At 40.6% G+C, this 57,671-nt stretch carries 45 protein-coding genes, 5 tRNA genes and 1 pseudogene (1 of these 51 running past the window's edge); 19 read left to right on the top strand and 32 right to left on the bottom strand.

Annotated elements, in window-relative coordinates:
• Positions 1-1,096 carry the 5' portion of a sensor histidine kinase gene (locus PSF11_RS11565; protein ID WP_014656281.1) on the bottom strand. Its footprint begins 323 nt before the window's first position, so only the first 1,096 of its 1,419 coding nucleotides appear in the window; it begins with the start codon at positions 1,094-1,096; its stop codon lies off the left edge, out of view.
• Entirely contained in the window at positions 1,093-1,761 is a 669-nt protein-coding gene (tctD, locus tag PSF11_RS11560) for a transcriptional regulator TctD (RefSeq protein WP_004921202.1), read from the bottom strand. Before tctD ends, PSF11_RS11565 begins: the two co-directional genes overlap by 4 nt.
• Before the next feature lie 291 nt (positions 1,762-2,052).
• Between tctD and PSF11_RS11555 the strand changes: the two genes are divergently transcribed.
• The 4 genes from PSF11_RS11555 (at position 2,053) to PSF11_RS11540 (ending at position 5,620) form a co-directional block, all read left to right on the top strand.
• On the top strand, positions 2,053-3,027 hold the full coding sequence (locus tag PSF11_RS11555) for a Bug family tripartite tricarboxylate transporter substrate binding protein (RefSeq protein WP_004921205.1): 975 nt from the start codon (positions 2,053-2,055) through the stop codon (positions 3,025-3,027).
• Positions 3,028-3,039: 12 nt separating this feature from the next.
• Positions 3,040-3,471 (top strand): tripartite tricarboxylate transporter TctB family protein, encoded by a 432-nt coding sequence (locus tag PSF11_RS11550; protein ID WP_004921207.1) that lies wholly within the window; start codon positions 3,040-3,042, stop codon positions 3,469-3,471.
• A 10-nt stretch (positions 3,472-3,481) separates the two neighbouring features.
• Positions 3,482-4,999 (top strand): tripartite tricarboxylate transporter permease, encoded by a 1,518-nt coding sequence (locus PSF11_RS11545; protein WP_004921210.1) that lies wholly within the window; start codon positions 3,482-3,484, stop codon positions 4,997-4,999.
• 177 nt (positions 5,000-5,176) lie between these two features.
• Positions 5,177-5,620, top strand: a complete 444-nt coding sequence (locus PSF11_RS11540; RefSeq protein ID WP_072502398.1) for a hypothetical protein — start codon at positions 5,177-5,179, stop codon at positions 5,618-5,620.
• 59 nt (positions 5,621-5,679) lie between these two features.
• Here PSF11_RS11540 and fabB read toward each other — a convergent pair whose 3' ends face one another.
• Positions 5,680-6,894 carry a beta-ketoacyl-ACP synthase I gene (gene fabB / locus PSF11_RS11535; protein WP_004921214.1) on the bottom strand — a complete coding sequence of 405 codons (1,215 nt, stop codon included), beginning with the start codon at positions 6,892-6,894 and terminating at the stop codon, positions 5,680-5,682.
• A gap of 204 nt (positions 6,895-7,098) precedes the next feature.
• Here fabB and mnmC point away from each other — a divergent pair, with 204 nt between their 5' ends.
• Positions 7,099-9,153, top strand: a complete 2,055-nt coding sequence (gene mnmC, locus PSF11_RS11530; RefSeq protein ID WP_272682824.1) for a bifunctional tRNA (5-methylaminomethyl-2-thiouridine)(34)-methyltransferase MnmD/FAD-dependent 5-carboxymethylaminomethyl-2-thiouridine(34) oxidoreductase MnmC — start codon at positions 7,099-7,101, stop codon at positions 9,151-9,153.
• 135 nt (positions 9,154-9,288) lie between these two features.
• Here mnmC and PSF11_RS11525 read toward each other — a convergent pair whose 3' ends face one another.
• The 11 genes from PSF11_RS11525 to hutI form a co-directional block, all read right to left on the bottom strand.
• A complete protein-coding gene (locus PSF11_RS11525; protein ID WP_072502400.1) occupies positions 9,289-9,813 on the bottom strand; it encodes a GNAT family N-acetyltransferase in 525 nt (174 codons plus the stop codon).
• Positions 9,814-9,870: 57 nt separating this feature from the next.
• Positions 9,871-10,143, bottom strand: a complete 273-nt coding sequence (locus PSF11_RS11520) for a YfcL family protein (protein ID WP_004921219.1) — start codon at positions 10,141-10,143, stop codon at positions 9,871-9,873.
• Between the two features lie 29 nt (positions 10,144-10,172).
• Entirely contained in the window at positions 10,173-10,721 is a 549-nt protein-coding gene (locus PSF11_RS11515) for an elongation factor P hydroxylase (RefSeq protein ID WP_014656285.1), read from the bottom strand.
• Between the two features lie 16 nt (positions 10,722-10,737).
• Complete coding sequence (locus PSF11_RS11510) at positions 10,738-11,541, bottom strand: TSUP family transporter (RefSeq protein ID WP_014656286.1); 804 nt, start codon at positions 11,539-11,541, stop codon at positions 10,738-10,740.
• A gap of 170 nt (positions 11,542-11,711) precedes the next feature.
• On the bottom strand, positions 11,712-12,809 hold the full coding sequence (aroC, locus tag PSF11_RS11505) for a chorismate synthase (protein WP_004921225.1): 1,098 nt from the start codon (positions 12,807-12,809) through the stop codon (positions 11,712-11,714).
• A gap of 74 nt (positions 12,810-12,883) precedes the next feature.
• Positions 12,884-13,816, bottom strand: coding sequence for a 50S ribosomal protein L3 N(5)-glutamine methyltransferase (gene prmB, locus PSF11_RS11500; protein ID WP_004921227.1), 933 nt, complete (start codon positions 13,814-13,816; stop codon positions 12,884-12,886).
• A gap of 161 nt (positions 13,817-13,977) precedes the next feature.
• On the bottom strand, positions 13,978-15,375 hold the full coding sequence (locus PSF11_RS11495; RefSeq protein WP_014656287.1) for an amino acid permease: 1,398 nt from the start codon (positions 15,373-15,375) through the stop codon (positions 13,978-13,980).
• 206 nt (positions 15,376-15,581) lie between these two features.
• On the bottom strand, positions 15,582-17,114 hold the full coding sequence (gene hutH, locus PSF11_RS11490) for a histidine ammonia-lyase (protein WP_072502401.1): 1,533 nt from the start codon (positions 17,112-17,114) through the stop codon (positions 15,582-15,584).
• A 12-nt stretch (positions 17,115-17,126) separates the two neighbouring features.
• On the bottom strand, positions 17,127-18,812 hold the full coding sequence (gene hutU, locus PSF11_RS11485; protein WP_004921233.1) for a urocanate hydratase: 1,686 nt from the start codon (positions 18,810-18,812) through the stop codon (positions 17,127-17,129).
• Between the two features lie 380 nt (positions 18,813-19,192).
• Entirely contained in the window at positions 19,193-19,936 is a 744-nt protein-coding gene (gene hutC, locus PSF11_RS11480; protein ID WP_004921235.1) for a histidine utilization repressor, read from the bottom strand.
• Positions 19,937-20,301: 365 nt separating this feature from the next.
• Positions 20,302-21,540, bottom strand: coding sequence for an imidazolonepropionase (hutI, locus tag PSF11_RS11475; protein WP_014656290.1), 1,239 nt, complete (start codon positions 21,538-21,540; stop codon positions 20,302-20,304).
• A 243-nt stretch (positions 21,541-21,783) separates the two neighbouring features.
• Between hutI and smrB the strand changes: the two genes are divergently transcribed.
• Entirely contained in the window at positions 21,784-22,326 is a 543-nt protein-coding gene (gene smrB, locus PSF11_RS11470; RefSeq protein WP_004921238.1) for an endonuclease SmrB, read from the top strand.
• A gap of 97 nt (positions 22,327-22,423) precedes the next feature.
• Here the strand turns inward: smrB and sixA are convergent, their stop codons facing one another.
• The 4 genes from sixA to PSF11_RS11450 all read right to left on the bottom strand — a co-directional run bounded on the left by sixA (position 22,424) and on the right by PSF11_RS11450 (position 27,525).
• Positions 22,424-22,909, bottom strand: a complete 486-nt coding sequence (gene sixA / locus PSF11_RS11465; RefSeq protein ID WP_004921240.1) for a phosphohistidine phosphatase SixA — start codon at positions 22,907-22,909, stop codon at positions 22,424-22,426.
• Positions 22,910-23,333: 424 nt separating this feature from the next.
• The gene (gene fadJ, locus PSF11_RS11460) at positions 23,334-25,523 is read right to left on the bottom strand and encodes a fatty acid oxidation complex subunit alpha FadJ (protein WP_014656291.1); all 2,190 of its coding nucleotides are present in this window, start codon (positions 25,521-25,523) and stop codon (positions 23,334-23,336) included.
• Positions 25,523-26,842, bottom strand: coding sequence for an acetyl-CoA C-acyltransferase FadI (gene fadI / locus PSF11_RS11455; RefSeq protein WP_004921245.1), 1,320 nt, complete (start codon positions 26,840-26,842; stop codon positions 25,523-25,525). The genes fadJ and fadI overlap by 1 nt, the downstream gene beginning before the upstream one ends.
• A 386-nt stretch (positions 26,843-27,228) precedes the next feature.
• Positions 27,229-27,525, bottom strand: coding sequence for a YfcZ/YiiS family protein (locus PSF11_RS11450; protein WP_004921249.1), 297 nt, complete (start codon positions 27,523-27,525; stop codon positions 27,229-27,231).
• A gap of 352 nt (positions 27,526-27,877) precedes the next feature.
• Between PSF11_RS11450 and fadL the strand changes: the two genes are divergently transcribed.
• A complete protein-coding gene (fadL, locus tag PSF11_RS11445; RefSeq protein ID WP_014656293.1) occupies positions 27,878-29,209 on the top strand; it encodes a long-chain fatty acid transporter FadL in 1,332 nt (443 codons plus the stop codon).
• A 918-nt stretch (positions 29,210-30,127) separates the two neighbouring features.
• Here fadL and mlaA read toward each other — a convergent pair.
• The gene (gene mlaA, locus PSF11_RS11440) at positions 30,128-30,880 is read right to left on the bottom strand and encodes a phospholipid-binding lipoprotein MlaA (RefSeq protein ID WP_014656294.1); all 753 of its coding nucleotides are present in this window, start codon (positions 30,878-30,880) and stop codon (positions 30,128-30,130) included.
• A gap of 538 nt (positions 30,881-31,418) precedes the next feature.
• Here mlaA and PSF11_RS11435 point away from each other — a divergent pair.
• Both PSF11_RS11435 and PSF11_RS11430 read left to right on the top strand, forming a co-directional pair.
• Positions 31,419-31,493 (top strand) — tRNA-Arg (locus tag PSF11_RS11435).
• A 164-nt stretch (positions 31,494-31,657) separates the two neighbouring features.
• The gene (locus PSF11_RS11430; protein ID WP_072502402.1) at positions 31,658-32,839 is read left to right on the top strand and encodes a tyrosine-type recombinase/integrase; all 1,182 of its coding nucleotides are present in this window, start codon (positions 31,658-31,660) and stop codon (positions 32,837-32,839) included.
• Here PSF11_RS11430 and PSF11_RS11425 read toward each other — a convergent pair.
• From PSF11_RS11425 to PSF11_RS11410, 4 genes and pseudogenes are all read right to left on the bottom strand, one after another.
• Entirely contained in the window at positions 32,813-33,757 is a 945-nt protein-coding gene (locus tag PSF11_RS11425) for a sce7725 family protein (RefSeq protein WP_072502403.1), read from the bottom strand. The genes PSF11_RS11430 and PSF11_RS11425 overlap by 27 nt on opposite strands.
• Positions 33,758-33,776: 19 nt before the next feature.
• Positions 33,777-34,640, bottom strand: coding sequence for a sce7726 family protein (locus tag PSF11_RS11420; protein ID WP_072502404.1), 864 nt, complete (start codon positions 34,638-34,640; stop codon positions 33,777-33,779).
• A gap of 648 nt (positions 34,641-35,288) precedes the next feature.
• A complete protein-coding gene (locus PSF11_RS11415) occupies positions 35,289-35,501 on the bottom strand; it encodes an ogr/Delta-like zinc finger family protein (RefSeq protein ID WP_004906883.1) in 213 nt (70 codons plus the stop codon).
• A 276-nt stretch (positions 35,502-35,777) separates the two neighbouring features.
• A pseudogene (locus PSF11_RS11410) lies at positions 35,778-37,049 on the bottom strand (DUF927 domain-containing protein); the annotation flags it as partial.
• A gap of 215 nt (positions 37,050-37,264) precedes the next feature.
• On the opposite strand from PSF11_RS11410, the gene PSF11_RS11405 reads away from it, so the two are divergent.
• The 5 genes from PSF11_RS11405 to PSF11_RS11385 all read left to right on the top strand — a co-directional run bounded on the left by PSF11_RS11405 (position 37,265) and on the right by PSF11_RS11385 (position 44,417).
• Positions 37,265-37,477 carry a HEAT repeat domain-containing protein gene (locus tag PSF11_RS11405; RefSeq protein ID WP_104873590.1) on the top strand — a complete coding sequence of 71 codons (213 nt, stop codon included), beginning with the start codon at positions 37,265-37,267 and terminating at the stop codon, positions 37,475-37,477.
• A gap of 1,386 nt (positions 37,478-38,863) precedes the next feature.
• A complete protein-coding gene (locus PSF11_RS11400) occupies positions 38,864-40,096 on the top strand; it encodes a YjgN family protein (RefSeq protein WP_004921259.1) in 1,233 nt (410 codons plus the stop codon).
• Positions 40,093-41,133 carry a M48 family metallopeptidase gene (locus PSF11_RS11395; RefSeq protein WP_072502406.1) on the top strand — a complete coding sequence of 347 codons (1,041 nt, stop codon included), beginning with the start codon at positions 40,093-40,095 and terminating at the stop codon, positions 41,131-41,133. Before PSF11_RS11400 ends, PSF11_RS11395 begins: the two co-directional genes overlap by 4 nt.
• A gap of 346 nt (positions 41,134-41,479) precedes the next feature.
• Positions 41,480-42,793, top strand: a complete 1,314-nt coding sequence (locus PSF11_RS11390) for an NAD(P)/FAD-dependent oxidoreductase (protein WP_072502407.1) — start codon at positions 41,480-41,482, stop codon at positions 42,791-42,793.
• Positions 42,794-43,166: 373 nt separating this feature from the next.
• Positions 43,167-44,417 (top strand): SLC13 family permease, encoded by a 1,251-nt coding sequence (locus PSF11_RS11385; protein WP_072502408.1) that lies wholly within the window; start codon positions 43,167-43,169, stop codon positions 44,415-44,417.
• 41 nt (positions 44,418-44,458) lie between these two features.
• Here PSF11_RS11385 and PSF11_RS11380 read toward each other — a convergent pair whose 3' ends face one another.
• From PSF11_RS11380 to PSF11_RS11365, 4 genes are all read right to left on the bottom strand, one after another.
• Positions 44,459-45,253, bottom strand: coding sequence for a MoaF C-terminal domain-containing protein (locus PSF11_RS11380; protein ID WP_053110511.1), 795 nt, complete (start codon positions 45,251-45,253; stop codon positions 44,459-44,461).
• A gap of 9 nt (positions 45,254-45,262) precedes the next feature.
• Positions 45,263-46,042 carry an SDR family NAD(P)-dependent oxidoreductase gene (locus PSF11_RS11375; protein ID WP_004921272.1) on the bottom strand — a complete coding sequence of 260 codons (780 nt, stop codon included), beginning with the start codon at positions 46,040-46,042 and terminating at the stop codon, positions 45,263-45,265.
• A gap of 184 nt (positions 46,043-46,226) precedes the next feature.
• Positions 46,227-46,964, bottom strand: a complete 738-nt coding sequence (locus PSF11_RS11370) for a cyclase family protein (RefSeq protein ID WP_053110513.1) — start codon at positions 46,962-46,964, stop codon at positions 46,227-46,229.
• 208 nt (positions 46,965-47,172) lie between these two features.
• Positions 47,173-48,018 (bottom strand): MetQ/NlpA family ABC transporter substrate-binding protein, encoded by an 846-nt coding sequence (locus PSF11_RS11365; RefSeq protein WP_227698385.1) that lies wholly within the window; start codon positions 48,016-48,018, stop codon positions 47,173-47,175.
• A 214-nt stretch (positions 48,019-48,232) separates the two neighbouring features.
• Here PSF11_RS11365 and PSF11_RS11360 point away from each other — a divergent pair, with 214 nt between their 5' ends.
• The 5 genes from PSF11_RS11360 (at position 48,233) to PSF11_RS11340 (ending at position 54,718) form a co-directional block, all read left to right on the top strand.
• Positions 48,233-49,357, top strand: a complete 1,125-nt coding sequence (locus PSF11_RS11360) for a CMD domain-containing protein (protein ID WP_072502409.1) — start codon at positions 48,233-48,235, stop codon at positions 49,355-49,357.
• 4 nt (positions 49,358-49,361) lie between these two features.
• Positions 49,362-50,822 carry an NAD(P)-binding domain-containing protein gene (locus tag PSF11_RS11355; protein WP_004921281.1) on the top strand — a complete coding sequence of 487 codons (1,461 nt, stop codon included), beginning with the start codon at positions 49,362-49,364 and terminating at the stop codon, positions 50,820-50,822.
• A gap of 3 nt (positions 50,823-50,825) precedes the next feature.
• Positions 50,826-51,839: a methionine ABC transporter ATP-binding protein gene (locus tag PSF11_RS11350; RefSeq protein WP_004921283.1), complete on the top strand. Its 1,014-nt coding sequence runs from the start codon at positions 50,826-50,828 to the stop codon at positions 51,837-51,839.
• Complete coding sequence (locus PSF11_RS11345) at positions 51,836-52,504, top strand: methionine ABC transporter permease (protein WP_004921285.1); 669 nt, start codon at positions 51,836-51,838, stop codon at positions 52,502-52,504. Before PSF11_RS11350 ends, PSF11_RS11345 begins: the two co-directional genes overlap by 4 nt.
• A gap of 486 nt (positions 52,505-52,990) precedes the next feature.
• On the top strand, positions 52,991-54,718 hold the full coding sequence (locus PSF11_RS11340) for a potassium/proton antiporter (RefSeq protein ID WP_004921290.1): 1,728 nt from the start codon (positions 52,991-52,993) through the stop codon (positions 54,716-54,718).
• 367 nt (positions 54,719-55,085) lie between these two features.
• Here PSF11_RS11340 and PSF11_RS11335 read toward each other — a convergent pair whose 3' ends face one another.
• The 5 genes from PSF11_RS11335 to PSF11_RS11315 all read right to left on the bottom strand — a co-directional run bounded on the left by PSF11_RS11335 (position 55,086) and on the right by PSF11_RS11315 (position 57,671).
• Positions 55,086-55,379 (bottom strand): helix-turn-helix domain-containing protein, encoded by a 294-nt coding sequence (locus tag PSF11_RS11335; RefSeq protein WP_014656306.1) that lies wholly within the window; start codon positions 55,377-55,379, stop codon positions 55,086-55,088.
• Between the two features lie 1,873 nt (positions 55,380-57,252).
• Positions 57,253-57,328, bottom strand: a tRNA-Lys gene (locus PSF11_RS11330).
• A gap of 29 nt (positions 57,329-57,357) precedes the next feature.
• Positions 57,358-57,433: transfer RNA gene (locus PSF11_RS11325), tRNA-Lys, on the bottom strand.
• A gap of 52 nt (positions 57,434-57,485) precedes the next feature.
• Positions 57,486-57,561 (bottom strand) — tRNA-Val (locus PSF11_RS11320).
• Between the two features lie 34 nt (positions 57,562-57,595).
• Positions 57,596-57,671: transfer RNA gene (locus PSF11_RS11315), tRNA-Val, on the bottom strand.

Here is a 57,671-nt window from a genome sequence, read left to right as displayed (position 1 = left end):
CTGCCAATAAAATAGGCTCACCTTTAATCCATGATTGCTCTTGTCCTTCATAACCAAGGTCAATTCCTTTACTTTCGGCTTGCCCCAATCGTGTAAAACAAGCCTGTTGGACTAACTCCACTAAATTAATCGCGCGATAGTGACGAATAGCCTCTTTCTCATGCGCTTTTAAACGCGCGAGTTGCAATAACCTATCAGTTAAGACAATCGTACTGTCGAGGGTTTTATTAATCGCATGCAGACTTTGCTGCCGCTGAACTTCATTTGTACTATTCAGGGCAACCGACACTTGGGTTTTAAGTACCGTTAAAGGTGTTTTCAATTGATGAGAAGCGTCGGCACTAAAGCGCTCTTGGCGTTTAACCATCCGTTTTAGCCTTTCAATATAGCGATTCAGGGCGTCCACGAGTGGCGATAATTCAGACCATGGCAGAATATCAGGAATAGGTGTGAGATCATTAGCGGAGCGCCCCATCATTAACTGAGATAACTTTTTCAATGGCGTTAATAGCTTACTCAGTAATAAATAGGCCAGCACTAATGTCAGGAACACGACAGTACCTTGGCTCATTAATGAGGATATTAATAGTTGACGAGCAAACTCATGCCGCGAAGAGACTGTTTCAGCAACGCGAATTTGCACCATTCCCATCATGCCACCTTCATTTATCGGTTGATAAAACGTGGCCACACGGATAGGCAAACCTTTATATTCGGCATCATAAAAATAGACCAGCGCCGTATAGTACTGAGAGCGCATCCAATTTGGGGGGATTTCAGGTAGGTCATCATAGCCAGAAATCGTTTCACCGTTAGGCGCAATCACTTGGTAAAACAATCGGTCATTAATATTTCGTTCGAAACTGTCTAAAACGACATAAGGAACATCAACAATCAAATGACCGTTTTCAACCTTTAGCCGCTCGGCAACAGTACGAGCCGAAGCCAATAATGTCCGATCATAGGCCTGATTTGCCGCGTTTTTGGCACTGTAATAGTGAGTATAAACGGAGAATCCCCCCAACATAATGAGGGGGATACCGAAAAAGAGCAGTAACTGATGAAAGAGAGAGCGTGGATGAGAGACTAATTTCATACACTACACTGCTCTAATCGGTATCCTAATCCGCGAAGCGTATTGATATTGACATCGGTTCCTGTGAGTTTTTTCCTTACTCGATGCACATACAATTCAATACTCTGTAAGTTAGCTTCATCGGACAATGAAAAAACCTGTTCGAATAATTGTGTCTTTGAGACAGGCCGCCCACGACGATGAAATAATGTATTAAGTACTGCGAATTCTCTTGGTGTTAAGGCCAGCGGCTCTTTATCCACTAAGAAATAGCCTTCTTCATGGTAGCAAAGTGAACCAAAACGTTGTGGCTCATTCACCTGCCCTTGGCTCCGCCGTAATAATGCTCTGATCCGAGCTTCTAATTCCGCTAAATCAAACGGTTTAGTGAGATAATCATCTGCCCCTGCATTTAACCCTTTGACCCTATCTGAGACATCTGAGTTTGCCGTTAACAACAATACGGGGATCTCTTGACCCCGTTTTCTCATTTGGGCAAGTACTTCTAACCCGCTGAGCCTTGGCAACGACACATCTAATACCACTAATGAGTAGCTTTCTGTTTGTAATAATTGATCAGCAATCGCGCCATCACTCGCAATATCGACAGCAAAGCCGGTCGAACTAAGCGCTTTTTGTAACCATAACGACAACTCGTCATGATCCTCAACCAATAATATTCTCATTTGTATGCTCTCAATTCATTCAATACTGAGTATACGTTCGCATTAACCCCTGAGAAATAAAATACTTAAGCACAATATTTTCAAGGTGGCTCACAAGAATATTACATGAATACAAATTAACATTAAATTAACAAGTTAAAACTACTAATAATAAACAATCTGATATTCATCACAAAAAAACAACTTCATTTGTTAATGAAAGGTAAATGAAAGCTTTATAAGCCAATGATGATGATTAGAAAAACAACAATGACATCTCTTTTTGTCTGCTTTTTTGTGAGGAAATAAAGAATGAAAAAAACATCATTAGCGACACTCGCTGCTGCCCTTTTCTTTGCTGGTCTTAACCAAGCTGCGGCTCTACCTGAGCGTACTGAATGTATCGCACCAGCAAAACCCGGCGGTGGATTTGATTTAACCTGTAAGTTAGTGCAAGTTTCCCTACTCGAAACCAAAGAAATTGAAAAACCCATGCGTGTTACCTATATGCCTGGTGGTATTGGCGCGGTGGCTTATAATGCCATCGTTGCACAACGCCCAGCCGAAGCTGGCACAATCGTTGCTTTCTCAGGCGGCTCACTGCTTAACCTAGCGCAAGGGAAATTTGGTCGTTACAACGAAAATGATGTACGTTGGCTCGCCAGTGTGGGAAGTGATTACGGCATGATAGCTGTTCGTGAAGACTCTCCTTATAAAAATCTAAAAGATCTGATGGAAGCATTCAAAAAAGACCCTAACAGTATCGTCTTTGGTGCTGGTGGATCGGTAGGTAGCCAAGATTGGATGAAGACGGCATTACTCGCGAAACAGATTGATGTGGATCCGCGCAAAATGCGCTATGTGGCCTTTGAAGGCGGTGGCGAAACTTTAACTGCACTGTTAGGTAATCACATCCAAGTCATGTCGGGTGATATGAGTGAAATGGCTCCTTACCTTAATGATGGGAAAGTGCGTGTATTAGCCGTTTATTCCGATAAGCGCCTTGGTGATGGCCTTGAAAATATTCCAACAGCGAAAGAACAAGGTTACGACATTGAGTGGCCGATTATTCGTGGTTTCTATATGGGGCCAAAAGTCTCAGATGAAGATTATAATCAATGGGTTGAAGCCTTCAAAAAACTCCAACAAACCGATGAGTTCAAGAAACAACGTGAGCTACGCGGGTTATTTGAATATAACTTAACAGGTCAAGAGCTGGATAGTTATGTCAAAAAAGAGATCGAGCAATACCGCGAACAAGCTCGTTCATTTGGCTTAGCGAAATAACGGAGGCCAATAATGAGCCAACGCATATTCGCCATTGTCTGGCTAATATTGTGTGGTATCGGCCTCTATATTGGCTGGGGGATACAAAGTGAATACGCCTATGAACCACTTGGCCCCCGCCCTTTTCCGATAGCCATACTTTCGTTAATGGCTTTATGCGCATTCATCTTACTTGTTGGTAAACAAGAAGCGATTGAATGGCCTAAGGCATATGTGTTACGTCGCTTAGTATTACTCATCCTTTCATTGGTTATCTATGCTTGGGTATTTGAGTGGCTAGGCTTCCCGTTATCGACCTCTCTATTGACTATCAGTATTGCGTTGCTGTTTGGCGCGACACCTATTGCTGCCATCATTTCCGGCCCAGTATTAGGTATCACGCTTTTTTATGCTTTCGACAAGCTACTGGATGTCACTTTGCCAATTGGCAACTTGTTTAATTAAGGAGATAGCCATGGAAACTTGGATGTACCTTTCACAAGGCTTTGAAGTGGCACTAATTCCACAAAACCTAGTGATCGCACTTATCGGTTGCTTTATTGGTACGGTTGTCGGTATGTTGCCTGGATTAGGGCCAGTAAACGGCGTTGCAATACTTTTACCGCTTGCTTTTGCCCTTAAACTGCCTGCTGAATCGGCTTTAATATTGTTGGCAACCGTCTACCTAGGCTGTGAATATGGCGGTCGAATCTCGTCTATTTTATTAAACGTGCCCGGTGATGCTGCCGCGATTATGACAACCCTTGATGGCTACCCTATGGCAAAACAGGGTAAAGGTGGGGTGGCGTTATCAATTTCAGCGGTAAGTTCCTTTATCGGCTCTACCATCGCTATCTTCGGGATCATTCTATTCGCCCCATTACTTGCACAATGGGCGCTGGCGTTCGGCCCCGCCGAATACTTTGCGCTCATGGTATTTGCCATCGCGTGCCTTGGCAGTATGATGAGCCAAAACCCAGTTAAATCCCTACTGGCTGCATTAATTGGCCTCGCATTCGCCACGGTGGGTGTTGATGCAAACTCTGGTGAGTACCGCTTTACTTTCAATAGTGTCAATTTATCGGATGGCATCCAATTTATTGTGCTCGTTATTGGGCTATTTTCCGTTAGTGAAATTCTATTGATGTTAGAAGGAACTGCAACAGGCCAAGGGCTGATCCGTAAAACAGGCCGTATGCTGTTCAATCGTAAAGAAGCTAAAGCTTGTGCTGGTCCTACGTTACGCTCCTCTTTTATCGGTTTTTTTGTCGGTGTCCTCCCCGGCGCGGGTGCTACCATCGCCAGTGCTATTACCTATATGACAGAGAAAAAAATCAGTGGGGCTAACAACCAGTTTGGTAACGGTGATGTACGAGGTGTTGCAGCGCCGGAAGCAGCTAATAATGCTTCAGCCTGTGGCTCATTTATCCCGATGTTGACCCTTGGTGTTCCCGGTTCAGGTACGACCGCCGTTATGATGGGCGCATTAACACTGTATAACATTACTCCAGGTCCTGGCATGTTCACGGAACAACCGGATATTGTGTGGGGATTAGTCGCGGCATTGTTAATAGCCAATATCGTTTTATTGATCATGAATATTCCATTAATTGGGCTATTCACACGCATGCTCTCTGTGCCACTTTGGTTCTTAGTACCGACAATCGCCACCATATCAGCCGTTGGAGTATACGCGGTTCACAGTACTACATTTGACTTACTACTCATGATGGGACTTGGCATATTTGGCTATATCCTACGGAAAATGAATTTCCCATTATCGCCGTTGATCCTTGGCTTTGTTCTTGGCGAGATGTTGGAACAAAATTTACGTCGCTCTTTATCTATCAGTAATGGTGATTTCGATATTCTTTGGAGTAGTTCGATTTCTCAATGCTTACTGGTAATGGCTGTACTTGTTCTCGCTCTACCACCAATTATTAAATTAATACGTAAAAAGCGCCAACACCAACCATCCACCCTCTCGGATTAAGCTTATATTATCTCATCGATTTCTCTGTAAACTTTGCCCCGACCGGTAGTTAGGGGCATTTTTTATTACTGAGCATCACATTGTATTTAGTACAAGGCGTTAAACATTCAGCAAGTCAGCCAATGTTCCCTTTACCTATTTATACTCAGTGAGCACTCTTAGACGACATTATTTGTTATGCTTAAATTGTTACAAGCTTTTTTTAAATGGCAGCCTAAGCCACTTCATCATAATCAATTTGTGACTGTATTCAATAAGCTATACCAAATCAGTAGCGAGTATCCTGCCACAATAACGTATAAAGATAATGGTGAGCTATTAGCGAAAACGGTTGGTAAAGTCCATCTGTATTGCGATGGCAAATTGGTACTACGCCTCACTAAGAATGTCAGTGTCATTACAATTGGCGTAGTGGATAACAAAGCAAAAGTGATTAATATTAAAAAAGATGTGTTCCGTTTTCCGTCAAATACATCATCATCACATCCGCCCTATTTATCACCAAGCAGTGATTCAGACAGCCATCATCATACAAGTCGTTCTGACGATAATCATAGTGGCCACTTTTCAAGCGGTGATTCAGGTGGAGGAGATTGTGGCGGTGGCGACGGCGGTGATTGACCATAAAAAAAAGCGAGAATCGAGGTTCTCGCTTTTAATTTGATAGCGTGAAAGACCAATTAGCCTTTATATTTGCTCATCACTAACGTTGCGTTAGTCCCCCCAAAGCCAAAGCTGTTAGACATAACTGTCTCTAATGCTTGCTCTGTCGGTTTCGTAACAATATTCAGCCCTTGAGCTTTAGGGTCTAAGTTTTCGACGTTGATACTTGGTGCAATAAAGCCATGCTCTAACATTAATAAGCTATAAATGGCTTCGTGAACACCCGCAGCACCTAAAGAGTGCCCTGTCATTGCCTTAGTGGCAGAAATAGCGGGTGAGTCATTACCAAATACTTCTTGAATCGCTTCGAGCTCTTTCGTATCACCCACAGGGGTAGAAGTACCATGTGTATTGATGTAATCAACCTTACCATCAATGCCTTGCATAGCCATTTGCATGCAACGTACTGCACCTTCACCTGAAGGGGCAACCATGTCTGCACCATCTGACGTTGCGCCATAACCAACAATTTCAGCGTAGATATGGGCACCACGAGCGAGCGCGTGCTCAAGCTCTTCAACCACCACAATACCACCGCCACCTGCAATAACAAAACCATCGCGGTCAGTATCGTAGGTTCTTGAGGCTTTGCTTGGAGTATCATTGTATTTTGTTGACAATGCACCCATTGCATCGAATTCACAGGTCATTTCCCAGCTCAACTCTTCACCGCCACCTGCAAATACAACGTCTTGTTTACCTAACTGGATCAATTCAACTGCATGACCAATACAGTGTGCAGAAGTGGAGCAAGCGGAGCTGATTGAGTAGTTCACCCCTTTAATTTTAAAAGGTGTTGCTAAGCATGCTGAGATCCCAGATGCCATAGCTCGTGTAACCATGTAAGGGCCTACACCACGAAGGCCTTTTGCACGCATACCATCAGAGCCAGCAACTTGGTTACGCGGAGAGCCCCCGCCAGAACCAACCACTAAACCAGTACGTAAATTCGAAACTTGTTCGTCTGTTAAACCCGAATCACTAATTGCCTGCTCCATAGACAGATAGGCGTAAACTGAGCAATCACTCATGAAACGGCGGATCTTACGATCAATCAGACCGTCAGTATCCATTTTTACATTACCCCAGACGTGGCTACGCAGCCCCGCCTCTTTGAATTCTTCTGAGAAAGTGATCCCGGAACGACCTTCCTTCAGAGAAGCCAGTACTTCTTCCTGGTTATTACCAATACTGGAAACAATACCCAGGCCAGTGATGACTGCACGCTTCATTCATTACCTCATGTCTTTTAATAATGTGAGTACGGGATTACAGGTTGTCACTTTAGCTTACACTTGTAAGCTGAACAAGTCCGATCAGGGTAAATATTTGTATTTTTTTTTCATCGAACATAATAACATTTTTGTTCAAAGGTAGCCTTGATGCCTGTTCGGCGCTAAAATTCAATGATTATTTGGATAAGAACAGGCATAAGTGTGAAAAAGTCAGCCGTGCAAACAGCCCGCCTTAGCTGGAATGATGAAGGTACGCCAGTATCAGAACAATTTGATGATGTCTATTTTTCTAATCAAGATGGACTTGAAGAAACTCGCTACGTTTTTTTACAAGGAAATCAATTTCCAACGCGCTTTGAAACACATCCTTTTGAAACCTGTGTTATTGCCGAAACAGGCTTTGGTACTGGGTTAAACTTTCTTACTTTATGCCAATGTTTTGAAGAGTTTAAGCAAAATCATCCCAACGCAAAACTACAACGCTTACACTTTATCAGTTTTGAAAAATACCCCCTCAGCCAAGAAGACCTAAAAGCAGCCCACAGCCGTTGGCCTGAGCTAGATCCACTCTCCCAAATGCTCTGTGAAAAATGGCCTGATCCCCTACCCGGTAACCAACGTATTATCTTAAAAAATGGGGAAATCATTCTTGATTTATGGTTTGGTGACGTAAATGAACAATTACCTCTACTTAATAGCAATTTAAACAATAAGATAGATGCTTGGTTTTTAGATGGATTTGCACCTTCTAAAAACCCACAAATGTGGAGCGAACAACTGTTCACTGCAATGGCTAAATTTGCCCGCCAAGGAGGCACTTTTGCGACCTTTACCTCTGCGGGTTTTGTGAAACGCGGATTACAACAAGCGGGTTTCACTATCAAAAAAATTAAAGGTTTTGGTCGTAAACGGGAAATGTTAACAGGCAGCTTAGCGGATAAGCATGACGAAATGATGACACCTTGGTTCGCTCGTCAGCCAGCTGCAATACCAACCGATGTTGCTATCATAGGCGGAGGTCTCGCCAGTTTAACCACCGCCTATGCCTTAAATCAGCGCGGTGCTAACGTCACGCTCTATTGCAAAGACCAACAAGTGGCACAAAATGCTTCTGGCAACCGCCAAGGGGCGGTCTACCCACTTCTCAATGGGCGTGATAACCCTCTAGAGCGTTTTTTCGTCAGTGCGTTCCCTTATGCGCACCGCTTTTATCATCATCTTTCCCTATCGGGGATCTCATTTGATAGCCAGTGGTGCGGTGTTTCTGAGCTAGCCTACCATGAAAGAAGCCGCAAAAAGATTGATGCGATGCTGCAAACTGAGTGGCCTGCTGCGTTCGCGGCTGCAAAGACACGTGAGCAGTTAACCGAGTTAGCAGGTCTTGATGTTAACCATGCTGGTATTCATTATGCTAAAGGGGGATGGCTTTGCCCCGCTCAATTATGTGAAAGCCTTATGCGCTATCTCGCTGAAAAAGGCGTTCAATTTCATTTTAATCACGATGTTGAGCAATTACAGCATTCTGAGGAAGGGTGGACTTTATCAGCGAATGTTTCCGGCAAACAGCAACAATATTTGCATCAAACGGTTGTCATTGCTAATGGTCATTTACTTACCCAGTTTCAACAAACCCAACAACTTCCAGTGACCCCCGTGAAAGGGCAAGTGAGTCATATCCCAACGACACCATCATTAAGCCAACTTAACAATGTATTATGCTATGAAGGTTATTTAACCCCAGTAAATCCCAATAACCAGCAGCACTGTATTGGGGCAAGTTACCAGCGTAACCACTTAGATTTTGCATACAGTGAAGTAGACCAGCAAGATAATCGCCAAAAACTGCTCAATAGTTTGCCCGATGTGAGTTGGCCAGAAGAGGTTGATGTTTCTGCTCAACAAGCTCGCCAAGGGATCCGCTGTGTGATCCGCGACCATATGCCACTAGTGGGGAATATCCCTCACTTTACGCAATTAATGGCAGCTTATGAAAATTTACCTGAACAGATGGAAAAACAGGCAAATATTGTACTCGCCCCAACCTATCCTAATCTCTTTATCTTAGGGGCGTTAGGCTCACGAGGGCTTTCAACCGCGCCTTTGTGTGGTGAGTTACTCGCCGCACAAATCTTTAATGAACCACTGCCTTTAGATGATGAAACGTTAGCCGCATTGCACCCTAACCGCTTTTGGGTGAGAAAATTGCTCAAAGGCCGTGAAGTTAAAGTGATGCTACAAGAAAACATCATAAAATAACTGAATCCTGTGCTCTATTGACGTAATAATATCGAGCGCTTTATCGCTTAAAAAGCGATATGAATGAACAGCAAAAAATAGCCGCATTCGTTCAATGCGGCTATTAACGTCTAAAAACAGTAAGTTACTGCTATCTTAATTCGGACGGACTGTTTTAATCCTCATTGCACAACGATCAGCAGCATTAAACCCAGCATCAATTTCTTGTTGTAGAATTTCTTCTAGCTCAGTGGGTAGAGCCTCTTCATCAATGATAGAAAATCCAAAACGCTGATAATACGGTGCATTCCAAGGGATTTCACGGAAAGTGGTTAGCGTCACATAGTCAAAGTGATGTTGTAACGCATAATGGAGAATATGCTGAATTAATGCCCGACCTACGCCCTTACCCTGCCACGATTGGCACACAGAAATTTCACCAATATGGAGGCTATGCGTTAATTTGTCGACATTAATAAAGCCAATGGGCTGATCGTCATTATCTACCGCCACCCATTCCCTATTGTCCTGAATAAACTGTAGATGATCTTGCTCTGATTGCACTTCATCGTCAGCAATCCAAGCAAATTGATGATGACCACGAAAGACTTGCGCGGCAGAGCGCTCGATAGCAGGGAGTTTTTTTGCGTCGCGCGGCTGTGCTTGGCGAATATGAAACATAAAATAAACCTATAAAAAAGAGGAGCTTCCTCCTCTTAATAATCATATAGTGTGTGATTAACGCACGTCATCCAGTAAGGATTTCCACATACCTAAAACCAGTACTTGATCTGGTGGGGTGAGCTCTCCCCCTTTAATTGCCTGCTGAATACTCTCTTCAACACGTTGATAAAGTGCATCAACACTGGTTTCATTCTCTTGTTCAAGCTCTGCGACAGCAAGGGTTAGATGCCCACGTAAATAGCCGCCCGCAAATAGTTCATCGTCACTTGCGTGTTCGACCATATCATCAATTTTTGTCAGTATGCGTGTTTCAAAATCCGCAAGCATGCTTAATCCTTACTCTCGTTAATGTGTCATTAGGCAAAAATATCTTCCGGATAAGGGAAGTCTTCTGCACAAAGTGGTGGAGTATTGTAAAACGTTTGTAACGCGTTCACAAAGCGTAATGGCCTTTCAGGAATACCATTTGCTAAATATTCCATCACTTGGGCATGTACTTTGCGCTGAAATGCGATACGGTCAGGCTCAAAATCCCCTTCTAGATTGTCGCAACTGACATTAAAAGGAATGCCAGCCGCTACACAAAATAACCAATCTAACGCCTGAGGTTTGATTTCAACGACTTCAAATGCACATTGCGTTTTTTCATCACGACCATCGGGGCAATACCAGTAGCCATAATCGACTTGCTGGCGTCTTGCCTCTCCCGCAATGCACCAATGCGAAATTTCATGCAGTGCGCTGGTGAAAAAACCATGTGCAAAGACAATGCGATGATAAGGTGTTTGCTCATCGGCCGGTAAATAAACTGGCTCATCGTCACCTTTCACCAATTTGGTGTTGTACTCTTCGCCAAAGCACTGTTCAAAAATATCAATCAACTGCTGATAATGATGTTTAATCATGGAAATTCAAATCATTTTAAAATAATGAAACAACCCAAGCTTTGATAGCATCGCCATGGCTGTCATGGAGCAATTTAATACTCATCAGCAAAGAGATGATCACAATCATTGGCCTGATCAGTTTTTGCCCTTTCGTTAACACCAAGCGAGCGCCTAGTCTTGCGCCAACCATTTGGCCGATAAGCATAACAAAACCGAGCACCCAAAGAACATGACCTCCGATAATAAAAAATATTAAAGAGCCAAAATTTGAGGCAAAGTTCAGTAACTTAGCATGGGCAGTCGCTTTAGCAAGGTTATACCCCAACAATAACACATAGCCTAATGCTAAAAATGACCCAGTTCCCGGCCCAAATGCGCCATCATAAAAACCCATCGTCATACCAACAGCAACCCCAAAAACAGGCATACTAATACGTTGCTTACGATCTTGTGCACCAATTGACGGTGTTAACAAAAAGTACAGGCCAACGCAGATAACCATGATAGGCAAGAGCTGTTTGAGAAAATCCGTATTAATCATTTGGATCAAGATGGCGCCTAACATGGCACCAATGATCGTCATGATAAAGGGGAACATTTGCTCTCGTAAGTTAATCGCTTTACGTCGAACAAAATAGAGTGACGATGAGAACGAACCTCCAACTGCTTGGAGTTTGTTAGTTGCAAGTGCCTCAACAGGCGTTATACCGACAGAAAGTAATGCAGGGATGGTTAATAACCCCCCGCCGCCAGCTATGGAGTCAATAAATCCCGCGAACAATGCAACACAGAAAAGTAATAAATAAATTTCAGGTGCAACAACAGTCAGCCAATCCATTTTTAATCCAAGTAACAGAATTGCCATTACGGCGATACGTAATCTACTCTGCCGCTGATAAACAAATACAAGCCCACAGAGTATCACTGCCCAGATGAGGTATTTTTAAGGAGGCGTCATCCAAACCTTCATATTAACAATAAGGGAGACGATGCCCCCTTACGCACTCTTTACGACAATCCTGAAAATGGTTTCATTGTGGGTATAACATCAGCACATTGCCCACGGTGACGCAAATAGTGGTCCATCAATACAATCGCCATCATTGCTTCTGCAATAGGTACGGCTCGAATACCAACACAAGGGTCATGTCGACCTTTGGTGATCATTTCGACTTCTTCACCATCACGATTTAGCGTTTTACCTGAAACGGTAATACTGGAGGTTGGCTTCATCGCGATATGCGCAATAATAGGTTGGCTGCTACTTATCCCCCCTAGAATGCCCCCAGCGTGGTTTGAAGTGAAGCCCTCGCGAGTGATTTCATCGCGGTTTTCACTCCCTTTCAGGCCAATTACTCCAAAACCATCCCCAATTTCAACCCCTTTAACAGCATTAATACTCATTAAAGCATGAGCAATATCTGCATCTAAGCGGTCAAATACAGGCTCTCCCAATCCTGCTGGTACATTCTCAGCCACGACAGTCACTTTCGCGCCAATCGAATCTCCCTCTTTTTTTAGCCCTCTTAGTAACTCATCTAGCGCTTCTAATTGACTAGGGTCAGGGCTGAAAAAAGGGTTTTGCTCAACAATAGACCAATCTTTGATTTCACATTTCACTGGCCCCATTTGTGTCAAACAGGCACGTATCGTGATCCCCAATTTTTCTTGTAGGTATTTTTTAGCGATTGCCCCAGCCGCAACACGCATAGCCGTTTCACGAGCAGAAGAGCGCCCGCCTCCACGGTAGTCGCGCTGACCATATTTTTGTTCGTAGGTATAATCTGCGTGCCCTGGTCTAAAGACATCTTTAATTGCGCTGTAGTCTTGAGAACGTTGATCGGTATTTTCAATCAATAGGCCTATGCTGGTTCCCGTAGTGACACCATTAAATACCCCAGATAGAATTTTGACCTGATCAGGCTCTCGACGTGCAGTAGTATAACGAGACGTTCCCGGACGGCGGCGGTCAAGATCCCCTTGTAGATCGGCTTCTGTTAATGCTAGCCCTGGTGGCACACCATCAATGATGCACCCCAAAGCCAAGCCATGAGATTCCCCAAAAGTGGTAACCCGAAACAGTTGCCCTATTGAATTTCCTGCCATACCAAATTCCTAATTAATATTTCATGATTGTTATTTTGATGTTGTGGTTGATTAGAATGCCGCGCAATATTTTCTTAATCAATATAAAGTTGAAAATGAGCATGATGTTCAACTAATTGCTCACGCGTCAACATAAATACTCCATCACCACCATACTCAAACTCTAACCAAATAAAGGGAATTTCTGGGTATTGTTCAATCAGATGTACCATACTGTTACCGACTTCGCAGATCAATACACCCTCATCACTCAGAAAGCGTGGTGCATTTGCTAAAATACGACGCACCAATTTTAAACCATCGCTTCCCGCCGCTAGCGCCAATTCAGGCTCAACGCGGAACTCTTCCGGTAAATCATCCATATCCTCAGCATCAACATAAGGTGGATTAGTCACAATTAAATCATACTTAACGTCAGGCATATCCCTAAACAGATCAGAGCGGATAGGAATAACGCGGTGCTCTAAACCATGATTCGCAATATTGTGTTCAGTAACGGCAAGCACATCGGTCGAGATATCGACCGCATCCACTTCCGCTTCAGGGAATTCATACGCACAGGCGATTGCGATACAGCCACTCCCTGTACACATATCAAGTATCGTTCGCGGCTCATCAGCCAACAAGCCAACAAAATGGTTGTTGATAAGCTCTCCAATTGGTGAACGAGGAATTAATACACGCTCATCCACATAGAACTCATGTCCACAGAACCACGAACAGTTAGTCAGGTAAGCCACTGGAACACGCTCATTAATACGACGCAATACACGTTCAATGATACGATGACGCTCCGTTGGAGTCAGGCGCGAGGTCAATAGTTCATCCGGTACATCAAGAGGTAAGTAAAGCGTTGGTAGCACTAATTGTAACGCTTCATCCCATGCATTATCAGTACCGTGACCATAATAAACATTGGCAGCATTAAAGCGGCTCATTGTCCAACGTAAAATGTCCTGAATGGTATGAAGCTCAGCAACAGCTTCATCAACGAAGATCTTTTCCAAGAAGGGTTTCTCCAGACTGTATATCGAAAGTGTTCAAGTTTGCCACGAAGTGAGACACAAATCAGCAGATTAATACAATAAAATCGCGAGGAAAACAGAGGGGAAGCTATTTAATGTCAAGAGGCCCCCTGTTTAAACCGGAGGCCTCTTAGGATAAGTCGTTATTCTACCGACTCAGCGTTGTAATTTACGTCAGTCTCCGCATTGGGTTGTTTAACCCACAGTGCATAAACGACGGCTAAAATCACCAACCAAACAATACCCACATATAAAGCAATACGTGTATCTTCGAAATAACCGAGTACCCCAAAGATAAATAGCATAAATATGATGGCAAGTGCTGGACCAACTGGCCATAATGGTACAGGGAATTTCAGTTTACTCACCTGCTCTGGCGTCATTTTGCGGCGCATGGCTACCTGTGATACCAAGATCATCAGCCATACCCAAATCGTGGCAAAGGTTGCAATCGATGCAATCACTAAGAACACTTTTTCAGGGATCAGATAATTCAATACCACCCCAACCAGCAAAATAATTGACATCACCAGTACGGTCATCCATGGCACACCATTTTTGGTCAGTTTAGTGAATACTTTCGGTGCCTGCCCTTCGTGTGCCATACCATACATCATACGGCCCGCCCCAAAGATGTCACTGTTGATAGCGGAGATTGCTGCGGTGATCACTACCACGTTCAAAATGTTTGCAGCCGATGCAATGCCTAGGCTATCAAAAATTTGTACGAATGGACTGCCTTGGTGACCAATTTGATTCCAAGGGTAGATACACATTAAGACAAATAAAGTTAAGACATAAAAGAGTAGGATACGAATTGGTACCGCATTGATAGCACGAGGAATTGTTACGTCAGGATTTTTAGCTTCACTTGCCGTAATACCAATGACTTCAATGCCCCCAAAGGCGAACATTACCACGGCAAACGATGCGATAACCCCTCCGATCCCATTTGGCATAAAGCCACCGTGCTCAAATAGGTTTGTAATACCGACTGCATGCTCAGAGGCTTGCCCAAAGCCAAACACCATAATCGCCGCACCGCCGATGATCATCGCGATAATTGCAACAATTTTGATGATAGAGAGCCAGAACTCCATTTCACCAAATACTTTTACATGACAAAGGTTAATTGCCCCGATAAAACAGATGATACTCAAAACCCAGATCCACTGAGCGACCTCAGGAAACCAGAGCTTCATATAAAAACCAAATGCGGTGACGTCTGCTAAGCAGACAATGAGCATTTCAAAAACATATGTCCAACCAGCAAAAAAACCTGCTCGTGGACCTAAATAGTGACTTGCATACTGTGAGAAGGAGCCAGCAAGGGGATTATGTACCGCCATTTCCCCTAGGGCGCGCATCACCATAAAAACCGCCGCGCCACCAATAATATAAGCAATTAAAACCGCAGGGCCTGCCGTTTCAATCGCTTTTGCTGAACCATAAAAAAGACCTGTACCAATCGCTGCCCCGAGGGCCATAAACCGGATGTGACGCGCAGAAAGTCCACGCGTAAGTTTTGTTGTGCTTTGCATGATTTATCCTTCGTTTTTTATATACCCTAAATCATTCAAGCTACTTATCAGAATGATGAGTAGACACAAGCTCACTAAGGTGACAGACAGATATCTATCTCTCATGTCGCTTGAAGATTAATGGGTACTATTTTTAATAATGGTCGTGCAGATAAATACTACAAGCGGCCGATACATTGCCGACCGCTTATTATTTGCGTGATGTATTATTTAGGAAAAACCGAGTTTTCAGGGAACAATGTTGATAGCTTTTGTTCCGTAATGAGCTGAATTGCCGCATCAATATCAGGGGCAAAATAGCGGTCTTTATCATAATACGCGACTTTATCACGCAATATGTGACGGGCTTTTTCTAATACCTCGCTTGATTTTAAGCCCTCACGGAAGTCGATCCCTTGACATGCCGATAACCATTCAATGGCTAAAATGCCTGTCACATTTTTTGCCATTTCCCACAAGCGGCGGCCTGCTGCTGGCGCCATAGAGACATGGTCCTCTTGGTTTGCCGAGGTCGGTAAACTATCAACACTGGATGGGTGTGCTAATGCTTTATTTTCACTCGCCAATGCTGCCGCAGTTACCTGAGCAATCATAAAACCAGAGTTGACCCCGCCATTATTAACGAGGAATGGTGGCAATTGAGACATGTGCGTATCCATCAATAACGCAATACGTCGTTCAGACATTGCACCGATTTCGGCTAAAGCAAGCGCGATGTTGTCCGCAGCCATTGCCACTGGCTCCGCGTGGAAGTTACCGCCAGAGATAATGTCACCATTATCAGTAAAGACTAATGGGTTGTCAGAAACAGCATTCGACTCGATTAAAATTACCTCAGCCGCTTGACGAATTTGCGTCAAACAGGCCCCCATCACTTGAGGCTGGCAACGTAACGAATAAGGGTCTTGTACTTTAACGCAATTTTCATGAGATTGAGCCAACTCACTCGTTGGTGTTAACACCTCACGAAATAGTCTTGCAACATCAATTTGCCCTTTTTGACCACGCACCTCGTGGACGCGCGCATCAAATGGTTTGCGTGACCCCAATGCCGCTTCCACACTCAGAGAGCCACAAACAATACCGCTTAGCAGCAAGTTCTCAGCTTCAAATAACCCTTTTAGCGCAAACGCCGTTGATACTTGGGTGCCGTTTAATAGTGCTAGACCTTCTTTCGCTTCCAGTTTCAACGGTTTTAGCCCTGCTTTTTCAAGTGCCGATTTAGCGCTGAGCCATTTACCTTGATAGCGTGCTTTCCCTTCACCAAGTAGCAGCAAACTCATATGCGCTAAAGGTGCTAAATCACCAGAGGCACCAACTGAACCTTTAGCAGGAATAAAGGGATAAACTTGGTGATTCACTAACGCAATTAGGGCTTCAATCACTTCTAATCGAATACCAGAGAAGCCACGAGCTAAACTATTAATTTTTAAAACCATAATCAGACGAACCAATTCGTCATCAAGCGGTTCACCCACGCCTGCTGCATGTGACATCACAATAGAGCGTTGCAGCGATTGCAGATCTTTTGCAGCGATTCGGGTATTGGCTAATAAACCGAATCCTGTATTAATACCGTATGCCGTCTTATCTTCAGCAATAATCTTATTTACCGTTGCCACACTTTTTTCGATTGCCAAATGAGAGCGTTTATCGAGAGCAACCGTTACAGGCTGTGCAAGCACAATACGCAAATCATTCAGTGACATTTTTCCTGGATGGATAGTTAACTTAGTCATGCCCGGCTCCTCTTAGCGTGTTTTTAACATCGGTAGGTTAAGATTTTTTTCTTGTGCGCACTGAATCGCTATATCATAACCCGCATCAGCATGGCGCATGACACCTGTCGCTGGGTCATTGTGTAGAACACGAGCAATCCGCTCAGCAGCTTCATCAGTGCCATCGCACACAATCACCACCCCTGAATGTTGAGAGAAGCCCATACCAACCCCTCCACCATGGTGTAATGAAACCCATGTTGCTCCACTTGCTGTATTCAATAAGGCATTCAGTAAAGGCCAATCAGAGACGGCATCTGAACCATCTTTCATCGCTTCTGTTTCGCGGTTTGGGCTGGCAACTGATCCTGAATCAAGGTGATCTCGACCAATCACGATCGGCGCTGAAACTTCACCGCTTCTTACCATTTCATTAAAAGCTAAACCTAATTTCGCCCTATCCCCCAAGCCAACCCAACAAATACGTGCGGGTAAGCCTTGGAAACTGATACGTTCACGCGCCATATCTAACCAACGATGTAAATGCTTATCGTCAGGTAAAAGCTGTTTTACTTTTGCATCTGTTTTATAAATATCTTCAGGATCACCGGATAACGCCACCCAGCGGAAAGGACCAATACCGCGACAGAATAATGGGCGAATATAAGCAGGTACAAACCCTGGGAAATCAAAAGCATTTTTGACGCCCATTTCAAGGGCCATTTGACGGATATTGTTACCATAATCAAATGTTGGAATGCCTTGTTTTTGGAAGGCGAGCATCGCTTTAACATGTTCAGCCATCGATGCTTTTGCTGCTTTCGCTGTGCCTTCAGGATCTTTCACGCTACGCTCGCGATACTCTTCCCAACTCATCCCAACAGGTAAATAACCATTGAGAGGATCGTGAGCACTCGTTTGGTCGGTAACCATATCTGGGCGAACGCCACGTTTCACTAACTCTGGTAAGATTTCAGCCGCGTTAGCACATAAGGCGATTGATACAGCTTTCCCTTCCGAGGTGTATTTTTTGATACGCGCCAATGCATCATCCAGATCGGTCGCTTGCTCATCCACATAACGGGTACGCAAGCGAAAATCAATACGGCTTTGTTGACATTCAATATTCAGTGAACAGGCACCCGCGAGTGTTGCTGCTAACGGCTGCGCCCCGCCCATACCGCCTAACCCTGCCGTGAGTACCCAGCGCCCAGTTAAGTCACCATTATAATGTTGGCGCCCTGCTTCAACGAAAGTTTCATAAGTCCCTTGAACAATGCCTTGGCTACCAATGTAAATCCAGCTACCCGCCGTCATTTGACCATACATTGCCAACCCTTTCGCATCCAATTCGTTAAAGTGTTCCCAGTTAGCCCAATGTGGTACAAGGTTTGAGTTTGCGATTAATACGCGAGGGGCATTTTCATGGGTTTTAAAGACGCCAACGGGCTTGCCAGATTGGACCAGTAGAGTTTCATCACTCTCTAAATTTTTAAGTGTTTCAACAATTTTGTCATAGCACTGCCAATTACGTGCCGCACGACCAATACCGCCATAAACGACCAGTTCATGTGGATTTTCGGCAACATCAGGATCTAGGTTATTCATCAGCATACGTAAAGGGGCTTCAGTCAACCAGCTTTTCGCGCTGAGAGTGTTACCTCGTGGTGCTCTGATATCACCATTTCTGTATTTATTATTTATCGTTGTCACATTCATACCCTCTTTCGATAGATTCAGCTTGTACTGATAACGTCTTTATATAGGTATAGTTGTATATACATGTACAATCAATACCCTATTTAACATCAAAATTGAGAATGAAATGCAGATAAATAATAATTACATATTATGTTTCAATGGATTATAAAAAAACCACATCAAATTGGTGGTTAAATTTTCTTCTAAATCTGCCAGTGAGATCACATTAAATTTACAATTAATTCACATATTTCAAGGGTTTTAGCGGGAAATATCAAAATTCACCATGAGATTAAGATAAACCTTCTACTCATGGTCAATATAGACGTGATTTTCAACATTTATTCGATAAAATACGCTAGGAAAGCAACCCCATAAAATAGCGTTGCCTTGAGATACTAAGAGGTAAAATGCCCTTTCAATTTATAGCGATGCCCCGGAAATAATAATTTCGTGCTAGTCACCACAAATGATTGGGACCATGTACGTCTTGAAATTAATAAGCAAGAAGAGCCTAACGCAATATTCAGCCATTTAGCGGCGCGCTCATCGGCTTCAATGGCCTCAACGATATGCTCACCTTCTGTTAATGGCGCCACCATAGAAAGGTAATCATGAGGAGTGATGGTCAAAAAGTCTTGTTGTAGATAATCAGGAGCCGCTAGCGCATTGACATACCGATCTTCAATTTGCACTGGTACATCATTTTCGTAATGAATAATAATTGAATGGAATACCCTTGTTTCAGGGGCGATATTCAATTCCGCAGCCAACGAAACCGATGCAGCAACCTCTTCTAGCTTGATAATTTTACAGCTATATTGATGATTTCTTGCCAGAATTTCGGACTCGATGCTATGAACTTCAAATAGCGCTGATTGGCCTTTTGGCTCTGCGACGAATGTACCGACCCCTTGAACCCTGACTAACAGCCCTTCTGCTGTCAGCTCCCTTAATGCACGATTTGCCGTCATACGGCTACATTCGAATTGTTTGACCAATTCAGATTCCGAGGGAACACGATCATTCGCCTGCCACTCACCTGTATGGATTTTTTCTGTTATTAACTGTTTTACTTGCAAATAGAGCGGGATCGGGTTGTCTCTATTACCTTTTTTTTCTGCTGTCACAATCGTTTCCATTTTAAAAAGTAAAATGCCAAACCCTTAAAGTAAAAACTTAGGGTTACCGTTATACTATTAAGTTGTGCTATCAAATAGCGGATATTCTGACAGTCGCAAATAAAACTTAACCCTCTGTAAATATCCTACAAGTCTATTTACCAATTAAAGGCTAACAAAAACCCCTTACGGCATATATTACCACACAACAAATTGATAATGTTGGCAACACCAAACAATAGGAATTTTATGATTTAATGAATTTCTAACAAAAATAACTAATAATCAGCTGATTTTATCGACATTATTCTATTTGAAGGAACGGTTTATATTCTCATCCCGTTCCTACTCCACCAGCGTGCAAACTATCTGATACTTTAATTCACTTATGAGTTATGATGACTAATATTGCCTTGATAAACTCGCATATATAATGGCTGGCTACCTTGCTCATAAATCATCTCAACGGGGTCAACCGCATTCCAAACCACAAAGTCAGCCTGATAGCCGACCTTAAGCTGTCCATGGCTTGCCTCGCGACCTAATGCTTTCGCAGCATGACAAGTAACTCCAGCCCATACTTCTTCAGGTGTTAATCTAAACAGTACAGCAGCCATATTCATGATCATACGTAGTGAAGCGAAAGGGCTTGTGCCAGGGTTAAAATCCGTTGATACCGCCATTGGTATTTGATGTTCACGCAACAGTTCTATAGGTGGCAATTTTTTCTCTCTCAAGAAATAAAAGGCGCCCGGAAGTAAAACGGCTACTGTTCCACTCTCTTTTAGTGCACGAATACCATTAAGATCAAGATACTCAATATGATCAACCGATAATCCCCGATAACTAGCAACCAGTTCGCTGCCTCCAAGGTTGGACAACTGCTCAACATGCCCCTTGACTGGGATCCCCAATTTTTGTGCGGCTGCAAATAGTTTTTGGCTCTGTTCTAGCGAAAAGCCCACCGTCTCACAAAAGACGTCAACGGCTTCAAATAACCCTTGCTGCCACAATGTTGGCATAATATCCGTACAAATTAGATCAATATATTCATCAGCTTTATCTTTATACTCAGGCGGTACCGTATGCGCTGATAGCAAAGTTGAACTGACTGTTACTGGGTATGCTTCGGCTAATTTTTTGGCAACCATGAGCTGTTTTTGCTCACTCTTCAAATCCAAGCCATAGCCTGACTTCATCTCAATGGTTGTGACACCTTCACGGATCAGCGCCTCTAATCGCGGTTGTGAAACCTGATAGAGTTCATCTTCATTTAACGCTCGCGTGGCACGTACAGTAGAGTTAATCCCACCACCTTGTTGGCTAATAGTCTCATAAGAGACACCATTCATCCGCTGCTCCCACTCGGCCGCACGATTGCCACCAAAAACCAAATGCGTATGGCAATCAATTAAACCTGGTGTAATTAAGCGCCCTTCTAGATCCACTACTTTACAATTAGCTGTATCTAACTCACCTTTTGGTTCAATCGCCACGATCTTATTCTCTCGCGTGACCATATCGTGATTTTCTAAGAGTCCATATGCCACGTTAGATCCCAGATCCATTGTAGCAATGCGGCCATTTCGCCAGACGACATCATGAGCAAGTGTTTTAAATGACATAACAGATCCTATGGGTTTAATAAGTACATTTACCACTGCAATAGATAACAGGTATATATATGTATATACAATTAGTCAATACAGCTACAATTGTCAATGTAAACTGCCCATAACGTTAAAATTTTGTTAGTTAAATCTTATAATCCACAGCTATAACCTTCGTCACCAAAAATAGGTTACACTAATGTAGATAAGTACTATCTGAAAAAGATAATTAAACAGCTAGCTAAGATAATTAATCGAATGAAAAATAAATTTGAATTAGACAAAGATGACATTCATCTATTTAAAGAAGCTATTCGCGGCACAAAAAAGATAGCACAAGATCAAATCTTGCATACTCCTGTGCGAACAAAAGTCACTCATCCTTCAAGTAAAAAAGTCCAACAAGAACAAATCGATGCTTCATTTTATTTTTCAGATGAATTTCAACCTCAATTGGAAGATGAAGGCCCAACTCGCTATTTGAAACCCGGCTCTAGCCCTTACGAACTGAAAAAATTGCGTCGAGGCGATTATGTTCCTGAACTTTTTCTTGATTTGCATGGCTTAACGCAATTAGAAGCGAAACAGGAAATTGGGGCGCTGATTGCCGCATGTAAACGCGAAAATGTCTTTTGTGCGTGCATTATGCACGGCCATGGTAAGCATATTTTAAAGCAGCAAACGCCACTGTGGTTAGCCCAACACCCAGATATTCTTGCTTTTCATCAAGCACCTAAAGAATGGGGCGGGAATGCGTCACTACTCTTATTAATTGAAACTCAAGAACACATTAGGCGCTAGCAATTTTCAGCGTCTTCATATTACACAATACAACGTTAGCCATTTTTCATCACGACAACAGACCGTTTAAAAGCCCCTAGGGGCTAACTGGTCGCCATTACTGATTGACTGAGAGTAATTGAGCTGGGCTGAGCATCCAATCTAAATGGGCTTTATGGTGCTTCACATCCATTTCAATGCAGGCAATCGAAGAAGTGATAAACATCGGAGGTGCTTCATGAGGGCATAACTCTGAAACTAAATACCCGACAAGAGGTAGATGAGACACCACCAATACGGCATTCGCTCCCATTATTGCTAGGTCACGAATATGATCTGCCACAAATGCCGCATTCCCACCGGGTGTTAACATCTCCATTACCGTAGCTTGTTCAGGTAGGCTAAGATGCTCACGGACAGTTTGTAGTGTTTGCTCTGCTCGAAGATAAGGACTTACTAGGACATGATCAATCTCTGGATGACGTTTATTCAACCATTGAGCCATCAATACCGAATCATCTTTCCCTTTTTGAGTTAACGCTCTTGCCGCATCACTTGCGGCCTGTAGTGCGGCATCACCATGACGCATAATATAAACTTGCATAATCCACCATCTGAGTAGCCTAGCAAATAACACTGGCTAATCTTTTTGTTAAAATAATTTATTGTCAGAGTCACCATCAGTGGGGCGAAAAGTGATTCTGCATCAAACTACCGACAAATAAAATGATTTAAGTAATTTTTTGCGTTTAATTTTGTCTGAAAAGCATGCAGCAGTGGCCTAATTACCTTATTGCTCCCGCTCCCATCGGCCCCTCTGACCTACCAATTAACTACATTAGAGGCCATCTAACTTTTTCTATTTTCAATCAATAAAAAACCCGATGATTGCTATATTAAAGCAAATACATCAGGCTTTTTGGTTACATCATCGTACCTTAAAATACACAGTTGTACGCTAAGTGGTATTTCAGGTTGTTAATTAAAGAAGCCACCGTTATGGCTGCTTGAAAGTGGCTTCACAATACTCAACTTTTGTTTGCTGGAAAAAAGGTTTCATTTGTTTGTGCCATCTGACACAAGCGTTCACAAGGGCGGAATTTATCACCGTAACGCTCAGCTAACTGATTCATCGTATCTACTGTTTTTTGAATACCTAAGTTATCCATATATCGGAATGGCCCACCAAAGAATGGCGGGAAGCCAATACCAAATACCGCGCCAATATCCCCATCTCGTGCATTTTGGATAATATTCTCATCTAAACAGCGAACAGCCTCATTGAGCATCAACATCACACAGCGTTCAGCAATATCAATTTTGCTCAAATGATTTTGTGGCTGAATACCGATTAATGAATAGATACTGCTATCTACCTGACGCTTTTTAGATTTTTTCCAGAACATCAATTTAGATGTGGGTTGATGCCCATACAAATAAAAGCCTTTCCCATTTTTCTTGCCTTTACGGTCGTCTTTATTCACTTTATCCAGAAGCTCAGGAGCCTTAAACCTATCACCAAAGCGATTGACTAAAATAGGTAAAATTTTAGTTCCGACATCAATACCGACTTCATCTAATAAGTTAAATGGCCCAACAGGGAAGCCAAAATCAACAAGCGCACTATCAATATGTTCAATTGATTCGCCACTCATTAAACATTCAGCTGCTTCACACAAATAAGGCGCTAAAATACGATTCACATAAAAGCCTGCATCATCCCCCACAACAATGGCCGTTTTACCTTGGCGTTTCGCAAAAGCCACCACCGTCGCAATGGTTTCTGCATCTGTTTGCTGATGAGGGATCACTTCAACCAGAGGCATTTTGTCAACAGGGCTAAAATAATGTAGGCCAATCACTTTTTCAGGGTGGGCTGCATTTTCAGCGATTTGATGAATAGGTAATGAAGAAGTGTTCGAGGCAAAAATCGCCTTCCCGTGGGTGACCTCTTGTACCTCTGCAACCATCTTTTGTTTTAGTGAGAGATCTTCAAAGACAGCTTCAACCACAATATCAGCGTGCTCAAACCCTTGATAATTTAGCGTGCCCGATATTTTTGCCATCACTGCATTACGCTCGCGAGCAAGCATACGCCTTTTATTAACTCTTTGCGTTAATAGATCCCAGCTATAACGCAGTGAATGGGTAATGCCTTTCTCATTAATATCTTTAATACGGACAGGAAGATCACCTTTCATTGCGGTGACAAATGCAATCCCCCCTCCCATTAAACCGCCACCTAACACACCAATCTGCTTAAATGCGAGTGGTTTTGCACTAGACCCCGTTTCATTTTTTAATGCCGTTGTCGCAAAGAATAAGCTTCTTAGTGCGGCTGACTCTGGTGTCATCACTAACTCGCCAAACGCTTTGGCTTCTGCCTCATATCCGGCTTTAGCCCCTTTTTCTACCCCTGTTTTGACAACCTGAATAATTTTCTCTGGAGCAGGATAATGGCCTTTCGTTTTGCGCATTACGGTTTGTTTGGCGCTGGAAAAGACTTTATTACGTAATAAATTACTGCTTAATAAACGATGTTGCCAATGAATAGGCGCGCGTTGGATTTTACCTTTTTTCGCCATTGCAATAGCGACATCTAACAGAATGGTTTCAGGCACGACATCATCCACTAACCCCATTTTTAGTGCCTGTTTCGCGCGTAACTGTTTACCCGTTAACATCATATCCAGTGCATTTGGTATGCCAATTAATTTTGGTAAACGTTGGGTTCCACCTGAACCGGGAAGTAAGCCTAATTGGACTTCAGGTAGGCCTAAACGCGTTTTATCGTCATTCGAGCACACTCTGACATGGCATGCTAATGCAAGTTCTAACCCACCACCGAGACAGGCTCCATGGATTGCCGCAACAATAGGTAAAGGATAGTTTTCTAGCTTTTCGAAAAGCAGGTGCCCTTCTCGAGATAACTCACTGGCTTGCTCTTTACTTTGGCAGTTAGCAATCATGCTAATATCCGCGCCCGCGATAAAACTGTCTTTTTTCCCAGAGGTGATCACCAATCCTTTTAAACCAGGTGTCGACTGTGCTTGCTGTAAAATAGAGAGGAACTGTTGTGCAAACTCAGCCTTCAATGTGTTGACCTTTTCATTTGGTACGTCAATGAAAATGACCCCCACTGTTTGGGCATGAACTTCAAGGCGAAAAGCTTCATGCACGAGGCCTGCTTGAACCCCTGTTTCTGAATGGTGCGTCATTATTCCACCTCCAAAATCATTGCAGCGCCCAACCCACCAGCAGCACATGCTGTTGTTAAACCAAACCCACCACCTCGGCGACGTAATTCATGCAGTGTTTGTGTCACCATACGCGCTCCTGTTGCAGCGAATGGATGACCATAAGCAATAGACCCACCAAGCACATTGAACTTATCCATATCTACTTCACCAATTTCTTTTGATAACCCCAATTTTTCTTGAGCAAATTGGCGACTAGAAAAGAGTTTAAGATTCGCTAGCGTCTGAGCGGCAAAAGCTTCATGCATATCGATTAATGTCAAATCTTGTAGCGTCAACCCCGCACGTTTAAGCGCTATTGGTGTCGCATAAGAAGGGCCTAACAGCATATCTTGCCAAACATCAATAGCAGAAAAAGCAAAGCTACGTATATAACCTAACGGGGTATAACCTAATGCTTTAGCACGAGATTCCGTCATCATTAGCACGGCGGCCGCCCCGTCGGTCAGTGGTGTACTATTGGCTGCCGTCACCGTACCGTGTTTACGATCAAATGCAGGTTTTAACTTTGCATAAGAAGATAAAACTGAATTTGTACGGATATTATTATCTTGAGTGAAGGCTTGTTTGAATGGCGGCATGTAAGCACTCATCACCTCTTGCTCCAAAACACCACTTTCCCAAGCTTTGGTCGCGAGCAGATGTGAGCGATGCGCAAGCTCATCTTGCTGCTCACGAGTGATGTGATACGTTTTCGCCATTTGCTCCGCCGTATCCCCCATCCGTAAACCTGTCGAATATTCTGCAACGGCGGGTGCGACAGGTAACAGATCTTTTAGACGTAATTTCGACATCAATGAAAGCTTTTGCCCGAATGACTTCGCTTTACTTAATGACAAAAGCGTTGCTGCAAGTTTCTTGGAAACCCCGATAGGTAATACAGAAGATGAATCTGCACCTCCAGCAATACCAACTGAGATATGACCAGCCATCATACTCTCAGCAATATTTGCCATAGCCTGGAAACTCGTCGCACAAGCGCGAGAAACACTATAGGCATCCGTCGAGACACTCATACCTGTACCGAGCACTATCTCCCGCGCAATATTCGGGGCTTCTGGCATTTGTACCACTTGCCCAAACACCAGCTGTTCAATAAGTTGTTTTTCAATACCGCTTCGACTTAGCAGTTCTGCAACAACAGCTTTTCCCAGATCAACCGCAGCAATACCTTGATATGCTGTGGCTTGCTTGGCAAAAGGTAAACGGAGGCCGCTAATAATTGCTATCCTCTCTTTTGCTGCATAAGTGCTTTCGCCATGATGGGAAAGTTGATTCATGGTAGCTCCTGCTAAAAAGTGATAAACCGTTTTTTATGACCTCTAAACCTTTCATGCTGGTTTCTGTAGCCACAAGTGAAACCCGCGCTTTAAAATAATAGGTGTAACTTATTTATATTTAACCGATTCTCGTAACCTGTTAAAAAAGTGCTTGTGGCTAGCTGACCCTCGCTAAAGAGGTCTGACCTGTTTAATATTGTTAACATAAACGTTACATTCAGAAAATAGCGACATTAAGAAAATGCGAGCTTGCACACAACTTAATGAATATTAATGAAAGCAGAAAAGAGTTGAGCAGAAAATAAAGGGAATTAAATAGAAAAACACCTTCACTATAGCGCAATTAGACTATAGTGAAGGAGATAAAGAGTTAATCAGTTGTTTGATTAGCGTAAGCCTAATTGAAAAATCAGACTTTCTGCTTCACAACTAAAAGTAAAGTTTGCAGACAACTCAACACCACCTTCAACATTGGTGATGGAATGGTCGATAGCACAAGGTTCTGACTCAACAGATTTGGCCTTTTCAGTTAGCTGTTTCAACATAGATTCCGCTTCTTCATGGCTCGCGAAAACATGCTGATACGATGCAGTGCAATCTTTATTATCTAAAACTGTACCCACATCTACACAGCAGCAAGCAGCAGTTTCTTCCGCGCTACAACGGTTAATCGCATCAGTCATTTTACTCTCCAAATCAACAAACTGTTAAGTTGCTATCATAACGCTGAAAAAGAGAGAAAAACCAGTGTATATCAAGCCTATTCCCTGACTATCTGAGATAAGTTTGATCTAACCCCATAAATACTCATCAATGACAGAATTACGCCCAACGGATGTTGCCATTTTGTTAAATACATCGCAATTTTGAAAACAATTTGTATATAAACGAAAAACATGCTTGCAACATATGAGGTGGTCAGACCTATACTCTAGTAACTGGTCTGATTTGTCATAGAGGCAAGCGACCCTACAATTCTGCGCTTCTTGCGATAGAAGTCGCCTAATATACATAATAAACAAGAGGGTTTTGGTCATGAGCCAGAAAAACCTATTTACTCGATCAGCTTTAGCAATAGCAGTGGCAATAGTTTCATCTAATGCGGGCGCCGCTGGTTTTTTGCTTAATGAATATTCCACATCTGCGCTCGGACGTGCATTTTCGGGAGCCGGCGCACTCGGTGACAACGCAAGTGAAGGTAGTCGTAACCCTGCTGCAATGATGTTATTTGATCGCCCAGCCATTTCAGTCGGTGCAGTTTATATTGACCCAAGTGTTGATATTAAAGGGCGTGGAGCATCTCCTTTAGGCAGTAACTTAACCGCAAATGATATTGCACCAAGCGCTCTCGTGCCTAACGCGCATTTCATTTTCCCTATCAATGATAAGTGGGCGGTAGGTACATCAATGACCACCAACTTTGGCCTCGCAACTGACTTTAGTAAAAACTATGCAGCAGGCCCTATTGGCGGTAAAACTGACCTGAAAACAGCCAACTTAAATTTAAGTGGTGCATACCGTTTAAATGATAACTTTAGTTTTGGTTTAGGTGTCAATGCGGTTTATGCCGATGCTGAAATCACTCGCCATGCAGGTGATTTAGGTAAATTAACACCAAAACTTGGATTACCACCTATTCCTGCTAGTACCACAATGGCAAAACTGACAGGCGATGATTGGGGCTACGGCTGGAACGCAGGTATCCTCTACGAACTCAATCCAGATAACCGTTTTAGTTTAACCTATCGTTCTAAAGTTACCGTCAAGTTTAAAGATGGTAAGTACTCAAATGACCTTCCAAGTAATAACCCTTACCTTAATGGCGCTGGTATTGTCGGCACTGATGGTGAAAAAATCAAAGGTAAGCTTGACCTAAACCTTCCTGATATTTGGGAGTTCTCAGGTTACCATAAAGTTGCTCCAAAATGGGCATTACACTACAGCGTAGCTTATACTGGCTGGAGTGAATTCAAAGATTTAACAGCATATCGTAGTAGTGATGGAAGGCAATTATTCCACAAGGCTGAAAACTTTAAAGATGCTTGGCGTTTCGCAGTAGGTACAACCTATTACTATGATGATAACTGGACATTCCGTACAGGTATCGCCTATGACGAAAGCCCTGTACCGACAAAATACCGTTCAATTTCCATCCCAGACCAAGATCGCTATTGGTTAAGTGCGGGTACAACCTATGCATTTAATGAAAATGCTTCTGTAGACTTGGGTATTTCTTATATGTACGGTAAAAAAGTCAACATATCTGAGAAGCTAGTAGAAACTAACGCACTGCCACTTCCTGCTTATGAGTTTAAATCTGAAGGGTCAGCCTGGTTGTATGGTGTGAACTTCAACTACACATTCTAATTGTGTCGATGCAAATAAATAACAGGGGATGATCCCTCTGCCAAACCGTTAGCTAACCCCATGCTTTTCTACATGGGGTTTCTTGTTTAAGGAACATAATCGTTAAAATGATTCTCCCATTATCTTCTGAACGTCATTAATGAAAACGATAACTCATTTTAATTGGCACCAATCTCTCTTTTTAGTCCTAAAAGGATAAAAAAGAGTGTTAACCTAGTTACTGTCTCCATCTTATATGTCGTAGCTGCAATAAACCTAAAACACGGACAAACAGAAATAAAAACTCTCACACCAAAAATTTACCTTTATACAAAACAATTAACTAATATCCATTCGGTTTTCTTGAAAATAAATACCCATTAATTATTAAAACAGAAAAATACACTACTTTAAATCCCCTTAAAAGTGAGTTTGAGGCCGTTCAGACCTGAAGTGCTCTTGACTTTTATCCCTGTAAATCTATAAATTAAATTGTGGTTTGAATGTTATCTTAGTATTAACTAATGATTTATCGGGCTTATCACTGTAAAACTATTTCAATTTCTTCTTTCTCGATCACTTCGTTGTAAATAGTTTTGCAATTCATTTTCATAACATCACACACCCTGCATGTTCTTGTCACTACGTCTAGTACAATGTAGTCATTGTCTGGTTCAGCGTAGCGCCGCTAGCATATAGGAAAAATAAATTAACGTTTAAGCAATAATCGTAAGCTAACCGTTAATTCTAAAGAGGTTAATATGACGATGTAGAGAGGAGGTATTTATGGGAACACTGTTTACGGTTGGCTTTATTGGTGTTTTAGGTGTTATTGCTCTGATTGATGCAATCACTTCTCGAGGAAAACGAGGCAATGAATAATACTCTTATCACTCTCTGATGCCATACATAGCAAAAGAGAGTGATAGCTTCCTGTCATTAATCGATAGAATCTAAATCATCTTCGATAGCTGAGGCATTTGGATTTTCCGTCGCTTTTAACTCCCCACCACTTGATAAGAAATCATTTCGCTGGAAATATGCTTCGCGCATCAACAAATAAGGATCAGACGAATTTTTCAGCAATCCATCCGAATCGAGTAGCTGGGAACGCGTTTCGATGCCTTCTAAGGCCCATTTACCTGCCGACATCCAGAATGTCAGATAGCTCAACATTGGGTAAAGATCATCAACTAAATTACCGCCCTCTTCACGTGGTGTAAAACTACCGTAACCAGGTAACACCACATAAGGACCATAACCTACATCATAGTAACCCAATGTGTTACCAAAACGTTTAGGATCTTCTTTTGCTAACTGCGGGTTAGCCATTGAAGCTACATCAATGAGTCCTCCAACACCAAAGACGGTGTTAAGGAAGAAACGGTTAAAGTGTTTAAACCCTTGGCTGACTTCACCTCGTAAAAAGCTGTTCAGCATGCTGGCTGGCTCTTCAAGGTTGACAAAGAAGTTCGTTAAACCATTTCGTGCAGGCATAGGTACATAATCGCGCCAAGCAACGGCAACCGGCCTTAAGATATAGGGATCTAACACATTGTAGTTAAAATTGAACATCGCTCGGTTAAAACCTTCAAGCGGATCTGAGCGCTCCTGAGTTTCAGGATTAATTGAGCTTGAACACCCAACAAGCAAAACCCCCGCAAGAAGAACGCCACTCATGCGAAACTTCATAATACTCTCCATTCCCTGTACCACCAGCCATGGCACTTCAATTCAAATTATAAACCAATGCGTTTATATTAAAACCAAATAAATATAATTGTTAACCAATTTGAGTGCTCAATATGACCAAGCAACCATAACGCTAAGTATACATTATTAAGTATATTGTTTTTATAAGAAAAGTGATCAAATGCACGATTGGCTAACTGTATCCGTTACAATGGAGTAATAAACAGTACAGTATTCACGAGGCTTAGAATGGGCTTTTTAAGATAAGCGATAAACATCGGCGCTCACTGAGTTTACTAAGCATTATTCATCAAAAATGCGAATCTCGATTTACGGCTTATCCCTGTATAGGATGAGCAATTCACGCCATAATTACCCTCAATAATAACATTACGTGTTTTTATAGTTTCATTAACATATCGCGCAAAAGATCACCTAAAACTATAGTTTATTACTCTTTTATAAAAGAAATTCCACGTAACAACTTGATTCAATTAGAAGTCAGAAGTAGAATGCCGGACGTTGTAACATAATTTATGTCCCCTTAGTTAAATGGATATAACGAGCCCCTCCTAAGGGCTAGTTGTAGGTTCGATTCCTGCAGGGGACGCCATCACCACTTCTAAAAACATCTCATAAAGTCCAATTTTTACATTAAAACCAATCAGTTAAATAACATATTGTCTAACAATGTCCTACAATGTTTACTGGAATCTAAGTACTAATGTGTATATTATTGCGTATAGGTCTAGGTTCAATGGGAAAACTATACACATTATGCTGCTAACTGACATTCAAATTCGCAAAGCCAAACCTAAAGATAAGGCGTACACCTTAAATGACGGTAAAGGCTTGTCACTGCTTGTTGAACCTAATGGTTCTAAAGGTTGGCGTTTTCGTTATCGGTTTGCTGGTAAGCCTAAAATGATCTCTTTAGGTGTTTACGACCAAATATCTTTAGCTGATGCCAGAAGAAAAAGAGACGAAGCAAAAAAACAACTATCAGAAAACATCAATCCTAGTGATGCTCGTAAATCAGAAAAAATAACCCTCAAATATGCCACTGAGAATACATTTCAAGCTGTTGCAATGGAATGGCACACATCCAAATGTTCTACTTGGACAGAAGGCTATGCAAGTGAAATATTGCGTTGCTTTGAAAATGACGTTTTTCCTTATATTGGAAGTAGACCTATAGACCAAATTGCTCCATTAGAATTGCTTGCTGTTCTCCAGAAAATAGAAAAGCGCGGCGCACTTGAACAAGCAAGCAAGATCCGTCGTCGTTGTGGTGAGGTATTTAGATATGCCGTCATTACAGGCAGAGTAAAATATAATCCTGCACCCGATTTAGCCGGAGCTATGAACAAGCCAGAAACTAAACACTTTCCGTTCCTACGTGAAAATGAAATTCCTGAATTTGTCAAAGCACTGAATAACTACCAAGGCAGCAAAGTAACTAAATATGCCACTCAACTATTAATGCTTACTGGTGTTAGAACAGTTGAATTACGACTCGCTGAATGGTCAGAATTTGATTTTGAAAATGCACTTTGGGAAATACCTAAAGAGCGCATGAAAAAACGTCGCCCTCACTTAGTACCACTATCACCACAAGTTCTAGAAATCCTTGGTAAGCTGCAAGTGATTACTGGTAACTATCTAATACTTTTTCCGGGTCGCAATGACGCTAGAAAACCTATTAGCGAGGCCAGCATAAATAAGGTTATCGCTAAAATTGGCTACAAAGGTAGACTAACAGGTCATGGGTTTAGGCATATGATGAGCACAATTTTGCATGAAAAAGGCTTTGATAGTGCGTGGATTGAATTACAACTTGCGCATGTTGATAAAAATTCCATCCGTGGAATTTATAATCATGCTCAACACATTCAAAATAGAAATTTAATGTTGAAATGGTACGCAGATAAATTATATCCTGCCATTAAGGACATCTAACATCAAACAGATATGGTGTGTAATTTGATACTGCTTATTTTTAGCTAATCCGGGGAAATGTCGAATTTGGCTACAATGTATATAATGATCTAATCCTATGTTAGTTCCAAACTCTCTTATTCGTTGTGGAACGGTATTGGCTATTTGATCTGAAACATCAAGAAACATTGTTGCCACAGGAGCCCCACCTCTTGTTGTATTATTAGAAACAAAGTGTTGTATCCAAATGGAATTATCTGTTAAATTTTTATATATAAGATGCGAAGCCACTGCTGAGGCTGGTCCCCCACCAGTCTCAAACTCCCCTCCTGTTATAGTGAAATCTCCGAAACCAACATAACTTTGATTTATATATTGATGCCCGTTAGTAAAAAACTCTGATCCACTATAATCTGCATTTTTTGTTAATTTCCGAAAGGAGTTATTAACCATGATTATTTTACTAATTGGCAAGTACTGATGCTGATGAATAGGAACACTATTATTTATTATAATATGATAAGTTACTGCTGAATTGCTCGCCAAAATATTCATATCCGCATCACTTAAGGATGCATTATCATAAAGTAGAGCAATCCTACTTCCTGCGATACTATGGATTTTCTGAGATAAATACGGCACTGTTGTGCCTGACCGAACTAATAACCCAATAATAATATTGCTTTTTGAGGAAATTATTGGCTGTAAATCTTGATTCAATTTTGTAGTATTACTAGGCGATGAATAGTCATTTTGATAAGGGTTAACGATTACGACAACATCTCCATTCCACGCATTTAAACACTTAATAAGACTATCTGTATTAGCATTTACAGGTTCAAGAATAGGCAATAAACCATTAATATTAACGCTCTCATCAACTATCTCTCTTAAGCTTAATAGCTCAGCAGCTCGAGCAAATAGATATGGACTGTACATACAACTTCTCCTTTCAAATTTAACTAGACTCTATTTTTGAGTCCATTAGATTAATTATGTAATCTTTTTGTTTTTTTGATAATGGTGTTGCATATCCCAACGCACGTAAACATGCTGGCAGAGAATAAATATAATCGATAAACTCTTTATTATTAGATCTATCTTTCATGGCTTTTAAAAAATAGCGATTTGCTACTTCTAATGGCATTGAATTGAAAATATCCCCACAGTAATCATAAATAAGACCATTAGGCATCGTTATTTTTGATTTTGTATAATCCTCAATAATATTAATAAACTCATTTTTCCTAAGAACGTTAAATAGGCTATGTTGCTTAATGTTTTCAAAATTTGATATTGCTTCTTTTTCAATTCTCAATGTTTCCTTTGTAGTCAAGGATATAACACCCACATTAGGTATATTTAAATTACAATACTTTTCAGCTAAATCAGGATGCGTAACAATATATATTTTTTCAAAAACATTGAGGTAATCGGTGGTTTGTGTTGATAGCCTTTTAGGCGAGTCGAACTCCGATTTTATTTCATATGCAGTAGAACAACCATTAAATACAGCAACATCTACAATAGAGTTATTTATAGGTAGCTCTATTGACGTTGAACATGTTCTTGGGCTATGTCTTCCAAAAATAATTTTATTAACAATTGCTGATTTATAAACATATTCGTTGCGATAATTTTTTTTCAACATATCAAAATATGAAGAAAACACATCTCTTAGTGTCATATTTGACGTTTCTAAAAGACTATTTTTTAAGCCAGTAAAAGCTTCATCTAGACTTTTACCTTTAGCTAAAGAAGAAAAAAAACTTCTCCTAAAAATTTTTGCATAAAAAATATTTAAATCATCATTTTGTTGCATTAGTAAACATTCCATACTGCATGGTTTTTATACCGAATCAAAAGCGTTTGAACATATATGGTAGCCAATTGATGCCTAGATGCAATCAAAAATATCAAATAATCCTATATGCCTCTCTTTCTGACGAAATATTAAAATAATAATCAAGTAAAACAAAAAACCACATCAAATCAACCTCCTTTTATCACAAAATATCAATCACATTTTACGTGATGTAAATCACACGAAACAAAACAAAAAGCCACGTAAAACGCACTACACCGCACCCGCCTGCACAATTTGGATCTAAAAATTATTTCAGTTTTAAAATTCTACAAACCCTATCGCCAAGCCGCGCCAATACTAGGGCGTTGCCGAAAATCTCAAACTGAAATGTGTGAAAAGATTTTCAGTAAATTTCAGTTTTCAGGTGGAGTCCGATTAGCGAGTCAATGCATAACATATTGAAATAAAGTGATTTTTCTATTTTACGTGAGATTTTCACTTGAGCGTATGCACCGCACAAAAACTGAAAAGCCAGTGTTTATGCGGGTTGCGAAGAATTGAAAAACTGAAATCGAATGAAATTTATTTTGCCAAATGACACTTAACGTTTAAGTGACCACTTCAAAAAATTACTGTGAGATAGCCACGTAAAATACAAATCAATCATAACGGTAAAATAGGCTGGTTACTGGCTGGCTTTAAATTACTTGGCTGTATCGTGTGTGAAAAAGTCAGAGTTAACATGTAAGTATGACCACATTCAAAGTCATTACAGGAACAATAAATATGAGGAATGTTATCAACGCCCTCCATTTGAATTTTTCGAATTGTTGCCTGTTCACCACAAACAGGACAGTACACTTTCATTACTCGCATGATTAATCACCTTTGCCTTAATGCCTTCCAGAATAAAGCCAATTAAATACATACCTTGCTATTTTAAAGGGTAACAGGTGTAACAAGGGTTACAACGTTGAATAATAAGAACTTATTTTGTTACCCTTTCAAAAAATCAAGGTGTAACAATCGCTAACGTGTTACACCTTGTTACCCATTTAAAAGCACAAGGTGTAACAGATAAAACCCTTTTAAATCATGCCTGTAACCCTTGTTACACCTGTTACACTAAAAATATAAGATAGTCAGTTTTTATTAGAGAATATCCGCTGAACCGAGGACTTCACTGTTAAAGACGTACACCCGTTTCACCCCTATTTCTGGTAGGCGTATACTGGTTTGGGCTTTCCCATCTTTCCCTGTTTCAAGCCAGCCTTTCTCAATACACAAACGCACGACCTTTCGAGCGTCAAAACCTTTGCAGATTTCTTTCCATGCCGTCGGTAATACGTAAAATTGAATTGTTGGCTCTTGATTGCAACCCCCCTTTTCGACACGACGAAAGCCCATCATATTCATCGGGCGGCTGTTTTCGTCATACCAATCAGCAAAGCGGCTGAACTGGTTACGTGAAATAAAATCGGTGATTTGTTCTAACGCGGTCATGTCTTCCTGATTAGCGGTATGACCACGCTCATTCATCCATGCATCTAAACAGGTCTTTGCTGCGGTAAAGGCTTCACCTTCTTTCCAGCCTGTAATCCCCGCTAAAGTGGCAATTTCCCCCGCCATCGCCACAAGCGCAAAGCGCGTGATAGCTCGCCCGACTTGATTCCCTGCATTTTCAGGCGTCAATTTAGCGGTGTACTCTTTTAATAACGCTTTAGCCGTACTGGAAATAAACGTTAAATCATTGGTGAGGTATTTCAGCCAATCACGGAACGGAGAGCCATGATATTTCGTGACGGCTTGCTCAAGGTGCTCCGCTAAGGCTTTACCACTCGCAAACTGGTGCAAATCCTCAAATACGCCATGTTTACCCGAATCACTGGGGATTTGTATCATACGGACTTCCACCCCTGCATAGGTGCGTTCGCCCGCATTGGCGGCATGTTCAACCAATGACAGTTCGCCTGTCGAGAGAAACAGTAAGTTCCAGCGGTTTGTTTCTCTGACGCTGCCGTCTGTTTTTGCGCGGGCTTTACCTTGACCGTTTGCCAGCATGTAAGCAATGTTACCCGCTTCGCGTCCGTCCACTTCGCGGATTTCATCCAGCATTAACGTAGCGTCATTACGACGGCAAGCCGTTCCCTCAAGTGCGTTACCTGTTGCCCGCCATGTGTACCAGTAATCCGTACCACCACAAACCGAAGCCGCCACTTTCATTGTGGTGGTCTTACCATCTGTTGATTCGCCTTTTAAATGGTAGCCACCGCCCCCCACACCGACTAATTTTAATAACGACGATGCAAAGGCAAGACTCACGGAAAACGCCAGCCTAGCGTTTCCTACGCAATATTTGCCAATGTGCTCCCGCCATTCGTCGCTAGTGCCTGCTACCCTAAAATCTTTTCCTTGTACACTGGAAATTCCTCAAAGGCATGTTATTCAAGGCCCCACATTGCTTTAACTAAATCCCAGCACTGTGACATCCATTACCCGTTTAAGTTAGATTCCAAACATATTCCGAGTTAAAATAACAATTAATTTCATTTAGTGCTCAATAAATGAATGAAAATATTCTTTAATTCCATTTAATATATCAAAATGAGAAATCAAATATGGATTTGAAGGTAAGTTATATGGAAAATAATATAATTCATACACTCGTTGAATTAACAAATAGAGGTAATGACGATGTTAAAATAGCCGCAATCACCGCTCTCGGAGATTACAAGGCAACGATTGAACAGCAAACTGCTATTTCTAGGCTTATTGAGTTGTGCAAGGACCCCAATAAGGATGTGGCAATTTCAGCCATAAAAGCCTTAAGTAAGCTTGCAGAATTCTTTTAACTTATTGTAAACACTCCGTTCTAATGTAATTTAGCAAATACATCGCCTGCTGTTCGTTCTCAGCTATCATCACTAATCTTGTTCAACTGCTACATTAGGTCGTGCGGTATCTCCATGATTCTGTTTTGTCAATAACGAAGCCGACATGACCATCTCCGATATGTGAAAAAACACAATACAACCGCATTTAAGTTAAAATAAGTTTACGCCATCGCTAAGATATGAGCGAGAAGAACGAATGCCATAACGCACTATCATTACATTGGCGAAGCCTACTCATTAAGGAGCTGGTTTAGCTATCCCGACTAATCCACGAAGTTTGGGTCGATAGAAAATAAATCTAATTACAGGATAAATAGCATCCTCCATGAATGCATTCACCTGCCTAACGCAATGCTTTGCAACGTCTAAGTTTATCACTGTTTTTTCTGATAACGCATCTAAAACATTTTATGAGCTTTTGTATTATGTATAGCATTTAATAACAGCCTCACGAAAGGGATTACTGCTTAGTAAAAATTATTATTAATACGCATTTCAACAAACTCAAATTACCCTACAACGTTCGGATATTTCTTACTTCTAACTCATTCTCCATTTTGTGTGGAGAGTGAAAGTAACCATCATTAATATCTGAAATTACATATCTTCTAATCTAAATAACGTATCCGTATTTTTTACTATTCATTAGCTAAGTAACATCAATACAAATCCTCTATCCCGATGGAATATATTTTTTGTCTTTGGTAGTTGTTGCACTCCCTATTAACTGTGCGGCCTATCATTTTTATTTCCTTAGATAAAGAGATTTTTACTGTTATCAATGTTGAACCAACAGAGTCGATAAATCAAAAATGCTATTGTCACTCGCTATAAATGAACCACTATAGTATCGGAAGTCCCAATAATCTAAAAAAAGAAAGCTTTCCATTTCATGATAAAAATCATCAAATCCAGACATGTCCCATATAAAGTGTAAGTCATACAGTACATTCACTCAAAATAGGATAATTCTTGAATTAACTCTTTTACTCTATTAAAGCTAATAAACAACCATAAGTTGTCCCTTTATGAAGATAAAAATTCTCATATGATGATTTATTTATATTGAGTTTTACTTAATAATAATTTAGATTAAGTCACAAAATTTGTGATTGGTAAAGCTGGGAATTTACATTTTTAACGAATAAACCGTTGTATCATATTTAGCTTGCTGTATTTTATACTTGAAAATTCACTAACCACTGTCATTTTCATCTAAATACACATCACTATGCGTTATATCTCATTAGTTTCAGCCTAATTGTCTACGTATAGCGTTTTAAAATGTAAGTTACTTTTTATATCCCCAGCACACTGTAAATAAAACATAAATAGAGTAACCTTATGGAAAACGCAACAAAAAACCTTTTGGATATCGATATTGAAAAGGAAGATATACGTAGTCAAGTTCATCATGTTAAATTTCATGGTGACAATACTGAGTATTTCTTTATATGGATAGTGAATGTTTTATTGACGATACTCACTCTAGGTATATATTCAGCTTGGGCCACCGTCAGAACCCGACGCTACTTCTTAGGTAATACTGAGGTTAATGGCTCACGTCTTGAGTATCATGCTTCACCTGTAAGGATTCTAGTATCTAGGCTTATTATATTTTTCTTTTTTGCATTATATTTAGCCGTTAACTATCTTTTCCAACCAATAGCATATGTTATTCTGTCCCTGTTTTTCTTGATGCTACCTTACTTTATTATTCGCTCATGTCGTTTCCATGCCATTATGACAAGCTATAGAAATGTAAGATTTAATTTTCTCGGCAGTTATAAAAAAGGGTATTGGTACTTTTTTATCCTTCCATTATTACTTTTATTAGGTGCAATTGCTTTTTCATTCTTGGTAGGACAAGTCATAGGTTTAATCGCTATCTTTAGTTCAGCGAATACCAATGAACATATAAATCTGAGTAGATACTTTATCGGCACATACGCGACTTTGTTATTAATAGCGATTTCTTTATATGCCATTTTTGCAATAAGAACCAAACAATTGTATGAGTATTTCGCAAATAACTTTTACTTTGGCAAATCTGCATTTAAGCTAAAAATGAATTATCGGGCAGTGGCTAAAATTTATAGTATCGCTTTTTTAATACTGGTTCCTTTCATCATCTTAAGCGGGTTTAGCATCATCTCTATGATAAAAACCGTTATCATACACGAAAGCAACTTCAGTGAGTTAGAACCACCTGTTTTTTTGTTTTTATTCATATATTTATACTTATACGTAGGGTTTTTCTTCTCTTATAGTTACATTCATATCATGATGAGACGTGAGTTTTTCAATAAATTAGAATTCAGTAACGAGCTAAAATTTAGCTCATCCATCACCTATTTTTCTTACCTAATTCTACTGTTCTCTAATAGTCTTATTATTATATTTACGCTAGGGTTAGCTACACCTATTGCTCAAATTCGCCATGCACGATATTTCGCCATGAACACTAAAATTACAGGCGATATGTCTCTAGAGAATGAACTCGCTCATGATGAGACTCACTCCAATTCTTTTCATGATGAAACGCTTGATTCCTTCGACTTTGGATTATCGTTGTGAACATAGTGGGTGAATATACTTATAATAAAAAGGCACTGAAACACAGTGCCTTTATTGAGTTAGATAATGATAAGCATAAAATTACTCTTCACGTTAACGATGAAGTTAAAACATATCTATACCAAGATATTCATTTATCAAAACCACTAGGAACACTACCAGACTCTATCTATTTTTCTGATGGTGGATGTTTTACCTGTGATAAAGAGCAACATTTACGTAACAAACTCGTTCTGAAAAAAGGCAAACTCCATTTTGGTGTTATTCACTTTTTAGAACGTTATAAAATGGCTAGCCTTTATTTACTAGCCTGTATTATTCCTATGGTATATCTCTTTTTCCAATTCTATCTGCCATCAATGGCATCGATTATTGCTAAAGAGACTCCTGTTCGAATTCAAATGCACCTTGGCCAAGAAACACTCGTACTCTTAGATGAAAGTGTACTTGAACCAAGTAAATTGCCATTAAAAAAGCAGCAAGAACTTAAGGCGCTATTTGAAAGAATTACACCTCAAGAATTTAATAATTATGATTTAAAACCACGGCTTATTTTTAGAGACTACCCGAAACAAGCCAACGCATTAACATTAACTGACGGTACAATCATCATTACTGATGAGTTAGTTAACTTAATTGAAGATGAAAGTGAACTTGTTTCCGTTTTATTACATGAAATGGGCCATCATTATCATCATCATATAATGAATTCTTTAGTGAGTTCATCATCGTTAAAATTTGTCAGCATGTGGATACTGCGCAAATCATCAGGGATTGAAGACATATTGTTAAATTCAGGTAATCAATTAATGACATTGAGCTACTCTCGGGATATGGAATTAGAAGCTGACCAATTTGCTATTGAGTATATGTTAAAACAAGAACGCCCTTTAGAGATGATGGAATCAATATTTATCAAGCTGGCTAACATATCACCTGAAATGAAGAGTAAGCTATTAAGTACCCATCCTCTATGGAAAGAGCGCTTAAATGCGATAGATGCATCTAAACCCTATAGTCAGGATAAAAAACACTAATCACCTCGCTAACATCCCTTTTTATCAATCACTGAATAGAGAATCCCCAATAATATGGAGATTCTCTATTTGCCTTATTGGTAAAAAAATCAACATATAACTGATTATTAATGGAATATTTATACGTTCGATATAGATAGCGTTTATGAAAACAATATGCCGCGTTTTATCACTCTGTTACCACACGAGCATCGCTCTGTTTTATGTGAAATTGAGTTTTCTTCACTATCAAAAAATCAAATTTACGTTATAGTCATGATCTTTAAGTGTTATTTAACCTTTTGATTATGATGTCAATACCCATCATATATCGTCGCTAGCACAAGATATTATTAGGCAAAATTAGATGAAATACGCATCCGTGCCATTTAATCAAAACGAAAATGGTTGGTTAAATGAAACTTCACGCACTCCCCGATATCCGACCTTAAATCAAAATACCGACGCAGATTGGGTAGTTATAGGTTCCGGCTACGCGGGTTTATCTTTTGCAAGAAGACTTGCACACAACAATCCGAACCTTAAAATTATTCTCCTTGATTGCGCAACGGCAGCCGAAAGTTCATCTGCTCGAAATTCAGGATTTATTATTGGGTTACCTCATAATATTGGCAGTTCAACGGCCGAACTAAAGAAAGCCCAATTTTATCGCACGTTGCTTGAAGAAGGCATTCATCAGCTCGCGACATTAACTGAACAGTTTGCGATTGAGTGTGACTGGGAAAGTGCCGGCAAATATCATTGCCAAGTTGATAAAAAGAATGAACGTGTTTTACAAGAGTATGTCGATAATCTCAATACAATGAGTGAACCTTATCAATTACTCGATAAGGAGATGCTCTATCACAAATTAGGTACGCATTTTTATCATAAAGGGATATACACACCAAATTCAATTCTCGTTAATCCAGCAAAATTGGTGGTAGGCTTAGCACGCTCATTACCTGAGAATGTGAAAGTGTATAATTACACTCCCGTTATGGCAATACAGCCTGGCGCCACCATACAGGTACTGACTCCTTATGGCAATATTCGTACAGCAAACATTATGTTAGCAACGAATGCACTCTCTAGAGAATTAACACCAATTAATCATAACCAAGCAGCAATGGCGACATTTGCCAGTATCACAGCCCCACTTTCTCTCGAACAACAACAACGCTTACCAGCGATGAAGAGCTGGGGCTTAACACCTGTGAATGCTATTGCTGGCGCAACGTTACGCTATACCAAAGATCAGCGTATATTGATCCGCCAGCATGTTACCCCTGCGATATGTGGGCGGATCAGTGCAGAACAAACTTATCGAGTGACACAACAGCATCAACAGCTATTCAATAAAATCTACCCGCAATTAGCCGACGTTCCAATAACAAATACTTGGTCCGGTACAATCAGCGTTACCAGAAATGGTGCTCCTATTTGGGGCAAACTCATGAAAGGCGTGTATAGCGCGGGCGGTTGTAATGGCGCTGGGATCTCAAAACAAACCATAGCAGGAACATTATTGGCAGATTATGCTTTAGGAATTGATAACCCTTTAATTGATGCCATGCAGCAACTTGGGCAAGCGAACTATTTGCCACCATCACCGATATTGGATATTGCAATCCACGCCTCATTACTGAAAGAAAGATATATTGGGAGAACGGAAGTATAATGGCAATCGAGTGAACTCTCCCATTCTAGTTTGATCTACATTCCGCACTAACCAATGGAACCCTTTTATCGCGTCATTTATTGGACCATTGGTTTCCCATCAGTAAGAAATTTTACTGCAATTTGCTGCCTATTCATGCTAACACCATAGCCTATGTTATGTGATTGAACCTTTGCCCAATAAACCTGCTGTGAATGCTATTCAACGGTTATGATCGCCATCCATCGAATATTTTTTATTTAAGCCAGACTGATTAGGATTATCATTAAATGACTTTTCACAACTTATTATTATTTAAAGGTTATTCTAACTTGCTTCATTGATCCTTCACCGCTAAATTACCCGTAATTTTACTAATATGAGTGAATGGTTTATGAGCCTCACAATCATTATCTTTTTACTTGTTTATATTGCGATGGGGTTTGGTAAGCTCCCCGGTTTTAAAGTGGATAGAACCGGTGCTGCTGTTATTGGTGCCTTAGCCATGATGGCTGTCGGTAGTATTACCCCTCCTCAAGCATGGAATGCGATCGATTATCGTACTATTGGCATGTTATTTGGGTTGATGGTGGTTTCCGCCTCTTTTGTCGTATCTGGATTTTACAGCTGGACGGCAAACCGCGTTGCCATGCTCAAAGTCAGTGCCCCTGTGTTACTCGCTGTACTCATTGCTGTAGGTGGTTTACTTTCTGCTTTATTGACCAATGATGTTGTTGTGGTGGCAATGACCCCATTATTAGTTTCTATTACATTGTCACGGGGATTAAACCCTGTCCCTTTTTTGTTAGGGTTTTGCTTTGCTGCAAATAATGGCGCTTCTGGCTCCTTGATCGGTAGCCCACAAAATATGATCGCAGCCCAAGGACTAGATATTTCATTTGTTGGGTTACTCCAGGCTTCGGCTGTACCAGCCTTACTCTCATTACCACTGACTTGGGCTGTTTTAGTTTTTCTTTATCGGAACCGTTGGTATCTGGCGAAAACATCCGTGGATGGAGCCGCGGTCACCCCTACTCCATCTACTGATCCTGCAACAAAACTTGATGTATGGGAAACCAGTAAAGCGGGCATTATTACGTTAATTGTTATTATCGCTTTCGTCATCAGTGATATTCCAAGAGAGCTTATTGCATTAACTGCGGCTGGGTTTTTATTGCTAAATCGCTCGATTGCATCAAGTGATATGCTGAAATTAGTTGATGGTAATCTGTTATTACTGATTATGGGATTATTTGTCGTCAATGCTGCATTTGCATCAACGGGATTGCCTCAGCAAATGTTAAATGATTTACGGAATAACGGTGTTGAGCTAAATAACCCTATCGTACTTTTCTTGATCACTGGTGTGTTAAGTACCATTGTTGGTAATAACCCCGCAGTAATGTTACTGGTGCCTTTCTTATCATCCAGCGGTAATACCGATTCATTAGGTGCCGCCTTAGTACTTGGCTCGGGTTTTTCAAGTAATTTATTCGTCTTTGGTAGCCTTGCCGGTATCATTGTGGTCGAACAAGCTGCCGCTTATGGCGTGAAAATTTCGTTTTCGGAATTTGCCAAATCAGGAGGGATCGTCGCTTTATTATGTATGCTACTAGCAGCAGCATGGATAGTCTTGGTGCTTTAAGCAGAATGCCACTCGCGTAATAGCGAGTGGCATATAAATAATTATTTCGGATAGCTGGTTTTATTTAAAATAGTGGCATGCGCCCCAACGGGAAATAGGCTAACCGCACTAAAGGCCTGATCCTGATACCCCATGATCCCACCATCCGTCCTCATCATATCTAAATCAATCAGGATAATGCCGAGTGTTGGAATAATTTTCTCACGCCAAATAAATAAATATAGCTGCTCTGACACCTTAATATAGTGGCAGCGGTCAACATCAGCTAACCCCTTTTCGACCCCATCTAAACAATGCCACGCATAAAACTGTTCGTTAAGATAAACATGTTCATAGCGCTCTTTTGGATTATAGGTATACATATTGCGCATACCAATTAATTCAGATGTGTAGGCTGGTAAGGAGCGTTGAGCCTCTCCTAAAGTGCCAAAATAAATCTCCACTTCGACATCTGTCAAAGGGCGATTTTGCTCTACTTTACTAAAGGCAGAAATGCGAATATCTGCTTCGTCAGGGAGTTTACCTTGCACTAATACACAGTTACCGTCTTTTTCATTGATAATTAAGGTAACACTGGCTTGCCAATCATCTGGGGAGATAAAATTGACGAAATAAACCCCTGAACGAATTGAGGTAACACGGCAATCAATTGTCACACCTTGCCATTCAATTTGTTGATCTGCTGGAAAAGAAATATCTTCTTGCCGGTCTTTTTCAGCGAATCTCAATTGAAATGTTTTACCTGTTAATTGGTTATTGGTTTCTAAAATATAGCTATCTGGAGCAAAACCATCTGACAATGCGCCAACTTGGATAAAAGCCACTTCTTCAATCATAATAGCTCCTTAAGTAAAAGCGAGTGTAGGTAAATCAACGACGCTTGCACCACCATCAATAACCAGTGCAGCACCTGTAATCATTGATGCGTCAGTAGAGCATAAGAATCGGCATGCCAATGCGACCTCTTTTGCCGTTGCAGGGCGCTGTAACGGTACATCACGGCATACATATCGATAAGCGTCATCTAATGTAAATTGATGCTGCTCCATTAAAGGCTGCATCTCTTCATCTGCCATTGGTGTTCTAACCCAGCCGGGACAAACCGCATTCGCTCTGACACCTTGATGACCATAATCACGTGCAACGGAGCGCATCAATCCTATTAAGGCGTGTTTGGCTGTCACATACCCACACGCTTCCGGACCTGCGGCCAACGATGCCAGTGAGCCGACAAATAAGACATTACCGTGACTTTGCGTTAATAGGGGTATACAACCACGAACACTCGCAAAAGCACTATCAAGATTAGCTTTCATCGCTTGATGCCACTGTTGGTCATTCATATCTTCAACACGCCCCAACCCCATTCCGCCTGCATTGCACACCAGCACATCAATAGTGCTCGTATGTTGCTTAATTTGTGGCAAAATAATTTCGTTCCATGAAGTTTCAGTTGAGACATCAGCAACGATAGCAATGGCACCTGTTTCAAGTGCAACTGCATTTAGCGGCTCTGCACGCCGTCCAACAATAAAAACCTGATCCCCTTGCTGTGTGAATAGTTGCGCACACGCCGCACCAATCCCTGTGCCACCTCCTGTAATGATGACGGATCTTGAGTTCATTCAACCCCCCTATCGCTGGAATTGTTAAAACAACGTTAATTTATTTATTAATATAGAAATAAATAACCTTCGTTGACCATCGATCTAAGGAACGATATTCAGCAAAATACGGAGGTCGCGAATAAATTTATCGCTAAAAGGTATCAACCTGCCTCACAACAGGTTGATAAAGATAAGGGAAGCATTAAGGTAAGATAGCAAAAGAACGCACGGGAAAACCGCTCGCATTATTAGGTTTGGCAACAATATTAAAAATAACCGCCCCTCTCGTCGGTAATTTGTCCAGATTGGTCATCAATTCAATTTGATAGGTGTCCTGCTCTAGAACATAGTATTCACCTAATAATGCATTATGGCGACGAAAATCCTGAGCCGCATCGGTGTCAAAGGTTTCATGACCTATTGCTTTGATCCCCCTTTCCTCAAATAAGAATTTCAATGCATCAATCCCCCAACCCGGTATCTGATTATTTCCCTCTGCATCTTTGTTATCCATCGCCTCCTGAGATGGCCAGCGATGACTCCAGTCAGTCCGTAGTGCAACAAAAGTATCAGGCTCTATTTTTCCGTACTCTTGTTCAAAATTGAGTACATCTTGACGTGAAAATGCAAACGTAGGGTCTTGCTTCGCTCTTTTTGATTGGTCAATCACAATTAGGGGTAAAACTAACTCTTTTAGTTCTAATTCATGTAGATAGCGTTTCCCTTCAACGAAATGGCAGGGGGCGTCAATGTGTGTGCCATATTGGCCTGGAAAAGTAAATTGTTGGGCAAAAAAACCATCTGGATAATCAAATAATGTCTTTATGCTTGCCGATTCAAACATAAAAAAATGCGGTGAATCTTTATCAAAAGGATGCGTTAAATCAACCCATGTTTTTGACTTTAATAATTTAAGTGCTGTGATTAAGTCATTTTCCATAATATTCCCCTGATGATGTGTTAATTCAATTTTTAATTTTTAGCTTGTTCAATAACTAATTAACGAAAAAAACACAATTTGTCTAGATCAGTAAAGAGAGGAATTTTCATATTAAAAATAGAAGAGAAAATCGTATCACTCAAATAAAAAACCACCTAATATAAATATTAGGTGGTCAAATGTAACATAATAAAAAATAATAAATAGACTAGGGTTTTGGATAATTAGCCCATGCTTGAGGTTCAATAAAACCATCATAAATAGACTGAGAACGAATGTAATCAGCGTATTCTTTAGATTCAAAAGCCTCTTTTAAATCTTTTGCCCATTGGGAATTCACATTGTCTTGCATAACAGTCACAATCACCCGATGCTCTAATGGTGAATTTTCTACAACCAGCCCATCGGCAATACGCTGACCAGCGCTGGCAACATAGTTGCCGTTAACAACAACAAAATCAACATCATCTAATAAACGTAACCCCTGAGCTGCATCGGTTTCACGTATATCTAAACGGTATTTAGCAGGTTCGATATCATTAACACTAAAGGTTAATGTGCTGATATTCGGTTTGATTTTTATCCAACCTAACTCTTCTAAAATACGTGCGCCGCGCTCTGCATTTACGGGGTCATTGGATAAAGCAACGATCATACCGTCTTTCACTTCGTCTAATGATTTATGTTTATTCGAACGTAAGCTTTGTGGTGCACTCGGAGAATCAGTTAATGCCACCATATTAATATTATTTTTCTTATTATAAGCTTCCATATATGCACGACTCTGGTTTACCGAGGCATCGATAGAACCTTCTTCAAAGGCGGGATTTATTTGTCTATTTTGCGAAAATTGGCGTAAATTGACTTTATAACCCTTCTTTTCCAAGATGGGTACAATCCCTTTCTCAACTTGGTCGATATAATTACCAACCCCAAAACCTATAGTGATCTCTTTTTTATTCGGATTATCCTTTTCACTATTATCATTACATGCAGCTAATGCAATAACAGCGGTAGCAATAAGCGATAAGTATTTTATTTTTTGTTTCAACATGATGTTACGACCCTGTGTAAATAATGTGGCCAGTATAATCATATTTTTTACATCTTATTTAGATCATCTCGTTATAACTTAATACAAAAAGAATATATAACCTATTTTATATGCCTTTTAGGTATATGAATATAATAATTTGTTCGTTCGAATAACGATTCGCTTGATATGTAATGAAGGAGATAAAAAACGTTAAAAAAAAGTGAGTTATGAAATGCCGATTTTAAATTATGATTTAATTGATGCGCTAATCAATATAACACCAGAGTCTACCTTAGCAGACGCAAGGAAAGAACGTTCAAACGCGACAGAAAATACGCAAGCTGCTTTTGAAGCGATTTTTTCCGCACCGTCACCCCAATTAACCGGAGAAATTAAGTTTTTATTTGCGCGAATTATCGCTGAACAGACAGGTAGCTATGTGCTAGCCGATTTTTACAATCAATTATTAGGGCAGCGCTCACCTCACTTGAATACGCCAGCGCTTCAAGCCGCTGAACACTATTTACGCATATTGGTGAGCCAGCCAAAACAAACTCATTACTCCCTCATTCATGCCCTTATTGAACAAGGGTGGCACGAAGCGGATATTATCCTACTTGCGCAATTAATAACTTTTGTCACCTATCAAGCCCGTTTAATTGAAGGGTTAAGATTATTGCAAGGTAACAGTACTATCACCAAATCTGCTGAGCCAGTTACTGCTGGACAATGGAATAGCAACTCACACACTCATCAAGGCCAACCCGCTCCGACCGCCTTCACTCAAGATCAACTTGGATGGGAATCATGGCTACGAGCGAGAGATCCACAGACGCTAGAAGCAGATGAAGCTCAGGTGATGAAAAAATTCGGCCAACTTAATTCTGAATATTTTTTGCTGCTCGCCCATCAAAGTCACATTCTAACACTACGTACGCTTATCGATCGTGGCGTCTTTTATACCCTCGGCGGCTTACCTCGTTGGGAACGTGAATTTGCTGCTGCGGCGGTTAGCAAGGTGAACGGCTGCATCTATTGTGCTTCGGTACATGCTCGTAAAGCCAGCCAATATGCCAAAGAGCATAAAGCGGATGTTGAGAAGCTTATCGCAACGCCAGTAGGCGCGATTTTAGCTGAGGGTTTTGATGACCGTTTAACGGCGATTACGGATTTCACGACAGCGCTATCAACGACACCAATACGAGCCACGCATCAACAGGTTGAGACACTACGTCAACTAGGGCTAAGTGAGCTAGAGCTACTTGATTTGATCCAATCAACCGCCTTTTTCTCTTGGGCTAATCGACTGATGCTCTCACTCGGTGAACCATTTGAACTTAAACAGGACAAGGAGTGATCTCGTGACACAGCTAAAAGGGTTAAATGCTTTGGAAGAGCAAATCACTCAAGACCTACAAAACCTTAATCTGCCATTAAACCGCTGGTCATTATCGCCAAACCAGTCTGATGACCATCAATTAGATGTTGCAATTATCGGTGCGGGCATGTCAGGGGTCACGGCAGCCTTTGCCCTTAAATTACAAGGGATTGATGCGATAGTTTTTGATCAAGCCCCAGAAGGTCAAGAAGGCCCATGGCAAACGCCGGCCTTGATGGAAACATTGCGTTCACCAAAACAGGTGGTTGGCCCTGCACTCGCGTCACCCTCTTTAACTTTTCAAGCTTGGTTTAAAGCTCAGTTTGGTGACGATGAGTGGGAAGCACTTGATAAAATTCCTCGTTTACAATGGGGGGAATATCTACAATGGTTTAAAACCATGACGTCGCCAGTGGTTTTCAATCAATATCAATTAACTGATATTCAAGTCAACCCACAAGGTTGCCTACTCACATTTGCAACACCTAACGGTAAACAGCAATATCAAGCACAGCATGTGATCCTTGCGACAGGTATGGAATCCTTTAGCGAACCTAATATTCCAAGCTTTATGGCGGAGATCCCTTCTGCTTACTGGGAGCACTCTTACGCCGGTAGTGATTACAGCCGGTTTAAAGGGTTAGATATTGCGGTCGTAGGATACAGTGCCGGTGCTATGGATAGCTCGGCAACAGCACTTGAACAGGGTGCTCGCTCTGTTGAATTATTGATCCGAGCGAAAGATATGCCAAGGGTGAATCGCGGAAAAGTCGCAGGCAACCCTGGCTTTACTCAAGCTTATCACCAGCTTACCGATGCACAAAAATGGCATTACAGTGATTATGTTGCTAAAGCAAAAACGCCGGCCCCGCATGGCAGCACGCTGAGAGTCTCTCGGCATGAAAATGCTTATTTTAACTTTAATACACAGGTCAAAAAGATAGACGTCAATGGTAAGAAACTGCATATCGCCACAACCACAGGGGAATATGTGGTCGATTACCTGATCTTAGCGACCGGATATCGCATTAATTGGCAGCGCCACAGTGCATTTAATCACATCGCGCCTTTTATTCGTAAATGGGGTGATGTGTATACCCCTTCTAAAGCTGAACAAAATAGTGAGTTTGCCTCCTATCCCTATTTAGGCCATCACTTTGAATTTCTCCCTAAAACCGATTGTGAGTTACCTAAGCTCAGTAATATTTACTGCTTTAACTTAGCTGCATCCTTAAGTATGGGGCCACTTATTGGTTTGATCCCTAATACCAATACGGGCGCGCAGAAACTGGCTGAACATATCGCTGCTCAGTTGTACCTCGCTCATCATGAGCAACATTTAGAGCAGGTAAAAAATAGCACTGAAGCGGAGCTACTAGGTGATGAATGGCAACCTGCTCTCCCCTATAGCCAGCGAACACCACAAACGAGTAATGTGGAGTGATTGATGATTACATTTAAAAATATTCAGAAGGTCTATGAAAAAGAAGGCCATTCACTCACTGCCTTACAGGATGTGAATTTGCAGATTCATGAAGGTGATATTTTTGGGTTTATTGGCTATAGCGGTGCAGGAAAAAGCTCCTTGATCCGTCTCGTCAACCAACTTGAAAAACCCTCGTCAGGTGAAGTGATCATTAATGGGAAAAATATTGCTCACCATAGTGCAACTGAAATTCGAGCCCATAAAAAAAGCATCGGCATGATCTTCCAGCACTTCAATTTGTTAGAAACGAAGACCGTTGCACAGAATATCGCCATGCCGTTATTGCTATCAGGAGTCGACAAAAAAGAAATTCAGCGACGCGTGGATGATATTTTAGCCTATGTAGAGCTGAGTGATAAAAAACACCAATATCCTGGGCAACTATCAGGCGGACAAAAACAGCGTGTCGGTATTGCTCGAGCATTAATCAATAATCCGAAAATTTTATTGTGTGATGAAGCCACTTCTGCACTTGACCCACAAACGACACAATCTATTTTGTCATTATTAAAAAAAATTAATCGTGAACAAAATATCACCATTTTGTTGGTAACTCATGAAATGGAGGTGATTGAGCAGATATGTAATCGTGTCGCGGTAATGGAGGCGGGTCGAGTTGTCGAAGAAGGCACTGTTTTAGAGATTTTCTCAGAGCCACAACATCCGACGACAAAAAAGTTTGTCCGTACCGTACTTAACGAAGAAATCCCTGAACGTGTCTTGCACAATTTAGAGCATCAAAGCAATGTTTACCGCTTAGAGTTTTTAGGTGCTTCCGCACAGCAACCCGTTGTGAATGAACTGATCTTACAGGATAAAGTTAAAATCAATATTTTGTTTGCCAATATGAAAGAGATAAGTGGTGTCGTGTTAGGCAGTATGTTTGTCCAGATCGTCGGCCATGATGAAGATATCGACCAAGGGATCGCATTTTTACGTCAGCGCGGTGTTGCTGTCAATAAGGGGGTACTATGACACAATGGCTTGATACCGCATTAACGAGTAAACAATTTTTACTCGCGATGTCTGAAACCTTCACTATGGTTTCAATTGCACTGGTTATCGGTTCCCTATTGGGGATTTTACTGGGGATTGCACTCGTTGTGACGCGCCCTGATGGGATTTGGGAAAATAAATGGGTTTATCGCATTATTAACCCAATAATCAATACGGTCCGTTCATTGCCTTTTATTATTCTACTCGTTGCAATGATCCCTCTAACACGTTTTATGGTTGGCACCTCTATCGGCACTACGGCTGCCATTGTGCCCTTAGTTATCTATATTGCACCTTATACGGCTCGTTTAATTGAAAACTCATTATTAAGTGTGCATTCGGGGATCATTGAAGCCGCAGATTCAATGGGGGCGACCAATTGGCAAATTGTTTGGCACTTTATCTTACCTGAGGCTAAATCATCGCTAATCTTAAGCTTAACCGCAGCCAGTATCACTTTAGTGGGAGCGACAGCCATGGCTGGAGCGGTCGGTGGTGGCGGTGTCGGTGACCTAGCACTCAACTACGGTTACCAACGTTTCGACAACGTTGCTATGGCAATCACCGTCGTTACATTAGTCATTATTGTTCAAGGAATACAAATGATTGGTGATTATCTTGCTAAGAAAGCAAGATTCCACTAATTCTAGATGACCGATATATCAGATTATATCGGTCAATCTACTCTTTTCCGTCCAATGCATCATTTTATTGATAATCTCCGCATCTTTTTCGCCTGTTTTCCTCTAAATAATTATTTTTCTAATTTATAGCTTATTGATTAGCGTGAAAATTACACAAAACGCCAACCTTTACTAACTTTAAAGTTAAATCCCACAAAAAAATATAAATGAAACCGTTGATTCCACCAAACAATGCGTTCAAAAGCTTATAAAAATAGCATAAGCATGTCATAACAATTTAAAAAAATGCAGTTAATCGTCAATTTATTTGTTGTTATCTGTTGTATAATCATAATGATATGTCAATGGAAATGTTTTTAAGTCGTTTTAAACAAAAACATTATCAATGCCATGTTAATCTGAGTTTTTTCTTCTTATTGCTGATTACTTTATACGCAACACTACTGCATCATCAGCGTTTTATTAACCTCTAACCTAAATCTGATTATGCCAACAATAGAACAACTGATATTACTGACATCCATACTGATTTTACTGGGTATTTTTTCTAGCAAACTTTCTGCTCGGCTAGGCTTGCCTATGCTTGTTATGTTCCTGTTTATAGGAATGTTAGCGGGTGAAGATGGCATAGGCCAAATCGCGTTTAACAACGTGAATGTTTCCTATGCTGTAGGTTCACTCGCATTAGCCTTGATTTTGTTCGACGGTGGCCTACAAACATCAGTTAAATCGATTCGACTTGTTTGGAAGCCTGCATTTACCTTGGCCACCTTTGGGGTGTTAATTACCGCGGGCATCACCGGACTCGCCGCGGCTTATATTCTTGGCATCCCCTTGCTTGAAGGGCTGTTGCTTGGCGCCATTGTCGGCTCAACAGATGCGGCGGCGGTATTCTCCCTATTGCGTAACGCGGGTATCTACCTTAATGAACGTTTACAATCAACGTTAGAAATTGAAAGTGCTACCAACGACCCAATGGCAATTTTCTTAACCGTGGGCTTACTGCAACTCCTCATGAATCAAAGCGCTTCTGGTAGCGAATTATTATTACTGTTCGTTAGCCAAATGGGGATCGGTACACTTGTCGGCCTAAGTGTTGGTTGGATTTCAATCAAGATCATTAATAAAATTAAGTTACTGGCAACAGGGTTATACCCAGTATTAGTGGCGGCGTGTGGTCTATTATCATTCGGTCTAGCCAGTAACTTACAAGGTAGTGGCTTTTTATCTATCTTCGTTACAGGCGTTGTGATTGGTAATGCTCGCTTTGTTTTCCAACGTAATACCTTTTTATTCCATGATGGGCTGGCTTGGCTCAGCCAAATCATCATGTTCGTTATGTTAGGCTTGCTAGTTAACCCAAGCTCTTTATTAGAGGTCTGGTTTGAAGGGTTGGTGATCGCACTGGTACTCACCTTTATCGCTCGCCCCATCGCTGTCGTGCCTGTATTAAAATTCTTTAAATTCAGTCGTGAAGAAATCACTCTGGTTTCTTGGGTTGGTCTGCGTGGCTCTGTTCCTATTATCTTAGCGATCTTCCCTTTTATTTATGGTCTACCAGGTGCTAACTTAATTTTTGATGTGGTTTTCTTCGTGGTATTAATCTCAGCGACGTTACAAGGCTCTACCCTACCTTATGTCGCACGCAAACTTAATTTAATGCAGCCACCACCATTACTGCCCGCTGCAACTTTGGACATTACCGCTGTCGATCAAATTGATGCTGACCTAGTAGAGTATACGTTGGGTGAGGACTGTTCTGCTGTCGGCCGCCGTCTATCTCAGTTGGCACTACCTGACCAAACTGTCATCGCAATGATCACTCGTGGTAAAAGCGTGCTCCCCCCTCGTGGTTCAACAAGACTAATTGCCGATGACCATTTGTTTGTCGTCTTGAAACCAGAAAATCGTTTATTCCTCGAACGGCTGTTCTCTGAACAAGTCTCTCCTGATTTAACCCCGATAGAATTACCCACTTCTGGGCTCAGTCTAAAGGGCACAACAAGGTTAGATGAGATTTATGAGTCTTATGGCATTTTAATCGATAATGAGAATAACCAGACACTGGATCAATTTATTTATAGCATTTCAGCAAATGAGCCAGTACAAGACACCGTCATTAGCTTAGCGACATTACAGATAAGAATTAGTGAGATGATCGGCTCTCGAATTGTGACGGCAGTATTAGAGCCCCTTCCACAAGAAGATAATTAGTTCAACGGCAAACATCAGTTAATTCGATTTACAATGAAATTAACTGATGTTTATATCTGCCAGCCTCTTTTATTGTCTGGATGTGCGATTTTATCTGGGTGTATTGTTGATAGCTTTATCTTCTTTAGACTATTTGATGAGTTGTTATTTTTACTCATATAATTTTCTAGATTCTTAGCTACAAAAAATAAAAGCCCGTAAACGGGCTTTTATTTCGCAAAGTATAAATAAAGATAGCTACAATAAATTATCAGTATACTCAATAGAGAGAATTCTCAATTGTTATTAGCATATTAATGTTCTTAATTGAAACAATTAAGTTTTAATTGCTTAATTAATTTCCACTTTGGAACATAATAACTGATGATTAAATGAGTGAATAAATAGAGTCATCAAACCCTTTAGATTCTTTGTCCTCATTAGCATGAGTATCATCTTGCAGGATTTCACTGAAGAATTCGCCCATATTTACATCTAATACTTTTAGTACTCTAACTAGACAATCAATATCTATACGATTTACCCCACGTTCATAACGAAATAGTTGTTGCTCACTGATATCAATCTCTTTAGCTAACTGAAAAACGGTATAGCCTTGAGATTTTCTTAACGATTTAATTTTTTGTCCAACTGCACAAGCGACAGGATATTTTGTATTCATAAACATTCTCGCTTCAACTTATATTATTAATGAAATAAAAAATCAGCAGGTGATTCTCTGTGTTTTTCTATTGTTATCTTTATTTATGATATAGCCATTTGGGTGTATTAACGACGATTCAGCATATATCTTGAGAGGGATGATATACTAGCCATATAATTAGTTTCAACTAATCCAAAAATGACATTGCAAATGTGTAACTAAATATTATCAGAATCACAAAAAGCCCACCACCTAAGTATTATTCTTTAATTTCAATAAGTTAATCTGTTTAACAATTAATAGTTGTTGTTCTATGCAGACATAGTCTAACAGGTAGCGGCAGAGTTATAATCTAAATTAACCTCATTTAACCGATAAAAAATCTAAAAATAAAAGAAATAAACAGAATAATTTAATACTGTAACACTATTAATGATTTTTCAAATCAATATTCATTTTATGAATACGCATAATAGGATAATTACAGCAATACTGTAAAACAAAGTAAAAAATGGAAATTTTTCCCATATTATCATTTTGATAACTTAAATATCAATAACTTATAACAATAGTCCTTTTGTTACAATCGGCAGAAAATACTTAATTTTTAAAGCAGCACAAAAAAAACAGACTACAGCTATCATAGCTAACATAACAAAACATTAACGTTAAGTATCTTTTTGCTTTGCTATACATGAAGCATATCACAAAAAACAAAAAATTAAATTCCCACAAATAAACAGGTTTTTATCTCGCCACAACACTCTAAAAGTGATATTTTTCTTATAGATTTTTTACATATATTAAACATGGGGAGTTTATGTCTACAAAATTTTTATCGGCAGATTTTTATCATGTTAAGCTCGACTGATACTCCTACAATTTTTTTGTTTTTAGCATCTGATATAGACAAATGAAATCTAATCCTCAACAAAAAGAACATCTACAGCATTATAAGAGTAACAATGTAGATTTTATCTAACCATTATTCTTAGCCCAATAAGAAGACTATTTCTAGCAATAATCATTCGAAATTTATTTCCTTTTTTGATCCTACCTTCCTTATAACTCATATACAGCGTAGATATAGCGACAAATAAACACCATGCAAAATCATCTTTTAATGACGATCATTTATTGATAAGTTTTTATTGATGATCATTTTTGAACCAAACATTTTTATTAATACATATTTTAGGTGGTTTATTAATTACCTGATTAGTGACTAATAGCAACTTAATGAATATTTTTCGATATTGTAAATATTAAAACTAATTATCATTAATATTTTCATTAAATAAAATAACGGTAAGTGATAATAAAGCAAAGATAATGCGCTCGAGTTAATAAGAGATTATTTTCATCAATTAGCACATTGGGTAATATTTAATATCTAAATTTAGGTTTAGACGTTGCTTTCAGCGAGTTTAATGACTGCGTTCAATTTGCACTCAACGCGTTTACAAGTTTTTTTATTATTATGCCCAGCTAACAGTCAATTAAGACTAAAATGCTGAGATATGCGCATTTAGCTCACTCTACAATGGGAAATTTAATGGAGCTATCCGAGAAATGAATTTCTGTTATTTTATCTAGCACGCTGCGCACTAGAGCAAAATTGAATAAAAATGAGAGGTTGAAGTGATATTATCTATGTGAGTGGTTATTTATCAATTTTACAAGCTAGCAAATCATTAAGCTCGGTGTATTGGCTAAATCTCTGTTTGCTAGCTTCGCAGACATGACAAAAACGCTATCGATAAGCAGGGTTCAATGATCGCAAAGCGGTTACAGTGGGTTTGATTAGAATTTTAATGCGGTTTTTCATTGATACTTAAATAAACATCATGAAAATAAGGTGGTTATTGTTGATTTAGGGGATTTGATTAGATGGTGGGTCGTGCAGGATTCGAACCTGCGACCAATTGATTAAAAGTCAACTGCTCTACCGACTGAGCTAACGACCCATCTGGTATGACTGATTTTAATATTAAGATGGTGGGTCGTGCAGGATTCGAACCTGCGACCAATTGATTAAAAGTCAACTGCTCTACCGACTGAGCTAACGACCCATCTATTAATTTTTATAACCAGTATTTATGAAAATGCGAGTAACTAATGAAGTGGTGGGCGATACCGGGCTCGAACCAGTGACCTCCTCCTTGTAAGGGAGATGCTCTACCAACTGAGCTAATCGCCCACTTCATGACAAGTTTCACATATTTGTAAATAAATGGTGGGCGATACCGGGCTCGAACCAGTGACCTCCTCCTTGTAAGGGAGATGCTCTACCAACTGAGCTAATCGCCC

It is taken from the genome of Providencia sp. PROV119, assembly GCF_028482435.1.
In the GTDB taxonomy this organism is placed as follows: Bacteria; Pseudomonadota; Gammaproteobacteria; order Enterobacterales; family Enterobacteriaceae; genus Providencia; species Providencia stuartii.
The sequence above is the reverse complement of the archived record's forward strand: the minus strand, read 5'-3'. Positions and strand labels throughout refer to the sequence as shown.

Excerpts from the sequence above, each read along its gene's own strand:
- fadI (WP_004921245.1), bottom strand. The coding sequence starts at position 26,842 with ATGAATCAACTTTCCCATCATGGCGAAAGCACTTATGCAGCAAAAGAG.
- PSF11_RS11545 (WP_004921210.1), top strand. The coding sequence starts at position 3,482 with ATGGAAACTTGGATGTACCTTTCACAAGGCTTTGAAGTGGCACTAATT.
- PSF11_RS11515 (WP_014656285.1), bottom strand. The coding sequence starts at position 10,721 with ATGATTAAACATCATTATCAGCAGTTGATTGATATTTTTGAACAGTGC.
- fabB (WP_004921214.1), bottom strand. The coding sequence starts at position 6,894 with ATGAAGCGTGCAGTCATCACTGGCCTGGGTATTGTTTCCAGTATTGGT.
- PSF11_RS11380 (WP_053110511.1), bottom strand. The coding sequence starts at position 45,253 with ATGATTGAAGAAGTGGCTTTTATCCAAGTTGGCGCATTGTCAGATGGT.
- PSF11_RS11375 (WP_004921272.1), bottom strand. The coding sequence starts at position 46,042 with ATGAACTCAAGATCCGTCATCATTACAGGAGGTGGCACAGGGATTGGT.
- PSF11_RS11370 (WP_053110513.1), bottom strand. The coding sequence starts at position 46,964 with ATGGAAAATGACTTAATCACAGCACTTAAATTATTAAAGTCAAAAACA.
- PSF11_RS11390 (WP_072502407.1), top strand. The coding sequence starts at position 41,480 with ATGAAATACGCATCCGTGCCATTTAATCAAAACGAAAATGGTTGGTTA.
- fadJ (WP_014656291.1), bottom strand. The coding sequence starts at position 25,523 with ATGACGCACCATTCAGAAACAGGGGTTCAAGCAGGCCTCGTGCATGAA.
- PSF11_RS11335 (WP_014656306.1), bottom strand. The coding sequence starts at position 55,379 with ATGAATACAAAATATCCTGTCGCTTGTGCAGTTGGACAAAAAATTAAA.
- PSF11_RS11415 (WP_004906883.1), bottom strand. The coding sequence starts at position 35,501 with ATGCGAGTAATGAAAGTGTACTGTCCTGTTTGTGGTGAACAGGCAACA.
- PSF11_RS11405 (WP_104873590.1), top strand. The coding sequence starts at position 37,265 with ATGGAAAATAATATAATTCATACACTCGTTGAATTAACAAATAGAGGT.
- mlaA (WP_014656294.1), bottom strand. The coding sequence starts at position 30,880 with ATGAAGTTTCGCATGAGTGGCGTTCTTCTTGCGGGGGTTTTGCTTGTT.
- hutC (WP_004921235.1), bottom strand. The coding sequence starts at position 19,936 with ATGGAAACGATTGTGACAGCAGAAAAAAAAGGTAATAGAGACAACCCG.
- aroC (WP_004921225.1), bottom strand. The coding sequence starts at position 12,809 with ATGGCAGGAAATTCAATAGGGCAACTGTTTCGGGTTACCACTTTTGGG.
- PSF11_RS11540 (WP_072502398.1), top strand. The coding sequence starts at position 5,177 with ATGCTTAAATTGTTACAAGCTTTTTTTAAATGGCAGCCTAAGCCACTT.
- hutH (WP_072502401.1), bottom strand. The coding sequence starts at position 17,114 with ATGACTAAGTTAACTATCCATCCAGGAAAAATGTCACTGAATGATTTG.
- PSF11_RS11345 (WP_004921285.1), top strand. The coding sequence starts at position 51,836 with ATGACACAATGGCTTGATACCGCATTAACGAGTAAACAATTTTTACTC.
- fadL (WP_014656293.1), top strand. The coding sequence starts at position 27,878 with ATGAGCCAGAAAAACCTATTTACTCGATCAGCTTTAGCAATAGCAGTG.
- hutU (WP_004921233.1), bottom strand. The coding sequence starts at position 18,812 with ATGAATGTGACAACGATAAATAATAAATACAGAAATGGTGATATCAGA.
- PSF11_RS11400 (WP_004921259.1), top strand. The coding sequence starts at position 38,864 with ATGGAAAACGCAACAAAAAACCTTTTGGATATCGATATTGAAAAGGAA.
- PSF11_RS11555 (WP_004921205.1), top strand. The coding sequence starts at position 2,053 with ATGAAAAAAACATCATTAGCGACACTCGCTGCTGCCCTTTTCTTTGCT.
- PSF11_RS11360 (WP_072502409.1), top strand. The coding sequence starts at position 48,233 with ATGCCGATTTTAAATTATGATTTAATTGATGCGCTAATCAATATAACA.
- PSF11_RS11430 (WP_072502402.1), top strand. The coding sequence starts at position 31,658 with ATGCTGCTAACTGACATTCAAATTCGCAAAGCCAAACCTAAAGATAAG.
- PSF11_RS11520 (WP_004921219.1), bottom strand. The coding sequence starts at position 10,143 with ATGCTTGCGGATTTTGAAACACGCATACTGACAAAAATTGATGATATG.
- tctD (WP_004921202.1), bottom strand. The coding sequence starts at position 1,761 with ATGAGAATATTATTGGTTGAGGATCATGACGAGTTGTCGTTATGGTTA.
- PSF11_RS11350 (WP_004921283.1), top strand. The coding sequence starts at position 50,826 with ATGATTACATTTAAAAATATTCAGAAGGTCTATGAAAAAGAAGGCCAT.
- PSF11_RS11495 (WP_014656287.1), bottom strand. The coding sequence starts at position 15,375 with ATGCAAAGCACAACAAAACTTACGCGTGGACTTTCTGCGCGTCACATC.
- PSF11_RS11420 (WP_072502404.1), bottom strand. The coding sequence starts at position 34,640 with ATGCAACAAAATGATGATTTAAATATTTTTTATGCAAAAATTTTTAGG.
- PSF11_RS11385 (WP_072502408.1), top strand. The coding sequence starts at position 43,167 with ATGAGCCTCACAATCATTATCTTTTTACTTGTTTATATTGCGATGGGG.
- PSF11_RS11450 (WP_004921249.1), bottom strand. The coding sequence starts at position 27,525 with ATGACTGATGCGATTAACCGTTGTAGCGCGGAAGAAACTGCTGCTTGC.
- sixA (WP_004921240.1), bottom strand. The coding sequence starts at position 22,909 with ATGCAAGTTTATATTATGCGTCATGGTGATGCCGCACTACAGGCCGCA.
- PSF11_RS11365 (WP_227698385.1), bottom strand. The coding sequence starts at position 48,018 with ATGTTGAAACAAAAAATAAAATACTTATCGCTTATTGCTACCGCTGTT.
- PSF11_RS11550 (WP_004921207.1), top strand. The coding sequence starts at position 3,040 with ATGAGCCAACGCATATTCGCCATTGTCTGGCTAATATTGTGTGGTATC.
- PSF11_RS11340 (WP_004921290.1), top strand. The coding sequence starts at position 52,991 with ATGCCAACAATAGAACAACTGATATTACTGACATCCATACTGATTTTA.
- PSF11_RS11510 (WP_014656286.1), bottom strand. The coding sequence starts at position 11,541 with ATGGATTGGCTGACTGTTGTTGCACCTGAAATTTATTTATTACTTTTC.
- PSF11_RS11425 (WP_072502403.1), bottom strand. The coding sequence starts at position 33,757 with ATGTACAGTCCATATCTATTTGCTCGAGCTGCTGAGCTATTAAGCTTA.
- smrB (WP_004921238.1), top strand. The coding sequence starts at position 21,784 with ATGAAAAATAAATTTGAATTAGACAAAGATGACATTCATCTATTTAAA.
- hutI (WP_014656290.1), bottom strand. The coding sequence starts at position 21,540 with ATGTCATTTAAAACACTTGCTCATGATGTCGTCTGGCGAAATGGCCGC.
- PSF11_RS11525 (WP_072502400.1), bottom strand. The coding sequence starts at position 9,813 with ATGTTTCATATTCGCCAAGCACAGCCGCGCGACGCAAAAAAACTCCCT.